Origin of the sequence: Pseudomonas sp. EYE_354 (genome assembly GCF_023148575.1) — a bacterium.
GTDB lineage: Bacteria > Pseudomonadota > Gammaproteobacteria > Pseudomonadales > Pseudomonadaceae > Aquipseudomonas.
Genome location: NZ_JAHXNQ010000018.1, coordinates 1 through 57,671, shown reverse-complemented (window position 1 = coordinate 57,671; position 57,671 = coordinate 1). Strand labels below are relative to the sequence as shown.

The window sequence follows — 57,671 nt, the reverse complement described above, 5'->3', positions numbered from 1 at the left end:
CCAGCACTTCGATCACGTTTGGATCGCGCTCGTCGTCATCGGGGTAGAGCTGTTCCATCAAGCGGTCCTTGGCGACAACCTGTTGGTGATGGCGCATCAGGTATTCGAGGATGCGGTATTCGTAGGCGGTCAATGCCAACGGCTGCTCATCCAGGCACGCCTGCTTGCGGTTGAGGTCCAGCAGCAAAGGCCCGGCGACGATGGTCGACTGGGTGAACCCGCTGGAGCGGCGCAACAAGGCGTTCATGCGCGCTTCCAGTTCCTCGAACTGGAATGGCTTGACCACGTAGTCGTCGGCGCCGGCGGCCAGGCCCTCGACCTTGTCCTGCCAGTTACCGCGCGCGGTGAGGATCAGGATCGGGAAAGTCTTGGCCTGGGCGCGCAACTGCCGGATCAGGTCCAGGCCGCCCATGCCGGGCAGGCCCAGGTCGATGATCGCCAGGTCATGATTGAATTGGCCGGTCTGGTACAGGGCCTCTTCGGCGTTGGCCACGGCTTCGACCACGTGGCCGCTGTCGGTCAGGCGGGTAAACAGGTGATGGCGCAGCAGCGCCTCATCTTCCACCACCAGCAATTTCATAAGGCTCTCCAAAGCAAATCAACTGTCCGACAGAGTGACATCATAGCGGCCCTGCAGATCTTGCGGGCGCAGTTTAATGCCGTTGAACTGTGCAGTCAGGTGCGCATAACCCGCGCGGTACGCCGGCTGCGGTGTGGTGAAGCCAAGGGACTGCCCCCAGGGCGAAGACAGAACGGCGGCATTTTCGACGCTCACACGATGGATCAGGCTACTGGGTTTCTTGGTTTTTTCCCTGCCGAATTCGGCGAATGCGCCCTCCGAGGCCTGGGCCCCGGCGGTGGCACTGAGCAGGGTTAACGCCAACATCAGCTTTTTGATCGCAGTCATGGTGCTACCTCATACGCGTTTTGGCTGTTGGGACCAGCCTACGCAAACGCCCCTGAACTCCCCCTGAACAGGCCTCTCACCGTGGCGGGCTATCCTCGCGCGCGCCAACTCGGCAAAATACCGGGCATGACGCCCTTACCCGCTTGCTGCACCCCACTCGACGCCCATTGGCCGCTGCCCGAACCTTTGCCGGGCACGGTGTTTCTGAGCACCCGCTTCGATCCCGCCTTATTGACGGCCGCTGATTTCCAGCGCTGCGCCGTGCTGCCACCGGCAAGCATCCAGCGTTCGGTGGCCAAGCGTCAGGCCGAGTTTCTGGCCGGTCGCCTGTGCGCACGGGCCGCCTTGCAACAGCTCGGTCATCCAGACTGCATCCCCGCGATCGGCGAAGACCGTGCGCCGGTATGGCCCGCCTCTATCACCGGTTCCATCACCCACAGCACCGGGCATGCCGCAGCAATTGTCGGGCACAAGACGCACTGGCGCGGTCTGGGGATGGACGTGGAGAACGTGCTGAGCCTGGAACGGGCCGAGCGTCTGGCCGGGGAAATCCTCACCGCCGACGAACTGCAACGCCTGGCCCACTTGCCGCGCGAGCAGATTGCCCAGTGGGTGACGCTCACGTTTTCAGTCAAGGAAAGCCTGTTCAAGGCGCTCTATCCTATCGTGCAAAAGCGCTTCTACTTTGAGCACGCCGAGGTGCTGGAATGGTCCGATTCGGGGGCCGTCAGGCTGCGATTGCTGACAGACCTGTCGGGTGAGTGGTGCCATGGCAAGCAGTTGTCGGCGCAATTCACCGTGCATGACGGGCAGTTGCTGAGCCTGGTGGCGATCCCGGCTCAGACTTTTTCCTGATCCCTGGGCCAACTCAAACTGAAGCATGCCCCACCCAGGTTATTGCTCTTGCTGATCAACGCCCGCCCGCCATGCCAGTAAATAATCCGCCGCACAATCGACAAGCCCAGGCCATGCCCACCGGAGGCGCGGGTGCGGCTGTCGTCCAGCCGCAGGAATGGCGTAAAGATGCGCTCCCAGGCGCTTTCCGGCACGCCGGGGCCGTCGTCTTCCACATCGATGCGGCAACGCACCTGGCCTACCTGATAACTGATCAAGACGTGGCCCTGGGCATGGCGCATGGCATTGCTCACCAGGTTTTGCAGCGCACGGTGCAGGTAGCGGGGTTCGGCATCGACCCAGGCATCGTCCCAATGCGCCGACGACAGGCAAATCCCCCGAGCAACGTTGACCTGCGGGCGCAGTGGCGATAATTCGCCGATCACTTGATCGAGCAGGGCGTCAAGGTCCACACGCTGGAAATTCAATTCCGGCGCGCCCTGCTCCAGCCTGGCATAGGTGAGCATTTCGTCCACCAGGCCGTCGAGGTCCTGAATATCACTGTCCATGCCTTCCAGGTACTTGCGGCGCGCCTCGGGGGTGGCCGCTTCGCCGATCATCTCGAGGCCAAAACGCAGGCGCGCCACCGGCGTGCGCAGCTCGTGGGACACCGCGCGCACCAGTTCGCGCTGGATCGCCAGCAATTGCTGCAAATGCTCGGCCATGCCATTGAATGCGGCGGCCAGGCGCCCTACCGAGTCGGCGCCGCGAGCCGGTACACGCACTTGCAGGTTGCCTTTGGCGATACGCGTAGCGGCGGCTTCCAGGCCCAGCAGGCGGCGCTCAAGCTGGCGCACCAATAGATAAACGATCAACCCGATCAAGGTCAGACCGATCAAGGCGATCAGAATCAGCCATTGAGGCGGATATGGGTTCATTTGATACAAGGGGCCCAGCTCAAGTACCCAAGGCGTGCCGACCATGCCGGCCAACACTCGGATCGAGTCACCGCCCTTGCCCAGGGCCATCACCGTGTCGCCTTCCGACACACGCCGACGCTGGTCCTCGTCCATATCCGCCTGGTCGAGCGTCATCAAATGCATGTCAAAACCAAAACCCTTGGCGTCTTTTATATCCGCCAGCCGTTGCGGCTGCTCGGCCACGGGGTAGCGCACCAATTCGTCGGCGAGCAGGTAAATGGTCGCACGGGCCAGTTGCTCGCTGATCTGCTGCACCTCCCCGGTGAGCACCCACTGCTCCTTGTCACTGACCAGGCGCAAGACCCGAGCAGCATGGGGCCCGGTCTGCTCGACCAACACCTGGCCGCGCTGCAGGCGGTTGCGCTGGCTGAGGTCCAGTTGCGCCTCGGTGAGGCTGCGCAGTTCAAGGGGAATTCCCAGCAAGCGCTCCCACACCGCCAAGGCGCGCTGGCGTTCGATGGCGCTCATGGGCTGCAGGTTATCGCCCATCAACGCAAAGGTGCCGTGGGCCAGGCGTTCGCGGTACTGGCCGCTGCGCACCTCGTTGAGCAGATGCAATGCCAGCACGCCCAGCAGCGCCACCAGGATCAGCGCCGCGCACATACCGCCGTAGATGCGCAGGAAAATCGAGTTCACAGTGGCATATCGGCGGCAGCTTCGGGGACGAACAGGTAGCCTTTGCTGCGGATGGTCTTGATCAGGCGAGGATGAATAGGGTCGTCGCCGATTTTCGGGCGAATCCGTGAGATGCGTACATCAATGGAGCGGTCCTGGCCGTCGTAGCCGATGCCGCGCAAGGCGATAAAGATTTCTTCGCGGGACAGGACACGCCCGGCATTCGCCACCAATAGCCACAGCAAGTCGAATTCGGCGCTGGTCAGTTCGATGCCGCCGTCGTGCAGCCAGGCTTCGCGCAGGGCGTTGTCCACCACCAGTGGCCCGAATTGCAGGCGGCGCTGGTTTTCCACGGCTGCGGGCTCAGCCGGTTCGCTGCGCCGCAGCAACGCCTGGATGCGCGCCAGCAACAGGCGCGGGCGCACGGGTTTGCACACATAGTCGTCGGCGCCCATGTCCAGGCCCAACACCTGATCCATGTCGTCGGTGCGCGCGGTCAACATCAGGATCACGCCGTCATAGCGCTCACGCACCTTGCGGCAAATACTCAGGCCGTCTTCGCCGGGAAGCATCAGGTCGAGGATCACCAGATCGGGTTGCTCGGCGATGATCCGCGCAGCGGCCAGGGCGCCGTCACGTTCAATCGACACGCACAGGCCATTGCTCTGCAGGTAGTCGCGGGTCAGGTCGGCCAATCGCTCGTCGTCCTCGACGATCAGGATTTGCCACGCTTCATGCTCCATGCGTTGTCCTCATTGTTATAAGCAGTTTTTCAGGCCGACGCAGTCGAATGTGCTTTTCACCAGGCATACCCTCTTTGTCATGTTTTGAGGGCATAACAGAGGTCGATTGTAGCCATGGCCGAACCCTTCAACACAAGCCGGGAAATCCATTCGGTGATCGCATTTTTTTGTGATAGGGTTCGCGCCCTCAAAAATCCAACCCGCTGTTTTTATCTTGGAATATTCGGTGACAAACGGCCGACTCCAGCAGTAACGCGGCCTACACGGACGTTCCACGTTTCATACACATTTTACCCACAGCGTTATCCACAGGTCGTGCGTTGCTAAGCCCCCCAAAACGCATTATCTTGTACCTCGGCGCAAAAAAAACCCTACATATAGGGTTTTGAGCGAAAAGACCCAACACAAATCAGACGAGAAATTCAAGACCTTTCTTGCTCCTGTTCGGTCTGAGCCAAGCATTTTTTGAAAGCCCAAACCGCTCAAGCGGATGGCAACCGCTTTCACGCTCCAATAGCGAAAAACGGTACGGGTGTTGCAGTGCTTGAAGCTGGCGACTGTCACCCATCAGTAATACGGCAAAGGGCGTAGCCGCCCCGAACCGAAGACTTCGGCATGGAAGCGGCGCGAACAGCTCCCTTCCTCCTGTCCCGAAGTTGTTATGCCAGGCCCAGGCCTGCTGTAAGTGCTTCAGGACGGAACGGTGGGCACCGTGATGGTGCCCAAATAAATATAGAATGTGGAGACAACCCCCCATGCAAACCGACACAACTCGCGAGAACCCGCAAGGCTCCGTGCCGCAGGCCGCTGATTCGAATATGGATCTGTCCGCCACTGCACCTGGCCAACTGCGCGTGATCAAGCGTAACGGCACTGTCGTTCCTTACACCGATGACAAAATCACCGTCGCCATCACCAAAGCGTTTCTTGCAGTTGAAGGCGGCACCGCTGCCGCTTCGTCGCGCATCCACGACACCGTTGCCCGCCTGACTGAACAAGTCACCGCGACGTTCAAGCGTCGCATGCCGTCGGGCGGCACCATCCACATCGAAGAAATCCAGGACCAGGTCGAACTGGCCCTGATGCGTGCCGGCGAACAGAAAGTCGCCCGTGACTACGTGATCTACCGCGATTCGCGCGCCAAGGAACGTGCCGTGCACGCACCGGCCGCCGAAGCCGTGCAAGCGCACCCATCGATCCGCATCACCCTGGCCGACGGCAGCTTTGCGCCGCTGGACCTGGGCCGCCTGAACACCATCATCACCGAGGCCTGCGAAGGCCTGGAAGAAGTCGACGGTGATCTGATCCAGCGCGAAACCCTGAAAAACCTGTACGACGGCGTGGCCCTGACCGACGTCAACACCGCACTGGTGATGACCGCCCGCACCCTGGTTGAACGTGAGCCGAACTACTCGTTCGTGACCGCGCGCCTGCTGATGGACACCCTGCGTGCCGAAGGCCTGGGTTTCCTGGGCGTGGCCGACAGCGCCACTCACCACGAAATGGCCGACCTGTACGCCAAGGCGCTGCCTGCCTACATCGCCAAGGGTATCGAGTTCGAATTGCTGAACCCGATCCTGGCCACCTTCGACCTGGAAAAGCTCGGCAAGGCCATCAACCACGAACGTGACCAGCAGTTCACCTACCTGGGCCTGCAAACCCTGTACGACCGTTACTTCATCCACAAGGACGGGATCCGCTTCGAACTGCCGCAAGTGTTCTTCATGCGCGTGGCCATGGGCCTGGCGATCGAAGAGAAGCACAAAGAAGACCGTGCGATCGAGTTCTACAACCTGCTGTCGTCCTTCGACTACATGTCGTCGACTCCGACCCTGTTCAACGCCGGCACCCTGCGTCCACAGCTGTCGAGCTGCTACCTGACCACCGTGCCGGATGACCTGTCGGGCATCTACCACGCGATCCACGACAACGCCATGCTGTCCAAATTCGCCGGCGGCCTGGGCAACGACTGGACCCCGGTACGTGCACTGGGCTCCTACATCAAGGGCACCAACGGCAAGTCCCAGGGCGTTGTGCCGTTCCTCAAAGTCGTGAACGACACCGCCGTAGCGGTCAACCAGGGCGGCAAGCGCAAAGGCGCCGTGTGTGCCTACCTGGAAACCTGGCACATGGACATTGAAGAGTTCATCGAGCTGCGCAAGAACACTGGTGATGATCGTCGTCGTACCCACGACATGAACACCGCCAACTGGATCCCTGACCTGTTCATGAAGCGTGTCTTCGACGACGGCCAGTGGACCCTGTTCTCGCCTTCCGAAGTGCCGGACCTGCACGACCTGACCGGCAAAGCGTTCGAAGAGCGTTACGAGTACTACGAGGCACTGGCCCAGTACCCTGGCAAGATCAAGCTGTTCAAGACCATCCAGGCCAAAGACCTGTGGCGCAAAATGCTGTCCATGCTGTTTGAAACCGGCCACCCATGGCTGACCTTCAAAGACCCGTGCAACCTGCGCAGCCCGCAGCAGCACGTGGGCGTGGTCCACAGCTCGAACCTGTGCACCGAGATCACCTTGAACACCAACAAGGACGAGATCGCCGTTTGCAACCTGGGCTCGATCAACCTGCCGAACCACATCGTCAACGGCAAGCTGGACACCGCCAAGCTGGAACGCACCGTCAACACCGCAGTACGCATGCTCGACAACGTTATCGACATCAACTACTACTCGGTGCCACAGGCGCAGAACTCCAACTTCAAGCACCGTCCAGTCGGCTTGGGCATCATGGGCTTCCAGGACGCTTTGTACCTGCAGCACATTCCTTACGGTTCGGATGCGGCGGTCGAGTTCGCCGACAAGTCCATGGAAGCGGTCAGCTACTACGCGATCCAGGCTTCCTGCGACCTGGCCGACGAGCGCGGCGCCTACGAGACGTTCCAGGGTTCGCTGTGGTCCAAAGGCATCCTGCCGCTGGACTCGCAACAGATCCTTATCGAAGCCCGTGGTCAGAAGTACATCGACGTTGACCTGAACGAATCCCTGGACTGGGCGCCGGTACGCGCCCGTGTGCAGAAAGGTATTCGTAACTCCAACATCATGGCCATCGCACCGACCGCCACCATCGCCAACATTACCGGCGTATCGCAGTCGATCGAACCGACCTACCAGAACCTGTATGTGAAATCGAACCTGTCGGGCGAATTCACCGTGATCAACCCGTACCTGGTTCGCGACCTCAAGGCTCGTGGCCTGTGGGACTCGGTCATGATCAACGACCTGAAGTACTACGACGGTTCGGTGCAGCAGATCGAACGCATCCCGCAAGAACTCAAAGAGCTCTACGCGACGGCCTTCGAAGTAGACACCAAGTGGATCGTTGACGCCGCCAGCCGTCGTCAGAAGTGGATCGACCAGGCTCAGTCCCTGAACCTGTACATCGCCGGCGCTTCGGGCAAGAAACTGGACGTGACCTACCGCATGGCCTGGTACCGTGGCCTGAAAACCACCTACTACCTCCGTGCCCTGGCTGCGACCAGCACCGAGAAGTCAACCATCAACACCGGCAAGCTGAACGCTGTGTCCAGCGGCAACCACGGTGATGATTCGGTACTCGCAGCGCCAGCCGGTCCGGCCCCAGTGCCGAAGGCCTGTGCGATTGACGAGCCGGATTGCGAAGCTTGCCAATAAGCTGAGCCAATCCAGGGCTTGAACGCCCTGGATTAAACAAGCCCGATAGACCCAAGCTGCATAGGGTTTATCGGGCTTTGTTCGTTCAGCGCCCTACAGAAAGGCGTAGGCAATTCCTAACTTCGGCGCGCCGCCTTGATCTCCCCATAACTCCACCCGCCCGCCAATAACCGCCATTGAATGGCCGTCATAAGCCACTACACCCAGCCTGCCACTCGCGAGTTCACCACTGGAAGATTGTCTGTAAAGACCTTTCAACCCAAGGCGATCCAACGCTTCATGGGGCATTTCACCGTTGTTCAAACTGTGCATGGCATGGGCAAAACTTCTTCTTGATTCATGGGGGTTGTCGTCCAGGCCGTTCCCTTCCATCTGGGCCCGCTTGGCACTCACCGCGAACATAAAGTTGGCATCGGTCATCATGGCGGGGTTATCCCCTTTGAACTGGGCGTATCGGGCCGCCTGCTTCAATTCCTCCTTGGATAAATCCAGTTCGAAACCATCGCGCATGGTCACCTTGTAGCCCTGCCCCGTCTCTTTCACCTCCCTGAAAACGTCGGTGGGTTTCTGGCCAAATTTCATCATGGCGCCTTTTATCGCTGAAACAGTGACGCAGTTACCGTCCGGGCCCTGGCTGAACCCACTCCAGATATTGTCAGGCTTTTTCCCGGGATTACTGCGATCAGGTTTGTAGTTGAAGTGCCGGGAGCCCGCGGTAATTGGCAGATTGCTCATGGATTTGCGGGGACCGAAGTGACTGGGGTTGACGCCACCACCACCACCACCACCACCACCACCACCACCGGGAGAAGGTGCTGGCGACGGTGCGGGACCCGGCTCGTCCGGGAACAAGTCCGGAAACAGTTTTTTAAGGCGAGCGAGTAAGTCTTCCAAGGAATCCTTCCGGATCTGCTCAAGGATCTCCTTGAATTTTTCATCGCCAAGCGTCTTGCGCTGTTCATTCAGTTTGTCGCGCAGATCCCGTACGGTCTGGCTCTTGGAGGTTTTCTCGGCATCATCAAGTTGCTTCAGAAGATCAACGACCGCGCCTTTACTGGCATCCACGTCATGCTTCTTGTCGTCTGAACGGCTGACGCCCCCCAGGTCATACCGCACACCTCCAGCCCCGTGACTGGGCGCCAATGCACTCCACATAACGACTTACCTTCTTATGACAGGATCGAATATCTCTCGGCCTGATAAGTGGGAAGTCGGCTGTAGTCGGTTCCAACGCACGTCTGTCATCTGGTAACCGGGCATCTGTGGGAATGGCACCGGCTGCCAAATGACAGGCCAAAAAAAACCCCTCATCAGAGGGGTTTTCAGGGGGGAGAACGTCAGGCCGACCGCATCACGTCATCTGAATGATGGTCTGCATGATGGTGCTCTGGGTGGAGATGGTCTTGGCGTTCGCCTGGTAGTTGCTCTGTGCCTTGATCAGGTCCACCAGCTCGTTGGTCAGGTTGACGTTGGAGTTCTCCAGGGAGTTGGCCACGATCGAACCCAATGTACCGGCTTGCGGGGTGTCGAAACCCGGCTGGCCCGACGAAAAGGTCTCTCTCCAGGCGGTGCTGCCCGCAGGCTGCAAACCCTGTTCGTTGTTGAAGCTGGCCAGGGAAATCTGGCCGATGGCCTTGCTCTGCTGGTTGCTGAACGTGGCGAACAAGACGCCGTTGCCGTCGATCTTCAGGCCGGTGATCTGGCCGGTGGCGTAGCCATCGGTGGTCGGCGGGTTGCGGTAGCTGGCCGAGTTGTACTGGGTGATATTGCCCATGTTGACGGCGATAGGCCCGGCGGTGGCTTCGTTTGGCGTCCACACGCCGTCAGTCACCGAACCCGGAACCCAGCCGGTGAGCGTCAGGGTCTTACCGCTGACACCGGCGGTCACGACGTCCTTGAGTTTGCCGGCACCATCAAAGGTAATGATGGACGGCACAGGCGCTGTGGTGCCGGTAGTCGTAGGCTTGGAACCATCAAGGTTACGGCCGTCGATCAGGGTGTAGGCGCTCCACTCGTTGGCGTCGGTTTTCACCATGTACTGCACCATCTCGTGGGAGTTGCCCTGAGAGTCATACAGAGTGGTGCTGTATTGGGTGGTGAAGGTGGTGGCGTCACTTGGGTTAAACGGTTTGGTGGTCTGATTGATCACCGGCTCCGACGAATTCAGGTTGCTGGTGGAGTCCACTTTGGTGGACGCCTTCGGCGGCAGGTACGACAGGTTCAGTTGCAGGTCGGTCAGGCCGCCCTTGATGATCTTGCCGTCGTCATCCGCCGCGTAGCCTTGCAGGCGTGAGGTGCCAGTGTTGTTGGTGATAAAGCCGTCTTTGTCGGCACGGAAGGCACCGCTGCGGGTGTATTCCAGCGAACCGTCACTGCCCTTCTGCACGAAGAAGCCGCCGCCCTGGATCGCCATGTCCAGCACGCCGCCGCTGCCGTTGACGTCACCCTGGGTGAACTGCTGGGACACGGCCGCCAGGTTCACACCGTTGCCGATGCTGTTCTGGCCGGTACCCAGTTTGGACGCCGCGTAGATGTCGGCGAATTCCGCCCGTGACGATTTGAAGCCTGTGGTCGCAACGTTGGCGATGTTGTTGCCGGTCACGTCCAGTTGTTTGTTGGCCGCATAGAGACCGCTAAGGCCGATATTAAAAGACATGTTTCTCTCCCTCTGCCGTATCTAGCCGGCTCTATGTACCAATAGTCTGAATTTGCGACAGCTTGACGCTGCCCATGCCACCTGCAAGGTTCAGCAGCATTTCGCCGCCGGTCTTGCTTAACGTCACGCTGGTCACGGTTGCCGGCAGTGACGTTGCCAGGGCCACCGAGTCGCCCTTGTCATTCTTGGTCGTGGCCGCAAAGGTGTAGGTGCCGGCTGGGGCAACCTCTCCATCGTCGTTCTTGCCATCCCAGATAAAGTCCGAGGTACCTGCGCTTTGAGCGCCCATATCGATGGTGCGCACCACGCTGCCGTCTTTGTCGGTGATCTTGATCGAGACGTTGCCCGTCGCCGCCGTCACCGCCACCGAACCGGTCATGCTCTTGCTGGTATCCACCAAGGCTTTGTCGGTCTGGGTGATGATCGAACGCCCAACCAGCGAAGACGCTTGCAGTGCCTGCGACGAACTGAAGTTGCTCGAGATGTTATTCACCGAGTCGTTCAGGGTGTTGATGCCTTCCAGGCTGCTGAATTGCGCCAGCTGGGCCACGAAAGCGCCGTTGTCCTGAGGCGACAGCGGGTTCTGGTTTTTCAGTTGAGTCACCAGCAGTTGCAGGAATGCATCCTTGCCCAGCGACTGGCTTCCCGTCGCCGTCTTGGAAGCGTCACTGACACTGCTGTTATTTGTCGCGGTCTGGACCTTGGAGTTGAAAAGGTCCTGGACCGCTGAGTTGGTCGTGGTATCAACAATGGCCATTCGTTGGCGCCCCTTATCACTGACCCAGGGTCAGGACCTTCTGCATCATGGTTTTGGCGGTGTTCATCATTTCCGCGTTGGTCTGGAACGAGCGACTGGCGGAAATCATGTCTGCCATTTCCTCGACCACGTTGACGTTCGGGTAATACACGTAGCCTTTTTCGTTCGCCGCCGGGTGGTTAGGCTCGTAGCGCGCTTCGAGGTTGCTCTGATCTTCGACCACGCCAAGCACCTGCACGCCTTTGCCGGCGGCATCCTGTTCCTGGAACAACGAGTCGCTACCGCCGTTCTGGCCCGCCTGGAACATGGTGGCGAACACCGGGTGACGGGCGCGGTAGGTTTGGTCAATGCTCGAAGACACGGTCTCGGCGTTGGCGATGTTACTGGCGACGGTGTTCAGACGCGTGGTCTGGGCGCTCATGCCGCTACCGGCAATATTGAAAACACTGGACAGGGACATGGCTTACTCTCCACGCAGGGCTGACATCAGCCCTTTGAATTTGCTGTTGAGCAGGGTAAAGCTGGCCTGAAAGTTCACCGAGTTCTCGGCATAGTTCGATTGCTCCAACTGGGCGTCGACGGTGTTCTGGTCGATCGACGGCTGCATCGGCGTGCGATACAGCAGCGACTCGTCACCACTGCTCAGGCCTTGCGCTTCGATATGACGGCTGTTGGTCATATTCAAGGCGAAGGTGCCGTTTTTGGTCTTGTCCTGCTGCGCGGCGAGCACGGCGGAGAAGTCCAGGTCCCGAGCCTTGTAGTTCGGGGTATCGGCGTTGGCAATGTTGTTGGCCAGGACTTCGGCACGCTGGGCGCGGAAGCCCAGGGCTTGTTCGTGGATACCGAGCGCTTTATCGAAGCTGATGCTCATGGCGGAAACCTTTAGGCTGACCTGCTGTTCGTTAACAGGGTTATAGCAAGGTGCATGCCAATTCTTCGAGGGCCCGTATATCAAGGGTTTGCGGGGCGCTTGCTGGCGGCAATGCCAGAAAAGCGGCAACGGGTTTCCGCGTGGCGCCAGTAAAGCGGCAATGGGGGGTTGCCGCTTTACTGGGATTTGCCGCAAAAAAATGTGGGAGTGGACTTGTGTGGGCGTTGGCTTGCCTGCGATTGCATCACCTCGGTTTAAATGACAAACCGAGGCGCCTGCATCGCGGGCAAGCCCTGCTCCCACACAAGCCCAGCTCCCACATTGATCGAGTGAACTCGGGCTTACTTGGCCTGGTAGATGATCCCAGGGCTGCACTGCACCATTTGGAAGTGATCCGGCAGGCCGTTCAGCGCTTCCGAAGCACCCAGGAACAGATAGCCGCCACGCTTGAGCGTGCCGTGGATGCGCAACAGGATGTCTTTCTTCACCTCGGCCGAGAAGTAGATCAGCACGTTGCGGCAAAACACCATGTCGAACTTGCCCAGGCTGGCGTAGCTGTCGAGCAGGTTGAACGAGCGAAACTCCACACGGCTCTTGATCGGTGCCTTGATCGCCCAGCGCCCCGCACCTTTGGAGTCGAAGTACCGCTGCAGGCGCTCCGGAGACAAACCGCGCCCCAGAGCCAGGCTGTCGTACTCACCGGTCTTGCAGTTGTTGAGCATGGTGCCCGACAGATCAGTGGCGACAATTTGCGCCCCGGCCTTCAACTGCCCCATGTTGGTCCGCTCGAACTCATCGATGGCCATCGAGATGGAATACGGTTCCTGCCCCGAGGAACAGGCCGCCGACCAGATACGCAGGCGCTGGCCCGGGCTGGCCTTGATGGCCTCCGGGAGCACTTTGCTCTTGAGCACTTCAAAGGGGTAGGTGTCACGAAACCACAGGGTTTCGTTGGTGGTCATGGCATCGACCACCATTTCCTTGAGGCCACTGCGCGGCTGACCCTGGATCCGTTGAACCAACTCACCCAGGGATTTGATGCCCTGCTGTTCCATCAGTTTATTAAGACGACTGGATACCAAGTATTGCTTGTTTTCACCGAGCAATATGCCACAGGCCTTTTCCAGGAAGACCCGGAACTGTTCAAAATCCAAATTACCTGTAGACACTGATACCGCCTCTAAAATCGTATGACCGCCAGGGAGAAGACCCTGGCTGTTATTCTGCTGCCTTGATCCGGTCGACTACCCGGGATGCCAGGTCATCAGGACGGAATTTGGCCAGGAAGTCATCGGCACCGACCTTCTTGACCATCGCCTGGTTGAATACGCCCGACAACGAAGTATGCAGGACAATATGCAGTTTTTGCATGCGTGGATCGCTACGTATCTCGGCCGTGAGGGTATAGCCATCCATTTCCGGCATCTCGATGTCGGAAATCATCATCAAGAATTCTTCTTCCGGCTTCTTGCCCTCATCCACCAGTTTGCGCAGGTAATCCAGCGCCTGGCGGCCATCATTGAGCGCCACCACTTCCACGCCGACGGTCTGCAGGCAACGGGTCACCTGTTTGCGCGCCACCGAGGAGTCATCCACCGTGAGCACTCGCAGCGAGATCGCCTTGTGCGCGGTCTCGGCATCCACCACGCCCACGGAGATCGATTCCGAGGTTGGCGCCACTTCGGCGAGGATCTTCTCCACGTCGATGATTTCCACCAACTGGTTGTCGACGCGCGTCACTGCAGTGAGGTAGTGATCGCGGCCGGTGCCCTTGGGCGGCGGATGGATCTCTTCCCAGTTCATGTTGACGATGCGCTCCACCGAGCGCACCAGGAAACCCTGGGTCTTGGTGTTGTATTCGGTAATGATCACGAACGGGTTCTCACGATCCTGCAGGCCTGCCGAACTGGTCGCCAGGGCCAAGTCGAGAATCGGGATGGTCGCGCCACGGATGTTGGCCACGCCACACACCACCGGGCTGGACTTGGGCATGATCGTCAGCTTGGGGCATTGCAACACTTCCCGCACCTTGAACACGTTAATGCCATACAGCTGCTTGCCATCCAGACGAAAAAGCAACAACTCCAGGCGATTCTGCCCTACCAGCTGTGTGCGCTGGTTTACTGAATCCATTACACCTGCCATGCCCTTACTCCTACGCTAAAACCTTTGGCGGAACCTACACGGCAGCGCGCCACCACGACTAAACGGCACGAGCTTTGCTATTTATTGGCCATGGACATTAAAACGACAGTTTCCCGACGCCTTCGATTTCCACGTTACCGCAGATTGCTCTGCGCCTCGGTGGCGTTGCTTGCTGTCTGCCTGAACAGCGCGGCCCGCGCAGACAACGTCACCTTGCCTGATCTACTTATCGGCGTCACTCAGGGGTTTCTTGAGTTCACTGTAGAAGATTATCTGGCGACCACACAGACGCCGGGGCGTTATGAGATTCAAGTCAACCAACTGGACCCCCGTCTGCGCATGCCAATGTGCGACAAGGAATTGACAGCAACCCTGGAAAGCCCGGCCCAGCCCATTGGCCGGGTCACAGTGCGGGTGCGCTGTGATGGCACCTCGCCCTGGACCGTATTTGTGCCGGCCCAGGTCAAGCTGTTCCGCGATGTAGTCGTGGTGGCGCGCCCCCTGAAACGTACCGGCATCATCGGTTTTGAAGACATTGTGTTGCGTGAACGCGACATCAGCCTGATCAACCAGGGCTACCTGACGTCGGTGGATCAGGCCGTCGGCCAGCGATTGACCCGACCAGTGGTCACTGATCAGGTGCTTACCCTGGTACATCTGGAGCAGGCCGAGGTCATTCGCAAGGGCGATCAGGTGGTCATATCCGCCAGCAGCGGTGGGCTGAGCGTGAAAATGCCCGGCGAAGCCCTCTCCAACGGCGGCATGAGCGAGCAGATTCGCGTCAAGAACCTAAACTCCAACCGCGTGATCAAGGCGCGGGTCACGGCACCGGGCCAAGTGGAGGTCGCTTTATAGATTACTGGTACAGGACGCGGGGTTTTCCTACACTGTGCACGCGGGAGTCTGTGCGTAGATTTATTGTCATTCGCGCCTAAAGTTTGTCCGGGTATGGCCGAAAACATGGCAAGCGTCCAAATACCCAGAGGTTTTTTTTATCATGGTCATCGATTTCAGCCGTTTGAATAACACCCCGTCAACGTCAGGCACTGCGCGTACTTCCGGTGCCAAGGAAAATGTTGAAGCCAAGGCCCAGCCTCTGCCCGCCAAGGCAGAACAGGCCAGCGTCAGCCAGAGCGGGGAATCCGTACACCTGAGCAATGAGGCTCAACAGTTGCAGAAGGTCACTGACTCGCTGCGCGATCAACCGGTGGTCAATAAAGCCCGCGTGGCCGAGTTGAAACAGGCAATCGCCGATGGCAGCTATCAAGTCGACAGCAACCGTGTAGCCAGCAAGCTGCTTAACTTCGAAGCCGAGCGCTAGGCAAAGGCCTGCGCAGGGCTTTTGGACGCTTAAACCCCAAGGCCAGCCATGCATCACGACGAAAATTTGCTGCAACTGATCATTGATGATCTAGCGCCGACGCAACAACTGCTCGAGCTGCTCAAAGAAGAATCCCTGGCCCTCTATGGCCGGGATATGCCGCTGCTGGAAGAGATTCTGGCGCGCAAGCAGTCGCTGATTGTCCTGCTGGAACAGCACGGCAAAAAACGCAGCCAAATCCTTAGCAGCCTCGGCCTGCCGGCAGACCACGACGGCCTGGCCCAACTGGCGAGCCACTCCTCGGTCGGCGAACAGCTGCTTTCCCAAAGCAAAGAACTCAATCAATTGCTCACCCAGTGCCAGGAAGCCAACCTGCTTAACGGCCAGTCGATCCAGCTTCAGCAAGCCACGACTGCCAACCAGTTGCGCATACTCCACGGCGGAGAGCCACCGGCGCTGTATAACGCGCAGGGTTCCACCTCGCGGCTGGTCAAGCCAAGCACCCGCAGCCAAGCCTGACACCGGTTTACAGAGCGCCCTATCCAAGGCGCGCCACATGCTGGCAAAATGCCGGTTCTTGCGTGTAGTCGTATTTTGTCTGGAGATGGAAGAACCGTGTTCAACGCCCTTAATGCGGAAGATGCTCCGCAGCCACCCAAGGTGCTCACCACGCCTCTGGAAATCGCCGGCACCTTGCGGATGCTGCAAGACAGCCATGACCCGCTGATCATCACCTTCCACGAACGCAGCCAGCGCTTCCAGAGCTACCTGGTGGACGTCAATCGCGACGGCAACATGCTGGCCCTTGATGAGATGATCCCGCGCGACGGCGAGCGTTATCTGGAAAACGGCGAGCCCTTTCGCATTGAAGGCTTTCACGATGGTGTACGCGTGGCCTGGGAAAGCAACGGCACCCTGAGCATCAGCGAGAAGGATGGTCACCGCATCTACACCGGCAGCTTGCCGCAAGAAGTGGTCTACCATCAGCGCCGCAACGCTTTCCGCGCCGCGTTGAAGCTTGCGCAATTGGTCAATATCGAATTGGGTGGCGAAAAACTGAAGGCGCCGGTCAACGGCAAACTGCTGGATATCTCCGCCACCGGCTGCAAACTGCGCTTTGAGGGCGATATCTCCGAGCGCCTGCAATTGGGCCAGGTCTACGATCGCTTTATCGCCGCCCTGCCCTTCGGCAGCATGACCACAGCGGTCGAACTGCGTTACCTGCACTTCGAAGAAAGGATCAACACGACCTTTGCCGGTGTGCGCTTCCACAACATGAGTGGGCTGGTGCAGCGTCAGGTCGAACGCTTTGTGTACCAGTTGCAACGTGAAGCACGACGCTTCGACAAAGACGATGATTTCTAATACGTAAAGAGCGCCACAAAAAAACGGGCAGATCCTTTAGGGATCTGCCCGTTTTTGCATTCAGGGGCGCGCCCTGCTCAAGTCATGGGGATGCTCGTCCGGGTCGGGCTGCTCGGCCGGCACTTCAGCGCTCGGCTCCTCTGCTGGGGGTTGCTCACCATCGACCTCAGGCTCAGGCGCGGCAGTCTGCATCTGCTCCTGCACCACCGCCTCATCCACCCGCGGATCCAGCGCAGCAACCAGCGGCGAACTGGACATGCTGTCGGGCATCGCCACGTGGTGCAGGGGCGCATCTTCCACCTGGTGCAGATTGGTGACTGCTTTTGGCCGGATACGCCAAACCAGGATCAACGCGCACAAACTGAAAAACGCATAGAGCATCTGGCTGCCGAACATCTTCATCACCACACCCGCCAGCAACGGCCCGATACTCGCGCCAACGCCGTACGTCACCAATAACATCGCCGTCAGCGACACCCGACGATCGCCCTCCACATGGTCATTGGAAAACGCCACGGCCAGCGGGTACAGACAGAACTGCACCAGGGAACACAGGAAGCCCGCGACGAACAACACCTCCAGCGGCACCTGGGTCATGATCGCCAGCGGCAATGCCGCCACCGCCAGGCACAAGGCGAAGCAGCGGATCAGCAGCGCGCGATCATAACGATCCGACAGCCATCCCAACGGCCACTGCACCAACAGCCCGGCAAAAATGCAGCTACCCATGAACAAACCAACCTGCTCGGTCGTCAGCCCTTGCTGGGATGCGTAGAGCGGCGCCAAACCGTAGAAAGAACCGACGATCAACCCCGCACCCAATACCGTACTCAGCGACTGCGGCACGCGCTTGATAAAGAACCGCGGCTCCATCGGCGCCGGGTGCAAGGCCGCCGGGTGGATACGTCGCGTCATCGCCACCGGCACCAGGCACAGAGCAAAGCACAGCGCGACCAGCATCAGCAGCTCAAGGCCGAGCTGGGGGTGCATGACCAGAATCAGCTGGCCCAACACCAGGCCCAGGTAAGACGCGATCATATAACCGCTGAACACCACGCCACGCTGCTTGGCGTCAGCCTGCTCATTGAGCCAGCTTTCGATCACCATGTACTGGCACATCATGCCCAGGCCCACGATCACCCGCAGCACGATCCAGGCCGGCAACCAGTCGACCAAACCATGGCCCAGCACCGCCGCACCGACGATACCGGCACAGGTGGCATAGGCCCGAATATGCCCGACACGGGCAATCAGGCGGTGCCCGATCTTGCCGCCCAGCACCAGGCCGAAGTAGTTAGCCGCCATCAGCGCACCGACCCACAGGCTGTCGACGTTATCGGCCGCCAGGCGCAAGGCCAGATAAGTACTGAGCAGGCCGGAGCCGATCAGCATCATCAAGGAGGCGAAATAAAGGGCTCGAAAAGATTTCCAGATTTGGCGCATCGGCGTTCCGAGCGGCTCCTTGCAGTGAGAGACAGGGCTATCGGCATGATAGTCCTGGGTGAACGGTTCCGGACAGGCGATACGGCCTGATTCCGGGGATTATTTTGCTTAACAGCTCAGACGCTGCCCGGGGGCGCGCAAGGTACACCGTTCCGGTAAATAAACGACGCCCCTGCTGTGAACACCTACGGCCAGCAAGGTTCGATCGTCCTTTAAAAAGACGAGTGCGGTCCAATCGCGCGCTGATTAGGCCCTGCTGATCAACCCAATCCGTTGTGAATGAGTGACTTTGGGAAACGTCCTATTTACTTCTGATAACCACCGCTCCAGGGTTCTGCTTGTGGGTTACATCCCCCACTTATTGTCACCGGCCGAAATTCATCAGGTATCAGCTCTCGCAGAGGTGAAAAGAGGGATGTAGCCCAAACGCTCAAAGGCCTTGAGCCTGAGCCGTAACAGCCTGAGCGGATTATTCAGTATGTAATTGCAGAGGAACTCTGATTGAGAGCACTTGCCTGTCTTGGAGACGCAACCACATACGGTAATGTCATATCAGCCTCGGCCACGTGGTTCGAAGGCAATAAAGCCATTGCTCAAACTGGCGATCTTGCTCGATGTAACAAATGCAAAGGAGAGTTCGCTATTAATGGGACAGCTTTCGACTGGTCCGAACAACAGCCCTACGTCGCTACAGGTGATAGGGTGCTCTGCGGATGTCCTGACCATGTGGTCTATGGCTCAACTACCCAGTACACCACTGTTGCGCCCAGCTCGATAGCGCCTATACAACCAATGGCTGCACCGCAAACGACCACAAACAGCGGAGCCTCCACCTTAGAAACAGCAGCGCGCACACCCGCCGCAACGCGCCCTGCAAACGTCACCTCGACCCCTGTCCCCTCCCCAGGGCTCACAGAAACAATCGAGTCCGCCTGTGAGAGAAACTGGCGTTTTTACCAAAAACAAGCCGAAGACTTCATTGCGCCCGGCGGAAAGTTGATAGCCGACCCCACCGCCAATTTGTCCGATATCGATCAACGTATGACCTTCGTGCTTAAAGCAGCTGCGCAGTTTGACGAACTGTTGCACAGCACTGAGCGGCATCTAGTCGAACAGGCCATTGACGATATCGCCAAAGGCCAAGGCGTCCAATGAACCGGCTCGGGTCAATAGGTTGGCAACGTGCAGGGCTTGGGCTAGTCGCTGCCGCACTTCTGGTATGGGGGACGGTCCGTCTTTTTGCCGACGAACCGGAAATAGCGTTGATACCTGGTGAATCTTGGGAAGACATGCGCCAGCGCTCCAGCGCAATGATCGACCCCGCCATTCCCGGAGAAATTTGGGCAAGATTGCCAAAGTCTGATGCCCACCTTCGCCTCGCAGACCCTCAATACGGATTCGTAACCCCCCCAGCTCGTTTTTTTATGATTAGCTTCAAAAATGAACGAGTCGAAAATGTCAGTTTGTCCCCTCAGATTGAGCCGCTATTGCTCGACGATACCCTCAAGGTCGTGCTGGATTTGCAGGAGCAATGGCGCAAGGGTGGCTGGATACCCATCCGAGTTAATTACGACCCTCCGTTTGCCGACACGCCTGAATGGCGCGCCCTATTACGGAATGTGGACAAAGGCGGTACGTCTTATTGGCAGGCTGGAAACAAATATCAAGTGATGATGGCGGTTAATCGCTTCAAGGATGAACAGAATCCCACAGAGGAGCGTTATCTCATCAAGCTACAACTGGCCACACCATGGGTATCACCGTGACCCGGCATTGTGAGTGGCTCACAACCACTGGAAACAAATGTCACAACCACCAGCGCCCACAACAGGCACAGTCAGCATCATCCATCCTCGCGGATCTGAATTTGTTGCTGGTAGGCAGGGGCGCCAGAATTTTAGAAAAGAGAAAAATATGGTGTCCCAGGGCCGGTTCGAACGGCCAACCTTCCCCTTAGGAGGGGGATGCTCTATCCAATTGAGCTACTGGGACAAATGACGGTCATCGGGCCATCGCCACGGCGACGGACGGCGTGCATGTTAACGGCCGAGGTGGGTTTTGTCATGTCGTCCTTAGGCTTTTTGAGTGTAGGCCGATCCTTGTCGTTGCAACCGGCGCTTCGCCCAATGAATGCGGGCAATTGGCTGCGTCGTGCAAATTGCACTACCTCAAAATGCCATCATTGCAAATTGCAACCTTTCAGTCCTTTTAGGAAGACTCAACCCCTTGATTTTATTGGGATATCAGGTTGGCACGCGACCTGCAATACTTCTCCTACAAACCCATTCAGCTACGGCGTTAGCGGAGAACATGACCATGAACAGTGCCATTCTGTTAGCCCTCAACACCGTAGCCCTGGCTGCACTGGTGATGTTCCATTTCCAGTCCACCGGCAGCAATGACCCTGCGCAGATCAGTCAGGCAGTGCCGCATCATCTGCAACAGCGCCCGCAACTGGCGGTGATGACGCCTAACGCACAATCGTCCCTACGCCTGACCGAAGGCAGCCAGGCGGCCCCTGCATCTGAACACTGGGTGTTTTAAGGAAACCTTCCATGTCCAAATCAGCCTGGCTGTTTCTGTGTCTGTTCGTCGCCACTGGTGCGTTCGGCCTGGGCGCCGACTCGCACGACGCCCAAACCACCGCACTGATTGCCAGCGGCCTGTTTGCCAGCCTGTTACTGCTGACGCTGATCGTGGGCCGCCGCATCAAATTCGACCCGATTTTGCGTTAACCCCTCCCCGCTCTGTTTGACCTTACGTCGCCTCGCCCTCGTAAATCGGCAAATTGCCACTAGTCTTAAACCTAAGGGCAAAAGGCCACTTTGCGATAGCATGTGTGACCTCAAACCCTTTTGCGGACTGGCTCTACGGGAAAGTTCCCTTCGAACGCACCCCCTCCTCGGGTTTCCCAACCAGTTCGCAAAAATGCAAATGAGTGCTGGCATAAAGCCTTTAGGCAGTTCAATATTTGTCACAGAATTGACGCCAAGGAACTGGCAAATCTGAGGCATGATGCGGCCTCTTTGCAATTCGGGTTGAACTTTGGTCGTGAGTCTTGTCTTAACACTCATCTTGCGGCCAATTCCAAAAACCGCTCCCCTGAACTAACCGGTTAAATATATGCGCCCATTGAAACAGGCAATCTATTCAAGCCGTACGGCTGACAAGTTCGTCGTGCGTCTGCCAGACGGTATGCGGGAACGCATTGCCGAGGTGGCTCGCAATCATCACCGCAGCATGAACTCCGAAATCATCGCCCGCCTGGAACAAAGCCTTATTCAGGAAGGTGCGCTGGGTGAAGAGTTGAGCATGCGCCTGGACAGCCCTGAGCTGTCACTGCACGAACGCGAACTGCTGCAGCGTTTTCGTCAGCTCTCCCACCGTCAGCAAAATGCTCTCGTCTCGCTTATCGCGCACGACGTTGAGGCGGCCGCAGAAGCCAATTGATCAGCAACTGAAAGCCGAAGCCAGCCATGTGCTGGCTTTTTTTTGCCTGACATTTGGGACAAGAAAGCAAGACGGGGGCAGATTTGCCCCCGCGGGAAGGGATCAGAGCAGAAAGATCGTCGCCAGACCCAGAAAGATGAAGAAGCCGCCACTGTCGGTCATGGCTGTAATCATCACGCTGGCACCCATCGCAGGGTCGCGGCCGAGGCGCGCGAGGGTCATGGGAATAAGTACCCCCATCAGCGCAGCCAACAGCAGGTTGAGGGTCATGGCAGCAGTCATTACCACCCCCAAGGACCAACTGCCATACAGAAGGTAAGCCACCACGCCAATCACACCGCCCCACACCAGACCGTTGACCAACCCCACCGCCAGCTCTTTGCGCAGCAGGCGCGAAGAGTTCGCCGTGCTCACCTGATCCAGCGCCATCGCGCGTACGATCATGGTAATGGTCTGGTTACCGGAGTTACCGCCGATACCCGCCACGATCGGCATCAACGCCGCCAAGGCCACCAGCTTCTCGATGGAGCCTTCGAACAGGCCGATCACACGAGAGGCGATAAATGCAGTGATCAGGTTAACGGCCAGCCAGGCCCAGCGGTTATGCAGCGAACGCCAGACTGACGCAAAAATATCTTCCTCTTCACGCAGACCCGCCATGTTGAGGACTTCGGTTTCACTCTCTTCACGAATCAGGTCGACCATTTCGTCGATGGTCAAACGGCCGATCAGCTTGCCGTTCTTATCGACCACTGGAGCCGAGATCAAGTCGTAACGTTCAAACGCCTGGGCCGCATCGTAGGCGTCTTCATCCGGATGAAAACTCACGGTGTCGCTGGCCATCAGGTCAGCCACTTTCTTCTCGGGGTCGTTGACCAGCAGACGCTTGATCGGCAGCACGCCCTTGAGAATGCCCTCGTAGTCGACCACGAACAGTTTGTCGGTATGGCCCGGCAGCTCTTTCAACCGGCGCAGGTAACGCAATACCACTTCCAGGCTGACGTCTTCGCGGATGGTGACCATCTCGAAGTCCATCAGGGCGCCAACCTGGTCCTCGTCGTACGACAGCGCTGAGCGCACGCGTTCACGCTGCTGCGTGTCCAGCGCTTCCATCAGCTCATGGACCACATCGCGTGGCAGCTCAGGCGCCAGGTCCGCCAGTTCGTCGGCGTCCATTTCCCTGGCAGCCGCCAGGAGTTCGTGATCGTCCATGTCGGCGATCAGGGTTTCACGCACCGAGTCGGATACTTCGAGGAGGATGTCGCCGTCACGGTCGGCCTTGACCAACTGCCAAAGGGTCAGTCGATCATCAAGCGGCAAGGCTTCGAGAATGTAGGCAACGTCGGCAGAGTGCAGGTCATCGAGCTTGCGCTGCAACTCGACGAGGTTTTGCCGGTGGACCAGGTTTTCAACGCGGTCGTGGTTCGGGCCTTCCTGACGATGCGTCAGGTCTTCGACCACGCGCTGGCGCTGCAGCAGCTCAATGACTTGAGCCAGGCGATCCTGCAGGCTTTCTTGTGTTTTCTTTACTTCTACTTCGGTCATAGGCGAACTCCACTCCCAGCAGCGGGGCACGCCGGAAGGATCAATCAGTCAATTCATGATTGGTAAAACGGGGTACTGAGTAACTACTGGGTAAGTCCATGGAGGTATTCCACAAGCCCCGGCGGGGCTGACGGGCGCAATCATACACCGTGCGGCCGTTTTTAACGTCAAAAAACTGGAAAGAACAAGCGCTTGCGAGCCAAAGTTGAGTATCGGCTGCATCTATGAACTGCGACGACGCAGTACGGAAGGAAAACACATGAAGGTGAAAGAAAAACTGCAGTCCGGGATAAATCCCACTCAAATCCCAGACGGCAAAAAGCCCGCACTAGGCGGGCTTTTTGTTTGTATGGTGCACTCGACAGGATTCGAACCTGTGACCGCTCGGTTCGTAGCCGAGTACTCTATCCAGCTGAGCTACGAGTGCAGATTGTGTTTTTAGACCAGATCACAACTGGCTGAAGCCAAGTTAACCGCATTGCTGCAACTAACTCTTAAATGGTGCACTCGACAGGATTCGAACCTGTGACCGCTCGGTTCGTAGCCGAGTACTCTATCCAGCTGAGCTACGAGTGCATTTGTTGCCGCGCATTATAGGCCGTTCAATCTCTATGTAAAGCTATTTTTTCGTTTACTTTCAACAACTTAACGAAAAAACCAGATTGCAACGTACTAAGCAAATAATGGCGGAGAACGGGGGATTCGAACCCCCGACACCCTTTTGAGGTGTACTCCCTTAGCAGGGGAGCGCCTTCGGCCACTCGGCCAGCTCTCCGCAACACGGGGCGTATATTAACCACGTTCATCCCCGTTTGCAAACATAAAAAACGATAAAAATTAAAGGCTTGGTTCTTCGTCCTTCTCTTTCTTGATCCGCAGGTAGATTTCCTCGCGATGGACCGCTACCTCTTTCGGAGCGTTAACCCCGATACGTACTTGATTGCCTTTGACGCCGAGCACGGTCACGGTGATTTCGCCATCACCGATAATCAGGCTTTCTGCGCACCGACGAGTCAGAATCAGCATACCTTTCTCCTCACGCATTACATTTCAGGAACAACAGTCTGCAAAAAAAAGGCGTTCGACCCACGACCAGTTGGTCGCAGCCCTAACGGCCTAAGTATTGTTGAGCGCAGGCAAAAGACCATGCACCCGACAAAAAAAGCAAAGGCGCGGTCACCCGCGCCTTCCCGGCATCACATCACTCGCCCTGTCGGGCCGGAGCGTCCAGCTCAAACGCTGTGTGCAGCGCGCGTACAGCCAGTTCCAGGTACTTCTCTTCGATCACCACCGAGACTTTGATTTCCGAGGTGGAGATCATCTGGATGTTGATACTTTCCTTGGCCAGTGCGCCGAACATACGGCTGGCAACACCTGCGTGGGAACGCATGCCCACGCCCACGATGGAGACCTTGGCAATCTTGGTATCGCCGACCACTTCACGGGCGCCAATTTCGCTCGCGGTGTTCTCCAGGATTTTCAGCGCCGCATCGTACTCGTTGCGGTGCACGGTGAAGGTGAAATCAGTGGTGTTATCGTGCGAGACGTTCTGCACGATCATGTCGACTTCAACATTCGCGTCGCTGATAGGGCCCAGAATCTTGAAGGCCACGCCCGGGGTGTCCGGCACGCCACGGATAGTCAGCTTGGCTTCATCACGGTTGAAAGCGATACCGGAAATGATTGGCTGTTCCATGGATTCCTCTTCATCAATAGTAATGAGGGTGCCCGGACCCTCTTTGAAGCTGTGCAATACGCGCAGCGGAACGTTGTACTTGCCGGCGAACTCCACCGCGCGGATCTGCAACACCTTGGAACCGAGGCTGGCCATTTCCAGCATCTCTTCAAAGGTGATCTTGTCCAGGCGCTGGGCCACGGACACAACACGCGGGTCAGTGGTGTAGACACCGTCCACATCGGTGTAGATCTGGCACTCGTCAGCCTTGAGGGCTGCCGCCAGGGCCACGCCGGTGGTGTCCGAACCGCCACGCCCGAGGGTGGTGATATTGCCGTGCTCATCTACACCCTGGAAGCCCGCTACAACTACCACGCGGCCCGCTTTCAGATCCGTGCGAATTTTCTGATCATCGATCTGCAGAATGCGCGCCTTGGTATGCGCACTGTCGGTGAGGATGCGCACCTGGCTGCCGGTGTACGACACAGCCGGCACACCGCGCTTGTTCAGCGCCATGGCCAGCAATGCGATGGTCACCTGCTCGCCGGTGGACACGATCACATCCAGCTCACGCGGCAGCGGTTGCTGGTCGCCACTGATTGCCTTGGCCAGATCGATCAGGCGATTGGTCTCGCCGCTCATGGCCGACAGCACCACCACCAGGTCATCCCCGGCATCGCGGAATTTCTTAACCTTGTCGGCCACCTGCTCGATTCTTTCGACAGAGCCGACCGAGGTGCCTCCAAATTTCTGTACGATCAAAGCCATTTCTAAGCCGCCTCAGCCCGTAAAGGGGCGCCTAATATCCAAATCCACCCGCACTGCATGGCCCGCGACTAGACCACGGGCCGCTTAACAATGCCTTAAATACCTGCCTCGACAAACGGCACGGTCAGGGCCAGGGCCGCATCCAGGGCACCGGCGTCAACACCACCGCCTTGCGCCATGTCCGGACGACCACCGCCCTTCCCGCCCACTGCCGCAGCGGCTTGCTTCATCAAATCACCAGCCTTGAGTTGGCCAGTCAGGTCTTTGGTTACACCGGCAACCAGAACGACCTTATCCTCATGGACACTGCCGAGCAGGATCACTGCGCGGCCGAGCTTGTTCTTCAACTGATCGACCAAGGCCAACAACGCCTTGCCGTCCTGACCGTCCAGGCGCGCAGCCAGGACTTTCACATCCTTGACGTCCACCGCAGCCGCCGACAGATCGTCGCCCGCCGCACTGGCCGCCTTGGCCTGCAACTGTTCCAGCTGTTTTTCCAGGGCACGGTTGCGCTCCAGCACGGCGGACAGCTTGTCGATCAGGTTGTCGCGGCTGCCCTTGACCAGGCCTGCCGCTTCCTTGAGTTGTTCTTCGGCGGCATTGAGGTAGGCCAGGGCCGCAGCGCCGGTGACTGCCTCAATACGACGCACACCGGAAGCCACACCGCCTTCGCTGATGATCTTCAGCAGGGCGATGTCGCCGGTACGGTTGGCGTGGATACCGCCGCACAGTTCCACCGAGAAATCGCCGCCCATGCTCAATACGCGCACGCTGTCGCCGTACTTCTCGCCGAACAGCGCCATGGCACCCTTGGCCTTGGCGGTCTCGATATCGGTCTCTTGGGTTTCCACGGCCGTGTTCTTGCGAATCTCAGCGTTGACGATGTCTTCCAGTGCCTTGATCTGCTCCGGCTTGATCGCTTCAAAGTGGCTGAAGTCAAAGCGCAGGCGCTGGCTGTCGACCAACGAACCTTTCTGCTGGACGTGATCGCCCAGCACCTGGCGCAGGGCTGCGTGCAACAAGTGAGTGGCCGAGTGGTTCAGCGCGGTAGCGTGGCGCACCTCGGCGTCTACCTGGGTGTCGACCGGCGCGCCGATCGTCAGGTTGCCCAGCACCAGCACACCGTGGTGCAGGAAAGCCCCACCGGTCTTGGTGGTGTCACGCACTTCGAAACGACCGGAAGTGGAGCTCAGGAAACCGCAGTCGCCGATCTGACCACCGGACTCGGCGTAGAACGGCGTCTGGTCCAGAACCACCACCGCCTCATCGCCTTCATTCAATACGTCTACCGACTTGCCATCTTTATAGATGGCAACGATTTTGGCCGCGCCAGCGGTGGCCTTGTAGCCGGTGAACTCGGTAGGCACGTCGACCTTGACCAGGGTGTTGTAGTCCAGGCCGAACGAGCTGGCGGAACGCGCACGCACGCGCTGGGCTTCCATTTCACGCTCAAAACCGGCTTCATCGATAGTCAGCTCACGCTCACGGGCGATGTCGGCGGTCAGGTCCATCGGGAAACCGTAGGTGTCGTACAGCTTGAACACCACGTCGCCCGGCACCACGGTGCCTTTGAGCTCAGCCAGGTCCTGCTCCAGAATTTTCAGGCCGTGCTCCAGGGTCTTGGAGAATTGCTCCTCTTCCGCCTTGAGCACGCGTTCGATATTGGCTTGCTGCTGCTTGAGTTCCGGGAAGGCTTCGCCCATCTCGGCCACCAGCGCGGCAACGATTTTGTAGAAGAAGCTGCCGGTGGCGCCCAGCTTGTTACCGTGACGGCAGGCGCGACGGATGATGCGACGCAGCACGTAGCCACGGCCTTCGTTGGACGGCAACACGCCGTCAGCGATCAGGAAACCGCAGGAACGGATATGGTCCGACACCACCTTGAGCGAAGACTGGCTTTCATTGGCGCAGCCAATGGCGGCGGCCGATGCGCTCAGCAGGTTGGTGAACAGGTCGATCTCGTAGTTGGAGTGAACGTGCTGCATCACCGCACTGATCCGCTCCAGGCCCATGCCGGTGTCCACCGACGGCGCCGGCAGCGGGTGCAACACGCCGTCGGCGGTGCGGTTGAACTGCATGAACACGTTGTTCCAGATTTCGATGTAACGGTCGCCGTCTTCTTCCGGCGAACCCGGCGGGCCACCCCAGATGTCGGCGCCGTGATCGTAGAAAATCTCGGTGCAGGGGCCGCACGGGCCGGTATCGCCCATGGTCCAGAAGTTATCGGACGCATACGGCGCGCCTTTGTTGTCGCCGATGCGAATCATGCGCTCGACGGGCACACCGATCTGTTGGGTCCAGATGTCATACGCTTCGTCGTCCGTCGCGTAGACAGTGACCCAGAGTTTTTCCTTCGGCAGCTTCAACACACCGGTCAGGAAGGTCCAGGCGAAGGTAATCGCATCCTTCTTGAAATAGTCACCGAAGCTGAAGTTACCCAGCATTTCGAAGAACGTGTGGTGACGCGCGGTGTAACCGACGTTTTCCAGGTCACTGTTCTTGCCGCCGGCGCGTACGCACTTCTGGCTGCTGGTGGCGCGGGTGTAGGCGCGCTTTTCCTGGCCCAGGAAGCAGTCCTTGAACTGGTTCATCCCCGCGTTAGTGAACAGCAGGGTGGGATCATTGCCTGGGATCAAGGAGCTGGAGGAGACACGGGTGTGACCTTGCTCTTCGAAGAAGCGAAGGAAGGCTTCACGGATTTCTGCGCTTTTCATTAGGTTCTTCCACGGAGGCTGCGGCCAAAGGCCAGTGCGCAACATCATCAGACGGAGCGACGGCAAAAGGCCGCATTATATCGGCCCTTTGCCGGTGGTACAGCGTGTTTATGCGATAGAGAGGCTCAATTGGACGGTCTGCAGGCCCATTTGCGCGAAAAATCGACGAATGCCTGCAGCACCTGCTCGATCTGCGCCCGGCTGACATCCAAATGGGTGACCATGCGCAGGCGTGGCGCGGCGCTCAACACGATCGCGCGCTCGGCAGCAAAGGCCTTCAAGGCGCTGGCCTGCTCGCCCATCTGCACGTAGACCATATTGGTCTGCACCGGCTCGACCGCGTAACCGGCCTTGCGCAGTTCATCGCCCAGCCAGCTGGCGTTGGCATGGTCTTCGGCCAGGCGCTGCACCTGATGATCCAGTGCATACAACCCCGCTGCCGCCAGAGAGCCGGCCTGACGCATGCCGCCGCCGACCATCTTGCGCAAACGCCGCGCCTTGGCGATCAACGCCGTGGAGCCGCACAACGCCGAACCAACCGGCGCACCGAGGCCCTTGGACAGGCACACCGACACCGAATCGAAATGCCGGGCAATCTCCCGCGCATCGACCCCCAGCTTGACTGCTGCGTTGTAAAGCCGCGCACCATCCAGATGCAGGGCCAGCCCGTGTTCATGGGTAAACGCTCGGGCCCGCGCCAGGTATTCCAGCGGCAGCACTTTGCCCTGCATGGTGTTTTCCAACGCCAACAAGCGGGTGCGAGCGAAGTGGAAGTCGTCCGGCTTGATCGCCGCCAGCACCTGATCCAGGTCGAGGGAGCCGTCCGCCTGCACGTCCAGCGGCTGTGGCTGGATCGAGCCGAGCACCGCGGCGCCGCCGCCTTCGTATTTATAGGTGTGGGCCTGTTGACCGACGATGTATTCCTCGCCGCGCTCACAGTGGGCCATCAACGCCAGCAGGTTGCTCATGGTGCCGGTGGGCACGAACAGCGCCGCTGCAAACCCCAGACGCTTGGCCAACTCGGCCTCCAGGCGATTGACGCTGGGGTCTTCACCGTAGACGTCATCACCGCACGCGGCAGTGGCCATCGCGTCGAGCATGCCGGGGGTGGGTTGGGTCACGGTGTCGCTGCGCAGGTCAATCACGGTCATGAAACGGGCCTCTGACGAATTGGGTAAGTCTTTCGTGAGTGATTACTGCGGGCAAAGCCGTGGAATATCAAGCCCCGTTTACAGTCAATCGAATACCCACCAAACAAACCGATCTAGGCTATCGATACAGCGATCGTGCAGTTTCTGAAAAACCATGTTAAAAACTCTCCGCCACCAGGGTTCTGGCGGCAACGTTCTCAGGGCGGGGTGTAATTCCCCACCGGCGGTAATTACACGCAATGTGTATAGCCCGCGAGCGCTTGGGGCCTTGAACTGCTTTGGCAGGACGGCGACAAGGTCAGCAGACCCGGTGTGATCCCGGGGCCGACGGTCATAGTCCGGATGAAGAGAGAACGGGATTGGCACCTAAGGGCCGCGCACTGACCTCATGCCCGCATGAAGCGTTCGCTCGTACCCTTAAATCCCATTCGATTCATAACGCCCTGTTTTTTTCTTAAACAGGAGTCAGAACATGCAACCCACCGCTATCGACAGCAAAAGCAAAAACCACCACGGCGAGCGCGTCGCGTTTATCCAGGCCTGCTGGCACAAGGATATTGTCGATCAATCCCGTAAAGGCTTCCTCGCCGAAATGCTCGTTCAGGGCTACCAGGAATCGGATATCGATTTCTTCGAAGTCGGCGGCGCCTTTGAAATGCCCCTGCACGCCAAGCTGCTGGCCAAGACCGGCCGTTACGCCGGTATCGTCGCCGCCGCACTGGTAGTGGATGGTGGTATTTACCGCCACGAATTCGTCGCCCAATCGGTGGTCAGCGGGCTGATGCAGGTGCAATTGGAAACCGAAGTGCCGGTGTTCTCGGTGTCCCTGACCCCGCATCACTTCCACGCCGGCAGCGAGCACCACGCCTTCTTCCACGATCACTTCGTGCACAAGGGCCAGGAAGCAGCGAAGACGTGCGCCGACACCCTGCACAAAGTGCGGGCGATCCGTCGCAGCGAGCCGCGTGCGGTAGCGGTCTAAACAACAGCGCCAAACACAATGTGGGAGGGGCTTGCCACCTCCCACATTTGGATCTCACCAGACCTCGGGAACTACGCCAATCCGGCATCCGTGGTCGGCACGATCAGAATTCCAGCCCGCAAACCATTCTTCACCTTCGGGTTGGGGAAGATGATACGAGCGCCCTCCTCCTCGATCACCCAGCGGGTCTTGGCCACGTCTTCGGCCAGCAGGTAGCCCTTTTCCAATTCCGAGAAGTTCTCCACGTCTGCCGGCAGGTGCAGCAGGAAGGCGTCGCTGTGCTTGATCACTTCGCGCGACACGGCGAACAGCTTAAGACCATCGAGGCTGTCCGTCTCCGGTTCCGCGCCTTCGATGATCTGCTTCAGGCGCAGTTCCAGACGCGAAACATTCACCCCCTGGTTCTGCCCGAACGGCCGCGCCTTGCCCAACTCCAGGGTGAACGCTTCAGCGTCCAGTTGCTCATAGGTGAATGCCGAGAAGGTGATCGAGGCCTTGTTCTGCATCAACACCGCTTCCATGCCGGCGGCGCGCAAGCGCTCAAGTTCACGGCGCGAATGCCGGCGCCCCTCTTTCCAGGGGTACAGGGCAAACTGTTCGATCTTGGAGCCGCGAATGGCCGTGTGCAGGTCGTAATGCAGGCGCGTGCGGTCAGGCAGGCTGAAGAAACTGCGGGCCAATTGCTCAAGCTCGGCGGCACGCATGGCTTCGGGGCCGATGTTTTTTTCATGACGGCCGTTGAACAGCCGGTTGATGTCCAGTTCAAGGTAACGCTCGCCGCGGCGCATGGCCTCGGGGTTGCCGAACAGGAACAGAATACGGGTGCGGGGTTTGATCTCGCCACGGGCGATGCCATGCAACAGGCGGTCGAGCAGTTCGATCGGCGCGGTTTCGTTGCCATGGATGCCGGACGACAGCAGCAGGTCGCTGCCATTGTCCCGGGCTTGCGGCGGACGCACTTCGAGTGCGCCCTCACTGAGCCAGCGCATCTGCACGCCGTCGACAGTCAGTTGAATTTTTTGCGCCGGTTCGCGACCGGCGAGGGTCAGTTCAAGCAGTTTGCCGAGGGCGAGCATACGCAGCTTCCTTAGTGGTTGCAGCCTGGGCCGTGGACGTGATCGTCGTCGTCACCTTCAACCTCAGCCGGTTCCATTTCCAGTTGCAGGCTCATCAGGTTGGTCGCCAGCGGACGCATCAGCAGGTTGGCGTACTCGGCATCGCCTTCTTCGACGTCCACACCGATCAGCAACTGGCCACGGCCGTCATGCTGGATCCAGATCTCCTTGCCCTGCCAGACCACGGCGACGCGGGTGCAGGAGGTTTCCAGCTGGGTGCCGTCGGTGTCTTCAAGGATCAGTTTGAGGGTGTCGGTGTCGGTGGTCATAGATATAACTCTCAGCCGTGCGGCGTTAATTGATCTGGAAAGGATAAACCGAGCCCAGTTTAAGGATTTGCGTCAGTTCATCCAGTGCCGTCCGGCACTCAAGCAGCAATTGCGGGTCAGCCAGGTCGGTTTCACGCAGGCTGTCGCGGTAGTGCTTGTCGACCCATCGGGTCAGCGTGTCGTACAACGGCGCGGTCATGATAACCCCTGGGTTCACCGCCGCCAGTTCCGTTTCGTTCAACGCCACACGCAAACGCAGGCACGCCGGGCCGCCGCCGTTCTGCATGCTTTGCTTGAGGTCGAACACCTTGACTTCGCGGATCAACCCACCGGAGGCAGTCAGCCCTTGTAGGTAGTGCCACACGCGCTCATTGGCGCGGCATTCTTCCGGCACGATCAGCAGCATCGAGCCGTCAGGACGGGTCAGCAACTGGCTGTTGAACAGGTAGGAGCGTACCGCGTCCTCGACACTGACCAGCGCCCGCGGCACGCACACCGATTGGAAGTTACCGCCCAACTTGCCCAACTTGCCTTGCAGCTCGGCGAGCATCTGGTCGGTATGGAGAAAGGCATCCTCGTGATAGAACAGCACTTCGCCGTTGCCCACCGCGATCACGTCGTTGTGGAACACACCGGCATCGATCACCGCCGGGTTTTGCTGGGCGTACACCACTCCGTCTCTCTTCAGGCCGTGCAGACGGGCCACCGCCTGGGAAGCTTCGAGGGTCTGGCGTGCCGGGTATTTCTGCGGCGCCGAATAACGCGGGTCGAAGGCGCTGCGACCGAACACGAAAAACTCCACGCCCGCCTCGCCATAGTCGCGGCAAAAACGCGTGTGGTTGGCGGCGCCCTCATCACCGAACTGCGCCACCGCCGGCAACGCGGCGTGGTGGGCGAAGTGCCTGGCGTCGGCAAACATCGCGCCGAGCACGCGGCTGGTGGTGGGGTGTTCGATGCTGCGGTGGTACTTGCAGTTGAGGTTGGCGGCGGTGAAGTGCACGCGACCGTCCGCGGTATCGGCGCTGGGGCTGACCGTGGCAGCGTTGGCCACCCACATGCTCGAGGCCGAGCAACTGGCGACCAGCAACGGCATGGCCTGCTTGGCGGCCTGCTCGATCACTTGCGCGTCGGTGCCACTGAAACCGAGGTTGCGCAAGGCCGCCACGTCGGGGCGTTCCTGGGGTGCGAGCACGCCTTGCACAAAGCCCATGTCCATCAGGGCTTTCATTTTTTGCAGGCCCTGCAACGCCGCCTCCCTTGGATTGGAATGCTGCTGGCTGTTGCTCTGGGACGCGACGTTGCCGAAGGACAAACCGCCGTAGTTATGGGTCGGCCCCACTAGACCGTCAAAATTGACTTCATAGGATTTCATCGGCGAGGCTCCACGAACATCTGTTTTTATAGGCATCAGTAGCTATCAGGACAACCGCACACCGGGGGTCAACGCAGCCGGCAATACCAGGCTCGGGGTTTCCAGCGAGGCCACCGGGTACGCGCAGTAATCTGCCGCGTAATACGCACTGGCGCGGTGGTTGCCCGAGGCCCCTACCCCACCAAACGGCGCGGTGCTGGCGGCGCCGGTCAGCTGTTTGTTCCAGTTGACGATGCCGGCGCGGCTTTCCAGCCAGAATTGCTGATAGCGCGCTTCGGAATCGGACAGCAAGCCGGCGGCCAGGCCGTACCGGGTGTTGTTGGCCTCGGCGATCGCCGCGGCGAAATCCGCGTAACGGATCACCTGCAACAGCGGGCCGAACAGTTCTTCATCCTCGCGCTCGGCTACGCCGGTCACGTCGATGATGCCGGGCGTGAGCAAGGCCGCCTGATCCCGGGGCTGGGTCATTTCCAGCAACGCGACAGCGCCATTGGCCAGCATCAATTCCTGGGCCTGCATCAAGGCTTTGGCCGCCGCCAGGGAAATCACCGAGCCCATGAACGGCGCTGGTTGTTGATCGAACGCACCCACTTCAAGCGTCGCGCTCACCGCCACCAGCCGCGCCAGCAACGCATCGCCCCAGGCGCCTTCCGGCACCAGCAGGCGACGGGCACAGGTGCAGCGCTGGCCGGCCGAGATAAACGCTGACTGGATAATGGTGTAGACCGCCGCGTCGACGTCGGCCACTTCGTCGACCACCAGCGGGTTGTTGCCACCCATCTCCAGGGCGAGAATTTTGTCCGGACGCCCGGAGAACTGCTGATGCAGATGGTTGCCGGTGCGACTGGAACCGGTGAAGAACAGACCGTCGATGCCCGCATTCGCCGCCAGCGCGATGCCGGTTTCCCGCGCGCCTTGCAGCAGGTTCAACACGCCCGCCGGCAAGCCGGCCTCGATCCAGCATTGCACGGTCAGCTCCGCGACTTTAGGGGTCAACTCGCTCGGTTTGAACAGCACCGTGTTACCCGCCAGCAAGGCCGGCACGATGTGCCCGTTGGGCAAATGCCCCGGAAAGTTGTAAGGGCCGAACACCGCCACCACACCGTGGGGTTTGTGGCGCAACACGGCGGTGGCGTCGCCCAGGGGGCCGCTCTTCTCGCCGGTGCGTTCACGGTAGCTTTGCACCGAGATCGCGATTTTGTTGGCCATGCTGGTGACTTCGGTGGCCGATTCCCACAGCGGCTTGCCGGTTTCCTCACCGATGCAGCGGGCGATTTCCTCGGCACGGTTCTTCAGCGCGGCGGCGAAGGCTTCGAGCACGCCGATGCGTTCTTCCAACGGCCGACTGGCCCACGCCGGAAACGACTGGCGCGCGGCCTGCACGGCCGATTCAACCTGCTCGGCGGTGGCGCCATTGCCCGCCCACAACACCTGCTGGGTCACGGGGTTGCGCGACTCAAACAGCTCACCCTGGCCAGCCAGCCAGCTACCTGCGATATACAGAGAATTCATTATTTCGACTCCCGAGCAGCGGACAACGGTACGGCGCGTACTTGATCACCCACCACCAATTGCAGACGTTTGGCGGTCTGTGGGTCGACCACCAGGGTGCCCGCGGCCAGACGGGCGGGGGCGGCGGTGATGCGGCAGTCTTCGCGCTTGCGGTTATGGATCAGGAACGGCGTGGCGTCGTCCCCCGGCGTACCGATGGCCAGCACCAGCGATTGGCTGTCGCGCACCGCACGGATCTTGCCGGTCTCACACTCCACCGCCGGGCCGGCGTCGAAGATATCGACATAGCCCTGATAGCTGAAGCCTTCACTCTTGAGCATGCTCAGCGCCGGCTCGGTGTCCGGGTGGACCTTGCCGATCACATTGCGCGCATCTTCGGAAAGAAAGCAGCTGTACAACGGAAACTTCGGCATCAGCTCGGCGATAAACGCTTTGTTGCCCACGCCGGTGAGGTAGTCGGCCTGGCTGAATTCCATCTTGAAGAAGTGCCGGCCCAGGCTTTCCCAGAACGGCGAACGCCCGGCATCGTTGGACACACCGCGCATCTCGGCGATGATTTTGTTGCCGAACAGCTGGGGAAATTCAGCGATAAACAGCAGGCGTGCCTTGGCCAGCATGCGGCCGTTAAGTCCGGTGCGGTAATCGGCGTGCAAAAACAACGAACACAACTCGGAATTACCGGTGAGGTCGTTGGCCAGAAACAGCGTCGGAATCTCGCGGTAGATATTCAGCTCCTGGGAGGCGCTGACGGTCAGGCCGACCCGGAAGTTGTACCACGGCTCACGCAGGCCGACGGCACCGGCGATGGCCGAAATACCCACCACGCGGCCTTCGTCGTTTTCCAGCACGAACAGGTAGTCGGCATCACCGCGCCCGGCCTCGCCGCGAAAGGTTTTCTCCGCCCAGCCCACGCGGTGGGTCAGACGCTCTTCGTTGGCCGGCAACGTGGTGAGGCCGGTGCCGGTGCTGCGCGCCAGATCAATCAGGGCCGGTAAATCGCTGCTGCGTACGGGACGAACGATCATGCTATCTCCTCGAACGGGCCGCTGTTGTCAGCCACCCGCGACACTCTGTTTTAGACCGCGACCAGGCGCACACTCGCGCCTTCGCCAACACCCAGGGCTTCGGCCGCGGCCAAGTCCAGGGTCACCGGTTTGCCGGGCGCGTAGTCCAGTTCCAGCATCACCGCGCGGTAATCCTGCAACTGGGCGTTGCTCACCAGGTACTGGCGGCCAACCCCCTTGACCATCTCGCCGATCTTCACCGGCACCACACGGCTCTGGGCGATGGAGCGAATGCCCGAGACCCGTGCGTGCAGCGTCGGGCCGCCGTCAAAGATGTCGATGTAGTGATCGGTCTCAAAGCCTTCGCGCATCAGGATGTCGAAGGTGATCTGCGCACGCGGGTGCACCTGGCCCATGGCTTCCTGGGCTTCGTCGGGCAACAGCGGCACGTAGATCGGGTAATGGGGCATCAGCTCGGCGAGGAAGGTGCGGCTTTTCAGCCCGCACAGGCGCTCGGCGGCGGCGTAGTTGAGGTCGAAGAAGTTGCGGCCGATAGCGTCCCAGAACGGCGAATCACCGTTCTCGTCGCTGTAGCCGACAATCTCGGTCACCACCGAATCGGCAAAGCGCTCGGGGTGGCTGGCGACAAACAACAGGCGGCCACGGGAATTGAGTTCCGACCACGGCGAACCGACCAACTCCGGCACCACATAGAAGCTGGTGAGCAGGCTGTTGCCGGTAAGGTCGTGGCACTGGGAAAGCACGTGGATCTTGTTGTGGATCTTCAGCTCGCGGGAGGCGTGCACAAAGGTCTCGTTGCGGAAACTGTAGAACGGTTCCGAGTAGCCGGCGGACGCGACGATGGCCGAGCAGCCGGCGAGCTTGCCGGTGTCGGTGTCTTCGAGCACGAAGAAATAGCTTTCTTCGCCGTTGAAACTCACCTCGGCCGCGAAGGACGCTTCGCTGGCGGCGATCTTGTCGCTCAGGCGTTCCACATCGTCCGGCAAGGAGGTGACACCAATCGGGCTGTCCGCAGCCAGACGCTGTACCTCGCCCAGATCAGCCATTTGCGCGGGGCGCATCACCAGCATGGTGTCACTCCTTAACTCGAAAAACCTACAGGAAAAAATGCCGGGCACAATCGCGAACCAGTGAGGCCTGGTGTGGGAGCGGGCCGGGCACAAAAATTTGGGCGCGATGCCCAATCACGTGAGCATCGCGCAGTCCATCAGCCTTGCGTCAGCGTTTTTACCGCACGCTCGAAACGATCCAGACCTTCGTTGATGTCCGCCTCGTCCACCACCAGGCTCGGGGCAAAACGCACCACGTCGGGGCCGGCTTGCAGGATCATCAGGTTTTCTTTTTCGGCCGCGTTGAACACGTCCTTGGCCTTGCCTTTGAAGGCGTCGCTCAGCACGCAACCGATCAGCAGGCCCATGCCGCGCACTTCGGTGAAGATGCCGTACTGTGTGCCGATCTGCTGCAAGCGTGCCTTGAACAGCTCGTGCCTGGCTTTCACACCGGCCAGCACCTCAGGGGTGTTGATCACGTCGATCACCGCTTCAGCCACCGCGCACGCCAGCGGGTTGCCGCCGTAGGTGGTGCCGTGGGTGCCGACCACCAAGTGCTTGGCCAGTGCTTCGGTGGTCAGCATCGCTGCAATCGGGAAGCCGCCGCCCAGGCTCTTGGCGCTGGTGAGGATGTCCGGCGTCACGCCGTAATGCTGGTAGGCGAACAGGTGGCCGCTGCGGCCCATGCCGGTTTGCACTTCGTCGAACACCAGCAGTGCGTCGTGGGCGTCGCACAGCTCGCGGGCACCTTGCAGGTAGGCCAGTTCGGCCGGCAATACGCCGCCTTCGCCCTGGACCGGTTCCAGCACCACCGCGCAGGTCTTGTCCGACACCGCCGCCTTGAGCGCCGCCAGGTCGTTATAAGGGACGTGGGTGATGCCGGTGATTTTAGGCCCGAAGCCGTCGGAGTACTTGGACTGGCCACCGACGTTGACGGTGAACAGGGTGCGACCGTGGAAGCTGTTCAGGGCGGCGATGATCTCGTACTTCTCGCTGCCGAAACGGTCGAACGCCACGCGACGGGCCAGCTTGAACGCGGCCTCGTTGGCTTCGGCGCCGGAGTTGCAGAAGAACACTCGCTCGGCAAACGTGGCGTCGATCAGCTTATGGGCCAGGCGCAGGGCCGGCTCATTGGTGAACACATTGGAGACGTGCCACAGCTTGTTGGCCTGTTCGGTCAACGCACCGACCAGCGCCGGGTGGGCATGGCCCAATACGTTGACCGCGATGCCGCCGGCAAAGTCGATCAGCTCGCGACCGGCCTGGTCCCATACGCGCGAACCTGCGCCACGCACGGGGATGAAGGCGGCAGGGGCGTAATTGGGCACCATGACCTGGTCGAAATCGGCACGTTGCACCGGGGCTTGCTCAACGGACATCGGAGTCTCCTGAAGAGGAACGCCCGCCTGGAACTGGCGGGCGATGCAGGGATTGTAAGGACAGTTTTCAGCGCGGCCTTGCCGCCAAGCGACAACTTCTTATAGCGCAAACCCGCGTTTTTGGCGGGTTTACGCCAATGCGACATATAGCGTCGCAATGGCGCAGTTTAAACGCAGTGCGGCCAGAGAGGCAGAGGCACACGCGGTTGATTTAGTCCCCAGGCACTAACTATCTGCGCCCCGAGGCGCCCTGCGGCTTGTTTTGATCTGCGTGACTCCACTCACCGAAGGATCAGCCCCATGGCGCCCCCCGTTATTCAACGTCTTACCCATGCCACCGCCGCCGCGCCTGTCGGCGTGCACGGCGCACTGCCCGACTGGCTGGGCAACGCCAGCGCAGCCAGGCGCCAGGCCCTGCGCGACACGCCCCCGCTGTTTGCCGATTGGCATACCCGTGCCAGCCGCCAACGGCAGATGCCGCTGCGGCTGGCGATAGCGGCAAGTTGGACCGCGCACAACCCCGTCGACAGGGCATTGGACACACTGCAAACCCCACAGCAATTTGCCGCGCCCCGGCTGCAGCAAGCGCTCCAACAGCGCTTTGGCATCGACGCCGACGTCCACACCACCTACCTGCGCCTGTACACGCGCCTGACCACGCCACTGCTGCCGCTGCCCACCGGTGGCGCAAGCGTGTGGACCGTGTCGCTGCTGGACGCGGTGCTGCACAACTTCGATGAGGCCGAAAGCGCACCGAACGCCTACGCGCCCGAGTCGACCTTCATCACCCAACCCTCCGCGAGCGGGCAGTTCACCTTGTTGCCGGCCCTTCGCCGTGTGCTGAGCATCGAACAGTTCGTGCGCCTGTGCCGCGAACTGGACATCGGCGCGCATTACCAGCGCTACCTCAAAGACTTTTTCGGCTTCAACGACGCTGCCGCCCAGGCCACCCTGCGCCGCAACGTCATCCACAGCCTCAAAGCCGAGGCCCACGCCAGCCTGCACCTGGCGCGCCTGAAAAAGCAGGTGAGCGACTCTGCATTCCATACACTCCAAGGCCAACTGCAAGGCCTCGACGGCATGCTGTTGCAGGGCCAACCGCTGCTCAGCCACGACTTGAGCCTGATGGGCGCACCACTGGCCGGTATCGTGCTGTTCGCCGCCGACCTGGAGCGGCACCACGATGCCGTGCCCGTCGTCGCGTACATCCCTGGCGACCCGCAGGCGCCGCTCGCGTATTACCCCAGCGGCACCGCGTTCATGCTCGACCTCACCGCCAAACTGCGCAGCGCCGACTACCAGACGTTCTTCAGCCGCTTCGTCAGACATGAGCACCGCGGCTACTTCTTTGCCGACCTCAACAACCGACTGTCACAGGTGGCCTGGCACAAACCGGTCGCCGGCGACCCGCGCCCGGCGTGGCGCGAGCGACCGGTGGCTGAACCCAACCTGCAGTTTTTCGCGAGCAAAATCAGCGGCGACCTGTACGAGCACCTGTATGAAACCAAGCTCAACACGCTGCTCAATGACGCGCGGGTGATCGCCGTCTCCACCGCAGATGCCGACAGCCAGGCACGCTGGCAGCGCTGGAACATTCTGCAAAAAGTCGCCAAGGCCATCCTGGAAGTCGCGGCTTTTATCGCCACCCCGTTCATTCCGCCGCTGGGCCTGCTGATGCTCGGCTATACCGCTTACCAACTGCTTGACGACGTCTTTGAGGGCATTGTCGATTGGGCTGAAGGGCTCAGACACCAAGCGTTTGCGCACCTGGTGTCGATACTTGAACAGATGGTTCAACTGGGCCTGTTCGCGGTCGGCGCACCGATTGCCGAACAGCTGCTGCGCCAGGCACTGCCCCCCCAACTGTGGGCATTTTTCGACAAGTTGACTCCGGTAACCGCCAGCGATGGCAAGACCCGCCTGTGGAAGCCCGACCTGCAACCCTACGCCCACACCGTCGAGCTGCCCGACACCTCTCGCGCCAACCGCGAAGGGCTGCACCCCCACCAGGGCAAACAGATCCTGCCCCTCGACGGCAGACATTTCGCCGTCGAGAAGGATGCCGGCAATGCCTTCCTGCAACACCCCACGCGCCCGCATGCCTACCGACCACGTCTGATGGGTAATGGCAAAGGCGCCTGGGTGAGCGAAGCCGAGCAGCCGTTGAGCTGGGACAGCACCACCCTGCTGCGCCGCCTCGGCCCGCTCGCCGATGGCCTCAGCCCTGCGCGTCTTGAGCAGGCCCGCCGCATCAGCGGCACCGACGACGCGGCATTGCGCAGCATGTACCTGCAGCGCCAGGCGCCGCCGCCACTGCTGAGCGACACCCTCAAGCGCGTCAAGCTCGATCAACAGTTGCAAGACTTCATCGACCAGATGAACAGTGACGACCCGCAGGTCTTTGGCAAAGCCGACGCCCAGACCCAACTCTGGCTGCTCAGCAACACCACACTCTGGCCCGACGCCAAGACCCTGCGCGTACTGGACGCCGAGGGCCAGACCCTGTGGGAACTGCCTGGCCGGGCAAACGCGGCCGTGGTGCAGGTGCACCAAGCGCAGCTGAAAAATGGCGACTTGCTGAAAACCCTGCTGGAAACCCTCGACGAACCCGAACGCAAAACCCTGCTCGAAGAACCCTTCGGCACGCCCGTCGCCCAGCCCCATGTGCGCGCGGCCAAGCTGCGCAAACGCCTGGCCGGCAAAGCCGAGGAAAAACGCTTCGCCCTGTTCGATTCGCGCTACCGCGCCCTGGAGCACACCGACAATCCGCGCCTGCAAAAAATCATCGACACCACCCCCGGCCTGCCCACCAGCGCGGCCGAAGAAGTCTTGCGCGAGGCCAGCGGCGAGGCGCTGCTGGAGATCGACCAGGGCAAAATGCCGCCGGCCGTGCTCGAACGTGCGCGCTGGGCGGCGCATCACGTGCGCATCAGCCGCGCATACGAGGGGTTGTATCTCGCTTCGGTGGACAGCAGCGACACCCACCGCCTCGCCCTGCACTCCCTGGAAAACCTGCCCGGCTGGTCGCCGCAGGTGCGTCTGGTGGTCACCGACTACACGCGCACCGGCCACGTGCGCGACGCCATCGGCGCCCTTCAAGCGCCGATTCAACGCACATTGGTGCGCACCGTCGACGGCGCGTACGTGCCGGAAGATCACAAGGGCACGCTGTTCGCAGCAACCGACTTCTACACCGCCGTGCTCCAGGCCCTGCCCGACGCGCAACGCGACGCACTGGGCATTCATATCGGCCAGGGGCCGTTACTGCGCCAGACCTTGCGCGCCCATCCCCTGCCACGGGACACCCTGGGCGAGCTGCTGGCCGAGGCGCCGTTACGCAAACCGACCTATGACCCGACACTGTTGCGCTTGCCAGGCGGCATGGAGGGATATGAGGCGACCCCCGGCCCCAGCGGGCAGCTGTCGCTGGAAGCGCGACTGCACGAGCTTTACCCCAGCCTGACCTCGAATGAAGTGACCGAGGCCCTGAACGCCCTGCGCAGCCATCCGGGATCGCCGCTGCAAACCCTGCAGACGCTGAAAAACGAGTTCCTGCAATTAGAGGCCGACCTGAACGCCTGGCATCACGACACCCCGCACACCTACCTGGACACGACCCTGGCGCTCAACCCCTCGGTGATCGAGGCACAGCGGCACAATCGCCTGCGCTGGAAACAGGAGCTGATTCGCGCCTGGCGCCATGAAACCGAAGAAGACAACTACTTCGCCAACCCGCACGACAACGGCTATCGCTTGCGCCTGAACCGCCCGATTTACGGCGACCTGCCGACGCTGCGAGCCAACTTCGAACACGTCTCCCGCCTGGACCTGAACAGCTACGTCTCGACCCGAGGCACCCAGGCCTTCCTCGCGCAATTCCCCAGACTGCGCAGCCTGACCGTCAGCGATATCGCCCTGCGCGCACTGCCCACCGAGGTCACCTCGATGGCCCGCTTGAATGAACTGACGCTGCGCAACTGCGCCATCAAGCTGACGGCCCAGACCCGTGAACACCTTGCCGGCCTGAATCAGCTGAAAAAACTCGACCTCTATGCCAACCCGCTGACCCTGGCGCCCAACCTTGAGAACATGGCCGACCTGCGCACGCTGAACCTGAGCCAGACCGAGATTTCGCAATTTCCCGACGGCCTGCTCGAGCGCTCGCACCTGACCCTCGCCGACCTCAGTGACAACCAGATCCAGACGCTGCCCGAGGCTCTGTTCAGCCTGCCCGCCGATCGCGCCGAAGCCTACGACATGTCCGGCAACCCGCTGTCGCGCGCCGCGCTGGAACGCGTCAAGTTCCACTGCCAGGACACCGGCGAACACCTGGGCGCAGATGCCGGTATCGAAGAGCGGCGTCGCGTGCATGAGCTCTATCCCACCTTCACCGACAAGCAGGCCAGCCGGTTTATTTTCAAGCTGCCCGGCGGCCTGGACGACGCAATGCCCGCCCTCACCCAACTCAAAGCCGACTACGAGCGCCTGCAAACCGACCTTGAACACTGGGCGGTAAATGCACCCGAGCACCATCCAATCACCAACGCGCCGTTGGAGCAGCAAGCGCGTGCGCAGCAACAGGTCACTCGCCGGGCCTTGAAAACGTTGCTTGAGGAGTGCTGGCGACGGGAAACCGCGCTGGATGAGGACCAAGAACCGCTGCGCGATGCCCATGAACTGATTTGCAGCGATCCGATCCTGGGGGATCTGCCGGTGCTCAATGTCGACTTCAACCATGTGTCCAGACTTGAGCTGCGGGGCGAGGAAACCACGACCCTGCCGGTCGGGTTTCTCGAGCGTTTCCCTCAACTCGAAACCCTGATGATTCACCGCTACGCCTTGCAGGACATTCCATTGGGGGTGTTCAGCCTGACCAAGCTCAAGAGCCTGATCCTGTCACGCAGCCACGTGCGCCTGACGCCGACCAGCGCCGACGCCCTCAGCGGCCTGGACACCCTTCAATACCTGGATTTGAGTGACAACCCGCTGGGCATCACGCCCGACGTCAGCCAGATGCCGCACCTGAGCGCCTTGATGCTGGAAAATAGCGGCCTGACCGAGGTGCCGCACGGCACTTTCAGTCGGCGCTCGCTCGCTCAACTGAACCTGAGCGATAACCTGATCACCGAGCTGCCCAGCGATATTCTTGAGGTGCCACCGGACCTGGCCGACGGTTTTGACCTCAACGGCAACCCGCTCACGCCCGCGACCATCGCCATGCTGCGCCCGTACTACCGGCGCACGGCGGTCGACTTCGGCGTGGTCGAGGTGTCGTTGGACGCGCAGATGAACCCAGGGCCGCCCCCGATGGATGTCTCCGAAGACGAGATGGAGCCATGACGGGCCGTTCAGCCGCGTTCGGACGGCACCGATGACAATTCGAAGGGGCTGCTGCTGCGCCGCTGGTTGCGGTCTTCACGCGGGGTGGCGCCGAAGAAATTGCGGTAGGCGCTGGAAAAGTGCGGCCCCGAGGAGAAGCCGCAGGACAGGCCGATCTGGATGATCGACTTGCTGGTTTGCATAAGCATCTGGCGGGCCTTGTTCAGGCGCAATTCCAGGTAGTACTGGCTGGGCACGCGGTTGAGGTATTGCTTGAAGATCCGTTCCAACTGTCGTCGCGATACGCAGACATGCTGGGCAATTTCGTCGGTGGTCAGCGGCTCTTCGATGTTGGCCTCCATCAACAGCACCGCCTGGGTCAGCTTTGGATGGCTGGAGCCCAGGCGGTTTTGCAGCGGGATGCGCTGGCGCTCGCCGCCTTCACGGATGCGTTCCACCACCAGTTCTTCGGATACCGCACCGGCCAGTTCAGCGCCATGGTCGCGGGCGAGCACCGCCAGCAGCAGGTCAAGTACCGACATGCCGCCGCAGGCGGTCAGGCGGTCACGATCCCAGTCGAACAAGTGGCTGGTGGCGATGACCTTGGGGAAACGCTCGGCAAAATCGTCCTGCCAGCGCCAGTGCACCGCGGCGCGGTAACCATCGAGCAGACCGAGTTGGGCCAAGGGATAGACCCCCGCCGACAAGCCACCGATCACACAACCGGCGCGCACCAATTGCTTGAGCGCAGTGCTCAGTTGCGAGCCGATCACCGTCGGCGGTTCGTCGGCAAGCAGGAACAGCTTCTGCAAGCCGTCGAGCTTGCCGGCCCAGGGTTCACCCGGCAATTGCCACGCGCCGTCGGTGGCAGGTTCAGCGAGCAGAAACGACAGTTCATACACCACGTCCGGATGCACCCGCTGAGCAACGCGCAAAGCCTCCTCAGCCAGCGCAAGCGTGAGTGCTTTTGTGCTGGGCCAAATCAGGAAACCAATTTTGTGGGCGGTCATGTGGGAGCTATCCGAAGCAAAGAACGGTAATGAAGACAGGGGCTAATGCTAGCCCGTAAACCAACACAAATCTCAAAACATCTGGATATCTGACTGGGGTGCCGGCTTTTTCTGGTCGGGGGCCGCCTCGCTGCCCGGCGCGGGGCAAGCCCGCTCGCAAAAAAAGCCCGCACAGGCTTATTTCAAGCTGCCGGACAAAAACTGCTGCAACCTTTCGGACTGAGGGTTCACCAGCACTTCACGCGGGTTGCCACGCTCTTCAACGATGCCTTTGTGCAAGAACACCAGTTGGTTGGAGACTTCACGGGCAAAGCCCATTTCGTGGGTCACCACCACCATGGTGCGGCCTTCCTGGGCCAGGTCCTGCATCACCTTGAGCACTTCGCCCACCAGCTCCGGGTCCAGCGCCGAGGTCGGTTCGTCGAACAGCATCACCTCCGGTTCCATGGCCAGGGCACGGGCGATCGCCACGCGCTGCTGCTCGCCGCCGGACATGTGGCCGGGGAACGCATCCTTACGATGGCCCACGCCGACTTTGGCCAGGTAGTGTTCGGCCTTTTCACGGGCTTCTTTTTTCGACACGCCCAACACGTGCACCGGGGCTTCCATCACGTTTTCAAGCGCGGTCATGTGCGACCACAGGTTGAAATGCTGGAACACCATGGACAGGCGCGAACGCATGCGTTGCAGCTGTTTGGGGTCGGCGGCCTTCAGCGCGCCGTCCTTGTTGGCCACCAGCTTGAGCTCTTCGTTATTGAGCAGGATCTTGCCGGCGTGGGGTTGCTCCAGCAGGTTGATGCAGCGCAAAAAGGTACTTTTGCCCGAACCGCTGGAACCGATGATGCTGATCACATCACCGGCCGCAGCGGCCAGGGACACGCCTTTGAGCACTTCATGACTGCCATAGCGTTTATGCAGGTCTTGGACTTCAAGCTTGTACATGCGGTCGGTTCTCACAAAAACAGGTGGTCAGTCGTTGAGCAAGCGCCCGTGTCGCAGCGCATCGCGCCCCGCCACCTTGGCCAGCCAGAAACCCGCTTGGGCATAACGCAGCCGTTCAACGGCAAACAACACCCCCGAGGTGCCCGCGCAGAGGATGCTCACGCGGTCGTCCAGGGGGTCAATCACTTCAAAAATCGCGTCGCCCTTCTCAACCCACTCGCCGGCTTTACGCAGGTAACTGATCACCCCGGCGTGGGGTGCGAACAACAACTCGGTGCCTTCGAACGGCATGCCTTCGCACGCTTCAAACTGCGGCGCCGGCCATTGGCCCTTGATCAGGCCCTGCTCGGCGAGGAACGCAAGGATGCCTTCGGCATGGAAAATCGCCTCATCGCGGCCGGTGTCGGCCTGACCGCCCAACTCGAGGGTCGTGGCCAGGCACGCCAATGGAATCTGTGCCTCGGGAAACAGCCGTGACAGGCGCAACCAGGGCAGCGAGCAGGCTTCGTCGAACGAGCTGCCGCCGGAATCTTCCGCCAGCAGGCCGACCTTCACATTCAAATGGGCCGACAGCGAACGCCACTGAGGCCAGTGCTGGGGCAGCGCGTACATGTGCAGCGCGGCTTCGGCGTCGCAGTGCAGGTCGAGGACGATATCCGCCGTGCAGGCGTGGCTCAGCAGGATGCGTTGCATGCCTTGCAGCTGGCTGCTCGGTGCGGGCAACCCAGTGAGCGCATCGCTCATGGCCTGGCGGATCATGCCCACGTTGGCGTGCGGATCATCGCCCAGCTTGCCTTGCAGCAGCGCCGCGACCGGCTCGCTCAACTCGACGAAATCGCGGTTGAAATTCTTGCCGCTGCCCACCTCGAAACGCCCCTGGTGGCTGCCTTGCAGCAACTGGCCCAGGCCCATCGGGTTGGCCACCGGCACCAGCTCGATCACCCCATTGAGGGCGCCTTGCTGTTCCAGTTCGGTCAGGCGTTTTTTCAGCTCCCAGGCGGCGCGCATGCCGGGCAGTTCATCGGCGTGCAGGCTGGCCTGGATGTAGGCCTTGCGCTCGCCACTGCCAAAGCGGAATACGCTCAGTTGACGCTCGCAGCCCAAGTGCCCCCAGGGCAGCAGATGATCGATACGTTCCATATCAATGCTTCCGTGGAGCCAGGTAGCTCAGCCAGCGGCGCTCGGCCAACTTGAACAGGCGCACCAGGATGAAGGTCAGGCACAGGTAGAACACGCCGGCGGTGATATAGGCTTCGAACGGCAGGTAGAACTGGGCATTGACCGTGCGCGCGGCACCGGTGATGTCGATCAGGGTGACGATGGACGCCAGGCTGGTGGTCTGCAGCATCATGATCACTTCGTTGCTGTACTGCGGCAGCGCACGACGCAAGGCCGACGGCAGCAGGATGCGGCGATACAGTTTATAGCGCGACATGCCCATGGCCTTGGCCGCTTCGATCTCGCCATTGGGCGTGGCCTTAAGGCTGCCGGCAATGATCTCGGCGGTGTAGGCGCTGGTGTTGATGGCAAAGGCCAGGCACGCACAGAAGGTGGCACTGGACAGCAGCGGCCACATGAAACTCTCGCGCACCGCCTCGAACTGCGCCAAGCCGTAGTAGATCAGGAACAACTGCACCAGCATCGGCGTGCCACGGATCACGTAGGTGTAGAGCCACGCCGCGCCGTTGACGAGCGGCTGCTTGGACACGCGCATCAAGCCCAGGGGCAGCGCGGCGAGCAGGCCGAAGAACAGCGAGATGGCGAGCAGTTTCAGGGTGGTCAGCAAGCCGCCAAGGTACAGCGGCATGGCCTCCCAAATGACGTTGTAGTCGAAGATCATAGATCAGCCGCCCTTACGCCTACCGAGTAGCGCTTCTCAAGATGACGCAGGGCCAGCAACGACACGCTGGTGATCACCAGGTACATCGCCGCCACTGCGAGGAAGAAGGTAAAAGGCTCGCGGGTGGCGTCTGCCGCCTGCTTGGCCTTGAACATCATGTCTTGCAGGCCCACCACCGAAATCAACGCGGTGGCCTTGGTGAGGACCAGCCAGTTGTTGGTGAACCCAGGGATCGCCAGCCGGATCATCTGCGGCACCATCACCCGGAAAAACACCTGGAAGCTGCTCATGCCATACGCAAGGCCGGCTTCGGCCTGGCCCTTGGGGATGGCCATGAAGGCGCCGCGGAAGGTTTCCGACAGGTAGGCGCCAAAGATGAAACCCAGGGTGCCGATACCGGCTGCCAGGGGGTTCAAGTCAATATAGTCGTCATAGCCGAGCATCGGCGCGACGCGGTTAAGCAGGTCCTGACCGCCGTAGAAAATCAGCAGGATCAGCACCAGGTCGGGGATCCCGCGGATCACCGTGGAGTACAAGTCACCCAGCCAGGCCAGCCAGCGCACCGGCGACAGGCGTAACGCGACCCCGATCAGACCCAGAACAATGGCCAGGGCCATGGACGACAAGGCGAGCTGAAGCGTCAACCATGCGCCATCGAGGATGACGGCCCCGTAGCCTTTCAACATGATTCAGGTCCTCGAAAAGGGGGATGAAAAAATGGCGCAAACTTCAGAGTGTTCTGTTGCTTGCGCCATTGTGGACTGACAGCTGCGAGTACTTACAAGGCGGCGGGTGTATCAGCGCCGTAAATATCGAAATTGAAGTACTTTTTCTCGATTTCCTTGTACTTGCCGTTGGCACGGATCGCCGCGATCGCTGCGTTGATGCGGTCCAGGTTTTCCTTGTCGCCTTTACGTACCGCGATGCCTACGCCGTCGCCGAAGTATTTGACGTCGGTGAACGCCGGGCCGGTGAACGCGTAGCCTTTACCGGCCGGGGTGTCGAGGAAGCCTTCCTGCAGCAGGGTGGCATCGGCCACGGTGCCGTCGAGGCGACCGGCTTCCACGTCCAGGTAGATTTCATTCTGCGAGCTGTAAGGCACCACGGTGACGCCTTTAGGCGCGAGGACTTCCTTGGCGAAACGGTCGTGGATCGAACCGCGCTGTACGCCGATCTTCTTGCCTTTGAGTTCGCTCAGGCTGTCGCTGACCGCTGTGCCTTCCTTCAACACCAGACGCGCGGGGGTCAGGTAGTAGCGGTTGGTGAAGTCCACGGATTTCTTGCGGTCTTCGGTGATGGACATGGACGACAGGATTGCGTCGATCTTGCGCACTTTGAGCGCAGGGATCAGGCCGTCGAACTCTTGCTCGACCCACGTACATTTGACCTTCATCTCTTCGCACAGGGCGTTGCCGATGTCGTAGTCAAAACCGACGATGCTGCCATCCGGCGCCTTGGAGGCAAATGGAGGGTAAGCCGCTTCGATACCAATTTTCAGGGGCTTGCCTTCAGCGAAGGCCTGCATGGACAGCACGGACAGCGCCAGGGCGCCCAACAGCACGAGTTTCTTCATCTTGGGACTCCATCGGTATAGGGCAAAACAGCAGTATGAGCCATGGCCCACGATGCGGCGAAGGTGAAACCGAATAGCGGCGCTGCGTCCTGCGCAGATTCAACGGTCTGCGACGACGAGCGAGTGATCGGCATTCTAACGACAGGCCGGAAGCCGATATTTCCTCAATGCGACAACAATTTACAGAAGCACCGAGAAAGCAGTTCCAGCTCATTGACAGCCTCCGAGTTTTATGCAGAGGCAAAAGACATTAAACCTGTAGATGCTGCAAATTGCGGGCCTATTATTCGCAAACCCTTCTAGCACGGCAAGTGTGGCGTTTAATCTAATTGGCGAGGGTGTCTAAAACGCGGTTTTTCGGGGCACGGACGTAGCGCTTTGCCTCATGTTTGGGCAGAGGGTTACACATTTGCGCCGCTCGGTAACAATCAGAAACCTCCTACGTGATAAACCGATATTTATTGGCCTACCGGGAGAAAGCAAATGCAGGTGGGGCTTACCCCTTGGCGCTAACCGGCTGTAGAGCCCTGTCACAGGAACTCCCCAGGGGTTTTGAGCGCATGAAAAAGCCCCACCCGGCTCACACCGAATGGGGCTTTGTCTGACCCGCTTCGCCTTAGGCGGCGTTCATGGTCTTGTGGGTTTCAATCAAATGCGCCACCACGCCCGGGTCGGCCAGGGTGGAGATATCGCCCAGCCCGTCGTATTCCGCCGTGGCGATCTTGCGCAGGATGCGACGCATGATTTTGCCCGAACGGGTTTTCGGCAAGCCCGGTGCCCACTGGATCACGTCCGGCGAAGCGATTGGACCGATCTCTTTGCGCACCCAGTTTTTCAGCTCCAGGCGCAGCGCTTCGTTGGGTTCTTCGCCATTTTTGAGGGTGACATACACGTAGATGCCCTGCCCCTTGATGTCGTGCGGCACACCCACCACCGCCGCTTCGGCGACTTTAGGGTGGGCCACCATGGCGCTTTCGATCTCGGCGGTGCCCATGCGGTGGCCGGACACGTTCAATACGTCATCCACACGCCCGGTGATCCACCAGTAGCCGTCTTCATCGCGACGGGCGCCGTCACCGGTGAAGTACATGCCACGGAACGTCTTGAAATAGGTGTCCACAAAACGATCATGGTCGCCGTACAGCGTACGGGCCTGGCCTGGCCACGAATCGAGGATCACCAGGTTGCCTTCGGCGGCGCCTTCGATGATGTTGCCCAGGTTGTCCACCAATGCCGGCACCACACCAAAGAACGGCCGCGCCGCCGAACCCGGCTTGAGCGCATGGGCGCCTGGCAGCGGGCTCATCAGGGTGGCGCCGGTTTCGGTTTGCCACCAGGTGTCGACGATCGGGCAACGGGATTGGCCGACGTTCTTGTAGTACCAGTCCCACGCTTCAGGGTTGATCGGCTCACCCACCGAACCGAGCAGGCGCAGGCTGCTGCCGTCCACGCCTTCGCAGGCGGCGGTGCCCGACGCCATCATGGCGCGGATCGCGGTCGGCGCGGTGTAGAGGATGTTGACCTTGTGCTTGTCGACGATCTTGCCCACCCGGGTAATGTCCGGGTAGTTCGGCACGCCTTCGAACAGCAGCGTGGTCGCGCCATTGGCCAGCGGGCCGTAGACGATGTAGGTGTGGCCGGTGACCCAGCCGACGTCGGCGGTGCACCAGTAGATTTCGCCCGGACGGTAGTCGAACACGCGCTCGTGGGTCAGCGCCGCGTACAGCAGGTAACCGCCGGTGGTGTGCTGCACGCCTTTAGGCTTGCCGGTGGAACCGGAGGTGTAGAGGATGAACAGGGCCTCTTCGGCGCCCATTTCTTTGGGCGCACATACGGTGCCCGCCACTTTCATCAGGTCTTCGTACCAGATGTCGCGGTGCTGGTTCCACTTGATCGTGCCATTGGTGCGTTTGCACACGATGACTTTCTGGATGCTGCTGGTTTCCGGGTTGGTCAGGGCGTCGTCGACGTTGGCCTTGAGCGGAATTTTCTTACCGGCGCGGATACCTTCGTCAGCGGTAATCACCACCTTCGACTTACAGTCAATGATGCGACCGGCCAGGGCCTCCGGCGAGAAACCACCGAACACCACGGAGTGGATCGCACCGATGCGGGTACAGGCCAGCATGGCGACCACGGCTTCGGGGATCATCGGCATGTAGATCGTCACCACGTCGCCGCGGTGCACGTCCTGGCCGCGCAGGGCGTTGGCGAACTTGCAGACTTCTTCATGCAGCTCGCGGTAGGTGATGGTGCGGCTCTCGGCAGGGTCATCGCCCTCCCAGATGATCGCCGCCTGATCGCCGCGCTCGGCGAGGTGACGGTCCAGGCAGTTATAGGAAACGTTCAGGGTGCCATCAGCGAACCATTTGATGTCGACATGGTGGTCATCGAAAGAGGTCTGCTTGACCGCGGTGAAAGGCTTGACCCAGTCAAGGCGCTTGGCTTGCTCACGCCAGAAACCATCGGGGTTGACCACCGACTGCTGGTACATGGCCTTGTAGGTCGCCTCATCGGTCAGCGTGTTGGCTGCTACTTCGGGGCGAACGGGGTACAGGGAAGCCGCACTCATCTTTCTTACCTCGGTGACATAGTTGTTGTTGTATGGCCCAGTTGTAGCCGGGGTGGGCCTATAGAACCATTCGACGATGGTAGTAACAAGACCCTACAAATTGCCCTGCTATCCCGCCCGCCCCTCTGGCCCGCGCCCTGCGCGGCTTTGCCCGCCTGCAAAAAAACCTCTGACACGGGATTGTTACAAAAACCGCCAATAGTGTTTATCAAAAGCACGGGTATATGAATATAACGCCCGGGCCTAGAATCAACTCCGCCCACCAAGGCACCGTGATTTACACGGCAGTGATTAACAACGTAACAGCCCCCACGAAGGCACCGTTAATCCAAACTTCCCAACTTTTAAGTTACACACGCGGCCTCATAAGGGCCCCGTGCCCCCTTTCGCCCTGAAGAAGGTAAGTAAAGAAATGAAAGCTCTCGTAGTTATGGCCCTCAGCAGCTTGTGCGCCACCGCCGCCCTGGCCGACGAAGCCCCGACCGAGCTGGCCGGCCAGAACGCCCCGATTGTGGAGGACTACACCTATAGCACTCACTTGGACGTCGCCAAAGTACTGTCCATGAGCACCGTACCCGAAGTATGCGAAGTTGTACCGGTGAAGATGGAATATGAAGATTCCCAGGGCAAACGTCACATTCTTAATTATCACGTCATGGGCAATGGTTGCTCTAACGGGTAATAACGTCCCCGTGCAAGTTGCCCCTGAAGTTGTTCGCCGCAAGAAATCGTTCTTGCGGCAAAGTCCCAGTCTCTGTTATCGGCCCTGCCTCGCGGCTTTCATAAAATGCCGAGCAGGCTTGCCGGTGGTTCGATCATCCGGCAACCCCCAGTACACCAGACCTGCGCATAACAGGCAGAACGGCGCCAACGCCAACATGCCCAGGTACGTATTGCCGCTTACATCGTTGATGTAGCCCACCAGCAACGGCGCCACCATCCCACTGAGCTGCCCCACCGTGTTCACGGCGGCAATCCCCCCGGCGATAGCAATGCCGGTGAATGCCTGCTGGGGAATCGTCCAGAAAATCGGGATGGCAATGAACACACCGGCCGTGGCCAGTACCAGGAACGAGGTCAGCAGCACGTAGTGCTCGTTGAAGTAGCACGCGGCGAAATAGCCCACGCCACCCACAGACATGCACAGCCACAGGTACTTGCGCCGCTCACCGGTGGCGTCGGAACGCCGCGTGACGATGATCATGCCGATGGCCGCGACCAGATAAGGCAGCGCGGTCAGGAACCCCACCGTTACCTGGCTTTTTATCCCCGAGGCGCTGATCAGGTGAGGCATCCAGAAATTGAGCCCGTACCCGGTGAGCTTGATCATGAAATAGATCACCGACAGCACGGCCACCTGCCGCGTAAAGATCACCTTGAGCAACGACGCCTGGATCGGCCTGAACTGCTTCTTATCGTTATCCAGGTTGCGCTGGAGCAAGTCCTTTTCATCCTGACTCAGCCACCGCGCCGACTGAATATCCCGGTCGAGCCGGAACAGCACCACCACCCCGAGGACACTGCACGGCAGCCCGGACAGGATGAACAACCAATGCCAGCCCGCCAGCCCGAGAAAACCGTTCATGTACTCGAGGATGATGCCCGACACCGGCGCACCCAGCACACCGGCCAGTGGGATCGACAGAAACCAGATGCCATTCATGCTTGCCAGGTTCTTTTTCGGAAACCAGCAGGCCAGATAGAACAACAGCGCCGGACCAAACCCGGCCTCCATCACGCCGATCAGAAAGCGCAGGAAGTACAAGGTGTATTCGTTGTAGGCAAACACCAGCGCCCCCGTCGCCAAGCCCCACGACACCATGATGCGACAGATCCAGCTGGGCGCCCCATAGCGCTTGAGCCCGTAACTGCTCGGCACTTCGAACAGCACATACCCAAAGAAAAAAATGCTCGCGGCGAACCCGTACGCCGCATCCGACAGGCCCAGGTCCGCCTGCATCTGGGTCTTGGCGAAGCTGATATTGATCCGGTCAAAATAGGAAAACAGAAAACACACAATTGTCAGCGGCAAAATCCGCCAGGCGATGCGTCGGTAGAGCAACAGTTCATCGATCCCGGCAGGGTTCAGGGCAGTGCTTGGCGTTGCAGTCGTCATGGTATGTCTCCGTCATTATTGTTGTTGGAGAGTGTTAATTTCCGGCCACGCACGGCAGCCGGCTGGAACGTCAGCAAGCCGGTCACGGACAGCTCAGCTCACCCACACGATAAGGGCCGCAACGCGAAGCGGCTCGGCCACACCGCCATTGCAAGCATGGCTTCGTGCCGGTCACAGAGATCGGCCGTCGAAAAGCCCATCTCAACGCACCTCCTCTGTGCACGCTAGCCGGCGTAATTCGTCAAAACTGCCGAGACGCCCAAGGAACGCACTGGCCGCCACGGTGTAGGGGTTGGCAAGCCACACCTGGCCTGGCCCGGAGCGACCAGGAAAATTGCGGTTGATCGCGCTCACGGTCACCTGGTCTGCACGCGTGGAAGACCCCGGACCGCAGTTCGCGCAAGCGCCGCAGCCGGGCATGATCATCTCGACGCCCAGGCGCTCGAAGGTGGTCACGTAGCCCTGCTCGACGCAGTAGTCGCGCACCGCCAACGTGCCATATTGCAGGAAGAGCCGGGTGCGCTCATGCAGCGACAATCCATGTGCCAGGCCCCAGGCCAGAACCTCGTGGTAATAGTCAAAGTCCTCGCGCTTGCCCGCGGTACAGGAGCCGCCGTAGGCAATGTCGACGAATACAGGCCTCTCGAGCGTGGCAAGGGCTACGGCGTTTCCCGGATCGCCGGGCGCAGCGACCATCGGCGTCAGGCGCGAGCAGTCGATGCCCAGCCGCACTTTGTATTCGGCCTGCGCATCACTGAATAACCAGGGCTCCAGCTCAATGGCCACGGCGCGGCGTTCAAGAATGAAATCGACGGTTTTCTGGTCGGGCTCCACGATGCCAGTGAACCCGCCCAGCTCCGCCACCATATTGGTCAAGGTGGCTCGCTCATCAATGGACATGGCGCGCACCGCTTCGCCGGTGTATTCGAACACTGCGCCAATCCCATGGCCCTGACGGATGAACGTCGAGCCCAGCAACTCAAGCACCACGTCCTTGGCGGTTACCCCAGGCGCAAGTCGGCCATTGAGCTCGACACGGATAACCTCGGGCATCCGACAGCGGATGTAACCGGTGGCCCAGCTGTTGGCGATGTCCGTGGCGCCGGCCCCAAAGGCCAGGCAGCCCAGCGCACCGGAGTGCGGGGAATGCGAGTCGGTGCCCACGACGACTTGGCCGGGCAGCGCGTACTGCTCGGTCATCAACGCGTGGCAGATGCCCTCCGAGCCAGGGCCGTCACGCAATGCACCGTGCTCGATCACCGGGTAGCGCCGCACAAAGGCGTCATGGGCGCAGGCCAACCCACCTACCGCAGCGAGCAGGTTGTCACGCACATGGGCCGCACTCTGGCTGGCCAGGATAAGGTGGTCTTGAAAGGCAATAATTTCATCGGGACGCACCAGCGCCACGTCGTCACCAAAGGCGTCGTGCATCAGGTGCGCACACATCCCGGTGAAGTAATCGTGGCTGAACCGCCAGTCCGCCGAGATAAACACGCCATCACCTTTGACCACCGCATTAACAGGCTCCAGACGTCGGCGCTCGATGATCTTTTCGATCAGCGTCAGGGGCCGGCCGCTCGGGAGGCGGTTGAACACTTTGGCATCACACGGGGGCAACCGGGTCTTGCTGAACGGCAACAGACCGCCTGCGCGGATCACCGCCTGCGTCACCGCATCGCGCCCGATGAGGAACTCTTCTATATCGATGGCTTCACCGGCGCGGATACGCTCGATCAAACCGAAATCAGTCGAGGTATAAATCCCGATGTTGTCGCAGTTCTGGCGATAGATGCGCTCGAAACTCTCGGCAATGATCAACCGGATACCGGCGGACTTTTCCGCCAGCGGGCTGGACTCGCGCGAAGAACCCTTGCCATAGCGCTTGCCCGCCACCGTGACCGCGAACCCGCCCGCCTGAACCGCGAAGTTGCCGATCGGGCAGACGCCTTCGGCCTTGAACCCCACATAGGGGAACTCACCCAGCCGCGCGTCGTAGGTCATCATGACCACCACAGGCGTGATTTCGTCGGTGGAAATATCATCACGCAGCGGCAGCGCATCGGCCAGCGTGATGTCGCGCCCCTGTAGCTGGGCACGAACAGCTTCGCTGTGGCGGGATAAAAATAGGACGCGTCCTTCAAAGCGCAGGGGTGTTTTAGTCATAGGCCCTCTCCTGTCTGAGAGCGATACTAACCAGCGACCTGTTTAACGGTAGTGATCATTGCTCAGCACACCCATCACCAAATAGCGGTGCTCCATGCAATCAATCTGGCGATTTGACCCCACTTCCCTGAAGCTCTTCATAGCTGCCTGCGAACTGGGCAGCATCGCCCGCGCCGCCGACAAGGAAAACATGGTGGCCTCGGCGGTGAGCAAACGCATTGCCGAACTCGAAGACGCCGTGGGCACTGCGTTGTTCTATCGCCATAAAAAAGGCATCACCGCCACGCCCGCCGGCCAGTGCCTGCTGAAGCACGCCACACGGGTGGTCGATGATTTGTTGCAGATGAGCGCGCAACTGTCCGACTTCGCCCAGGGACAACGCGGACATATAAGGATCGGCGCGAATCGCTCCAGCATCATCCAGTTCCTGCCCCATGACCTTCGCGCCTTCCGCACGGCGCACCCGGCTATCGAAATAGAGCTTGAGGAACAAACCAGCGAAGAAGCCGTGGCGTCGGTGCTCGGCAATCGAAATGACGTGGGCATCGGCACCGGCCTGCTCGACGCCGCAGCGCAAGGCCTGGAAGTGCATGATTACCACGCGGATGAATTGGTGCTGGTGGTGCCGATGGGCCACCCACTGTCGCGGCACCGCGTTATCGCCTTTTGCGACAGCCTGTCGTTCAGCCATATCGCGCTGCACAAGGACAGCCCGCTGTATCGCACGCTGGAGCAGGCCGCCCGCAACGGCAGCCAGGCGATCAACTACGAGGTGCATGTTAAAAGCTTCGACGCGGTGTGCCGGATGGTCCAGGCCAACCTGGGCATCGCCGTCATCCCGAGAAAAGCGGTCAGCCACGCCGATGGGCCCGGTCTGGTCAGCATCCGCCTGAGTGACAACTGGGCGTCCCGGCGTTTTCACCTCATCAGCCGGCCGACGCCCTACCAGTCGGCGGCGTGCCGAAGCCTGCTGCAGTTTCTGCGCGCTCAGTTACCCGGCCAGGGGCACGCCGATTGATCGACTGGCAGCGCAGGCACCGGGGCCGGGCAAAGGCCTGCTGACATTCGGCCACCGTCCGTCAAAAAATTCCTGCCCGCCAACCCCTGTAAACCCTCGTTGCGGCTCAAAAAGCCGTGATTTTGTGTGCGCGCCGAGACCATCCGCCGCAACACAGCGGCGATTTTTTCCCTATAATGCGCGGGTAAATCGGGCCTGCAATATCCCTTTACACAGGGACGAAGAGCCAGACCTGAGGCCTCCGCTGGAGCAAACACGCACCGCTCCGCACCTCAAGCCTCACGCAGAGTACCCGTAACCCCATTGCGTTTAATGCCTGCGCTAGCTGCTGCAACAAACGATTCCTTAAGATCCACCGCGGCCCTGGGCCGTGTGAACACCCAACCATCCGGTTTCACACGGGCACCTTGAGCCCTCACGCAGGAGACGACACGTCATGCTGAGCTGGGACGAATTCGACAAAGAAGAAGAAGGCGAAGTAGCCGCTAAAGGCGCCAACGCCGGCCACGCCACCGAAGCCAACATGGACCGCCTCGACGGTGCCGGCGCCGCTGCCGCCATTGAAGCCCGCGCCGTCACCGCCAACGACTCGGCCGCCATCGTGCGCGCCAAGGCCGCCCTGGACAAACTCGACGTCGCCGAAGGCCTCGCCGAACTCGAAGGCGCCTCCGCCCGTGTCGCCGTCGACGAAAAGCGCATGATCAACTGCCGCGCCGACCTCAACCAGCTCGTACCCTTCAAGTACGACTGGGCCTGGCAGAAGTACCTCGACGGCTGCGCCAACCACTGGATGCCGCAAGAGGTCAACATGACCGCCGACATCGCCCT

The 57,671-nt window shown here is 60.2% G+C and carries 48 protein-coding genes, 4 tRNA genes, 1 pseudogene and 1 riboswitch (1 of these 54 running past the window's edge); of the genes and pseudogenes, 16 read left to right on the top strand and 37 right to left on the bottom strand.

The window, feature by feature from the left end:
- Together KZX66_RS22160 and KZX66_RS22155 are read right to left on the bottom strand one after the other, a co-directional pair.
- A protein-coding gene (locus KZX66_RS22160; protein WP_248083396.1) for a response regulator crosses the window boundary here: on the bottom strand, window positions 1-580 show its 5' portion. Its footprint begins 98 nt before the window's first position; only the first 580 of its 678 coding nucleotides appear in the window; it begins with the start codon at window positions 578-580; its stop codon lies beyond the left edge, outside the window.
- A gap of 18 nt (window positions 581-598) precedes the next feature.
- On the bottom strand, window positions 599-907 hold the full coding sequence (locus KZX66_RS22155; protein ID WP_248083395.1) for a hypothetical protein: 309 nt from the start codon (window positions 905-907) through the stop codon (window positions 599-601).
- Window positions 908-1,033: 126 nt separating this feature from the next.
- Between KZX66_RS22155 and KZX66_RS22150 the strand changes: the two genes are divergently transcribed.
- The gene (locus KZX66_RS22150; protein ID WP_248083394.1) at window positions 1,034-1,762 is read left to right on the top strand and encodes a 4'-phosphopantetheinyl transferase superfamily protein; all 729 of its coding nucleotides are present in this window, start codon (window positions 1,034-1,036) and stop codon (window positions 1,760-1,762) included.
- Here the strand turns inward: KZX66_RS22150 and KZX66_RS22145 are convergent.
- Both KZX66_RS22145 and KZX66_RS22140 read right to left on the bottom strand, forming a co-directional pair.
- The gene (locus KZX66_RS22145; RefSeq protein WP_248083393.1) at window positions 1,747-3,357 is read right to left on the bottom strand and encodes an ATP-binding protein; all 1,611 of its coding nucleotides are present in this window, start codon (window positions 3,355-3,357) and stop codon (window positions 1,747-1,749) included. The two genes, KZX66_RS22150 and KZX66_RS22145, sit on opposite strands and share 16 nt — an antisense overlap.
- Complete coding sequence (locus KZX66_RS22140) at window positions 3,354-4,079, bottom strand: winged helix-turn-helix domain-containing protein (protein WP_248083392.1); 726 nt, start codon at window positions 4,077-4,079, stop codon at window positions 3,354-3,356. The genes KZX66_RS22145 and KZX66_RS22140 overlap by 4 nt, the downstream gene beginning before the upstream one ends.
- Before the next feature lie 755 nt (window positions 4,080-4,834).
- Here KZX66_RS22140 and KZX66_RS22135 point away from each other — a divergent pair.
- Window positions 4,835-7,726 carry a ribonucleoside-diphosphate reductase subunit alpha gene (locus KZX66_RS22135; RefSeq protein WP_248083391.1) on the top strand — a complete coding sequence of 964 codons (2,892 nt, stop codon included), beginning with the start codon at window positions 4,835-4,837 and terminating at the stop codon, window positions 7,724-7,726.
- Between the two features lie 93 nt (window positions 7,727-7,819).
- On the opposite strand, the gene KZX66_RS22130 is transcribed toward KZX66_RS22135, so the two are convergent.
- The 7 genes from KZX66_RS22130 to KZX66_RS22100 all read right to left on the bottom strand — a co-directional run bounded on the left by KZX66_RS22130 (window position 7,820) and on the right by KZX66_RS22100 (window position 14,155).
- Window positions 7,820-8,791: a hypothetical protein gene (locus KZX66_RS22130; protein WP_348983841.1), complete on the bottom strand. Its 972-nt coding sequence runs from the start codon at window positions 8,789-8,791 to the stop codon at window positions 7,820-7,822.
- 286 nt (window positions 8,792-9,077) lie between these two features.
- Window positions 9,078-10,382, bottom strand: coding sequence for a flagellar hook protein FlgE (gene flgE / locus KZX66_RS22125; protein WP_248083389.1), 1,305 nt, complete (start codon window positions 10,380-10,382; stop codon window positions 9,078-9,080).
- Between the two features lie 31 nt (window positions 10,383-10,413).
- Entirely contained in the window at window positions 10,414-11,139 is a 726-nt protein-coding gene (flgD, locus tag KZX66_RS22120; RefSeq protein WP_248083388.1) for a flagellar hook assembly protein FlgD, read from the bottom strand.
- A 16-nt stretch (window positions 11,140-11,155) separates the two neighbouring features.
- Entirely contained in the window at window positions 11,156-11,599 is a 444-nt protein-coding gene (gene flgC / locus KZX66_RS22115) for a flagellar basal body rod protein FlgC (protein WP_003175632.1), read from the bottom strand.
- A 3-nt stretch (window positions 11,600-11,602) separates the two neighbouring features.
- A complete protein-coding gene (gene flgB, locus KZX66_RS22110) occupies window positions 11,603-12,010 on the bottom strand; it encodes a flagellar basal body rod protein FlgB (RefSeq protein WP_057726450.1) in 408 nt (135 codons plus the stop codon).
- Window positions 12,011-12,351: 341 nt separating this feature from the next.
- Entirely contained in the window at window positions 12,352-13,179 is an 828-nt protein-coding gene (cheR, locus tag KZX66_RS22105) for a protein-glutamate O-methyltransferase CheR (RefSeq protein ID WP_248083387.1), read from the bottom strand.
- A 49-nt stretch (window positions 13,180-13,228) separates the two neighbouring features.
- A complete protein-coding gene (locus tag KZX66_RS22100) occupies window positions 13,229-14,155 on the bottom strand; it encodes a chemotaxis protein CheV (RefSeq protein ID WP_248083386.1) in 927 nt (308 codons plus the stop codon).
- A gap of 90 nt (window positions 14,156-14,245) precedes the next feature.
- On the opposite strand from KZX66_RS22100, the gene flgA reads away from it, so the two are divergent.
- The 4 genes from flgA (at window position 14,246) to KZX66_RS22080 (ending at window position 16,841) form a co-directional block, all read left to right on the top strand.
- A complete protein-coding gene (gene flgA / locus KZX66_RS22095; RefSeq protein WP_248083385.1) occupies window positions 14,246-15,010 on the top strand; it encodes a flagellar basal body P-ring formation chaperone FlgA in 765 nt (254 codons plus the stop codon).
- 142 nt (window positions 15,011-15,152) lie between these two features.
- Complete coding sequence (flgM, locus tag KZX66_RS22090) at window positions 15,153-15,476, top strand: flagellar biosynthesis anti-sigma factor FlgM (RefSeq protein WP_248083384.1); 324 nt, start codon at window positions 15,153-15,155, stop codon at window positions 15,474-15,476.
- Between the two features lie 48 nt (window positions 15,477-15,524).
- Window positions 15,525-15,995, top strand: coding sequence for a flagellar protein FlgN (locus KZX66_RS22085; protein ID WP_248083383.1), 471 nt, complete (start codon window positions 15,525-15,527; stop codon window positions 15,993-15,995).
- Window positions 15,996-16,091: 96 nt separating this feature from the next.
- Window positions 16,092-16,841, top strand: a complete 750-nt coding sequence (locus KZX66_RS22080; RefSeq protein ID WP_248083382.1) for a flagellar brake protein — start codon at window positions 16,092-16,094, stop codon at window positions 16,839-16,841.
- Between the two features lie 60 nt (window positions 16,842-16,901).
- Here the strand turns inward: KZX66_RS22080 and KZX66_RS22075 are convergent, their stop codons facing one another.
- Window positions 16,902-18,284: an MFS transporter gene (locus KZX66_RS22075; RefSeq protein ID WP_248083381.1), complete on the bottom strand. Its 1,383-nt coding sequence runs from the start codon at window positions 18,282-18,284 to the stop codon at window positions 16,902-16,904.
- A 501-nt stretch (window positions 18,285-18,785) separates the two neighbouring features.
- Between KZX66_RS22075 and KZX66_RS22070 the strand changes: the two genes are divergently transcribed.
- Window positions 18,786-19,439 (top strand): PAAR domain-containing protein, encoded by a 654-nt coding sequence (locus KZX66_RS22070; protein ID WP_248083380.1) that lies wholly within the window; start codon window positions 18,786-18,788, stop codon window positions 19,437-19,439.
- Complete coding sequence (locus tag KZX66_RS22065; RefSeq protein WP_248083379.1) at window positions 19,436-20,050, top strand: hypothetical protein; 615 nt, start codon at window positions 19,436-19,438, stop codon at window positions 20,048-20,050. The genes KZX66_RS22070 and KZX66_RS22065 overlap by 4 nt, the downstream gene beginning before the upstream one ends.
- A 149-nt stretch (window positions 20,051-20,199) precedes the next feature.
- Here KZX66_RS22065 and KZX66_RS22060 read toward each other — a convergent pair.
- Window positions 20,200-20,276 (bottom strand) — tRNA-Arg (locus tag KZX66_RS22060).
- Between the two features lie 324 nt (window positions 20,277-20,600).
- On the opposite strand from KZX66_RS22060, the gene KZX66_RS22055 reads away from it, so the two are divergent.
- The 3 genes from KZX66_RS22055 to KZX66_RS22045 all read left to right on the top strand — a co-directional run bounded on the left by KZX66_RS22055 (window position 20,601) and on the right by KZX66_RS22045 (window position 21,734).
- Complete coding sequence (locus tag KZX66_RS22055) at window positions 20,601-20,828, top strand: hypothetical protein (RefSeq protein ID WP_248083378.1); 228 nt, start codon at window positions 20,601-20,603, stop codon at window positions 20,826-20,828.
- An 11-nt stretch (window positions 20,829-20,839) separates the two neighbouring features.
- Window positions 20,840-21,019, top strand: coding sequence for a PA3371 family protein (locus KZX66_RS22050; protein ID WP_248083377.1), 180 nt, complete (start codon window positions 20,840-20,842; stop codon window positions 21,017-21,019).
- A 388-nt stretch (window positions 21,020-21,407) separates the two neighbouring features.
- A complete protein-coding gene (locus KZX66_RS22045) occupies window positions 21,408-21,734 on the top strand; it encodes an Arc family DNA-binding protein (protein ID WP_003193592.1) in 327 nt (108 codons plus the stop codon).
- Between the two features lie 102 nt (window positions 21,735-21,836).
- Here KZX66_RS22045 and mgtE read toward each other — a convergent pair whose 3' ends face one another.
- From mgtE to ltaE, 8 genes are all read right to left on the bottom strand, one after another.
- Window positions 21,837-23,279 carry a magnesium transporter gene (gene mgtE / locus KZX66_RS22040; RefSeq protein WP_248083376.1) on the bottom strand — a complete coding sequence of 481 codons (1,443 nt, stop codon included), beginning with the start codon at window positions 23,277-23,279 and terminating at the stop codon, window positions 21,837-21,839.
- 350 nt (window positions 23,280-23,629) lie between these two features.
- Window positions 23,630-23,706: transfer RNA gene (locus tag KZX66_RS22035), tRNA-Arg, on the bottom strand.
- A gap of 72 nt (window positions 23,707-23,778) precedes the next feature.
- Window positions 23,779-23,855, bottom strand: a tRNA-Arg gene (locus KZX66_RS22030).
- A 108-nt stretch (window positions 23,856-23,963) separates the two neighbouring features.
- Window positions 23,964-24,054, bottom strand: a tRNA-Ser gene (locus KZX66_RS22025).
- 62 nt (window positions 24,055-24,116) lie between these two features.
- The gene (csrA, locus tag KZX66_RS22020) at window positions 24,117-24,305 is read right to left on the bottom strand and encodes a carbon storage regulator CsrA (RefSeq protein WP_003175645.1); all 189 of its coding nucleotides are present in this window, start codon (window positions 24,303-24,305) and stop codon (window positions 24,117-24,119) included.
- A 175-nt stretch (window positions 24,306-24,480) separates the two neighbouring features.
- On the bottom strand, window positions 24,481-25,722 hold the full coding sequence (locus KZX66_RS22015; protein WP_248083375.1) for an aspartate kinase: 1,242 nt from the start codon (window positions 25,720-25,722) through the stop codon (window positions 24,481-24,483).
- A 95-nt stretch (window positions 25,723-25,817) separates the two neighbouring features.
- The gene (alaS, locus tag KZX66_RS22010) at window positions 25,818-28,436 is read right to left on the bottom strand and encodes an alanine--tRNA ligase (protein ID WP_248083374.1); all 2,619 of its coding nucleotides are present in this window, start codon (window positions 28,434-28,436) and stop codon (window positions 25,818-25,820) included.
- 125 nt (window positions 28,437-28,561) lie between these two features.
- A complete protein-coding gene (gene ltaE, locus KZX66_RS22005) occupies window positions 28,562-29,587 on the bottom strand; it encodes a low-specificity L-threonine aldolase (protein ID WP_248083373.1) in 1,026 nt (341 codons plus the stop codon).
- 189 nt (window positions 29,588-29,776) lie between these two features.
- Window positions 29,777-29,946, top strand: a riboswitch (FMN riboswitch).
- Window positions 29,947-30,059: 113 nt separating this feature from the next.
- Between ltaE and KZX66_RS22000 the strand changes: the two genes are divergently transcribed.
- A complete protein-coding gene (locus tag KZX66_RS22000; RefSeq protein ID WP_248083372.1) occupies window positions 30,060-30,569 on the top strand; it encodes a 6,7-dimethyl-8-ribityllumazine synthase in 510 nt (169 codons plus the stop codon).
- A 71-nt stretch (window positions 30,570-30,640) separates the two neighbouring features.
- Here the strand turns inward: KZX66_RS22000 and astE are convergent, their stop codons facing one another.
- From astE to KZX66_RS21965, 7 genes are all read right to left on the bottom strand, one after another.
- A complete protein-coding gene (gene astE / locus KZX66_RS21995) occupies window positions 30,641-31,645 on the bottom strand; it encodes a succinylglutamate desuccinylase (RefSeq protein ID WP_248083371.1) in 1,005 nt (334 codons plus the stop codon).
- 11 nt (window positions 31,646-31,656) lie between these two features.
- Window positions 31,657-31,953 carry a topoisomerase II gene (locus KZX66_RS21990; protein ID WP_248083370.1) on the bottom strand — a complete coding sequence of 99 codons (297 nt, stop codon included), beginning with the start codon at window positions 31,951-31,953 and terminating at the stop codon, window positions 31,657-31,659.
- A gap of 25 nt (window positions 31,954-31,978) precedes the next feature.
- Window positions 31,979-33,325 (bottom strand): N-succinylarginine dihydrolase, encoded by a 1,347-nt coding sequence (gene astB / locus KZX66_RS21985; RefSeq protein ID WP_248083369.1) that lies wholly within the window; start codon window positions 33,323-33,325, stop codon window positions 31,979-31,981.
- Window positions 33,326-33,370: 45 nt separating this feature from the next.
- Window positions 33,371-34,840 carry a succinylglutamate-semialdehyde dehydrogenase gene (astD, locus tag KZX66_RS21980; RefSeq protein WP_248083434.1) on the bottom strand — a complete coding sequence of 490 codons (1,470 nt, stop codon included), beginning with the start codon at window positions 34,838-34,840 and terminating at the stop codon, window positions 33,371-33,373.
- Entirely contained in the window at window positions 34,837-35,862 is a 1,026-nt protein-coding gene (astA, locus tag KZX66_RS21975) for an arginine N-succinyltransferase (protein ID WP_248083368.1), read from the bottom strand. Before astA ends, astD begins: the two co-directional genes overlap by 4 nt.
- Before the next feature lie 50 nt (window positions 35,863-35,912).
- On the bottom strand, window positions 35,913-36,932 hold the full coding sequence (gene aruF, locus KZX66_RS21970; protein WP_005790628.1) for an arginine/ornithine succinyltransferase subunit alpha: 1,020 nt from the start codon (window positions 36,930-36,932) through the stop codon (window positions 35,913-35,915).
- Between the two features lie 137 nt (window positions 36,933-37,069).
- Window positions 37,070-38,290, bottom strand: a complete 1,221-nt coding sequence (locus tag KZX66_RS21965) for an aspartate aminotransferase family protein (protein WP_248083367.1) — start codon at window positions 38,288-38,290, stop codon at window positions 37,070-37,072.
- Between the two features lie 300 nt (window positions 38,291-38,590).
- Here KZX66_RS21965 and KZX66_RS21960 point away from each other — a divergent pair, with 300 nt between their 5' ends.
- A complete protein-coding gene (locus KZX66_RS21960) occupies window positions 38,591-43,630 on the top strand; it encodes a DUF6543 domain-containing protein (RefSeq protein ID WP_248083366.1) in 5,040 nt (1,679 codons plus the stop codon).
- 8 nt (window positions 43,631-43,638) lie between these two features.
- Here the strand turns inward: KZX66_RS21960 and KZX66_RS21955 are convergent, their stop codons facing one another.
- From KZX66_RS21955 to acs, 7 genes are all read right to left on the bottom strand, one after another.
- Window positions 43,639-44,619, bottom strand: coding sequence for a GlxA family transcriptional regulator (locus tag KZX66_RS21955; RefSeq protein WP_248083365.1), 981 nt, complete (start codon window positions 44,617-44,619; stop codon window positions 43,639-43,641).
- Between the two features lie 177 nt (window positions 44,620-44,796).
- Window positions 44,797-45,561, bottom strand: a complete 765-nt coding sequence (locus KZX66_RS21950; RefSeq protein WP_003175659.1) for an ATP-binding cassette domain-containing protein — start codon at window positions 45,559-45,561, stop codon at window positions 44,797-44,799.
- 27 nt (window positions 45,562-45,588) lie between these two features.
- A complete protein-coding gene (locus KZX66_RS21945) occupies window positions 45,589-46,701 on the bottom strand; it encodes a succinylglutamate desuccinylase/aspartoacylase family protein (RefSeq protein WP_248083364.1) in 1,113 nt (370 codons plus the stop codon).
- A gap of 1 nt (window position 46,702) precedes the next feature.
- Window positions 46,703-47,401 carry an ABC transporter permease gene (locus tag KZX66_RS21940; RefSeq protein WP_248083363.1) on the bottom strand — a complete coding sequence of 233 codons (699 nt, stop codon included), beginning with the start codon at window positions 47,399-47,401 and terminating at the stop codon, window positions 46,703-46,705.
- Window positions 47,398-48,087: an ABC transporter permease gene (locus KZX66_RS21935; protein ID WP_010208305.1), complete on the bottom strand. Its 690-nt coding sequence runs from the start codon at window positions 48,085-48,087 to the stop codon at window positions 47,398-47,400. Before KZX66_RS21935 ends, KZX66_RS21940 begins: the two co-directional genes overlap by 4 nt.
- A gap of 92 nt (window positions 48,088-48,179) precedes the next feature.
- Window positions 48,180-48,974 carry an ABC transporter substrate-binding protein gene (locus tag KZX66_RS21930; RefSeq protein ID WP_248083362.1) on the bottom strand — a complete coding sequence of 265 codons (795 nt, stop codon included), beginning with the start codon at window positions 48,972-48,974 and terminating at the stop codon, window positions 48,180-48,182.
- A gap of 616 nt (window positions 48,975-49,590) precedes the next feature.
- Window positions 49,591-51,546, bottom strand: coding sequence for an acetate--CoA ligase (gene acs, locus KZX66_RS21925; protein WP_248083361.1), 1,956 nt, complete (start codon window positions 51,544-51,546; stop codon window positions 49,591-49,593).
- Between the two features lie 412 nt (window positions 51,547-51,958).
- Here acs and KZX66_RS21920 point away from each other — a divergent pair, with 412 nt between their 5' ends.
- Complete coding sequence (locus KZX66_RS21920) at window positions 51,959-52,228, top strand: DUF2790 domain-containing protein (protein ID WP_248083360.1); 270 nt, start codon at window positions 51,959-51,961, stop codon at window positions 52,226-52,228.
- Between the two features lie 75 nt (window positions 52,229-52,303).
- On the opposite strand, the gene KZX66_RS21915 is transcribed toward KZX66_RS21920, so the two are convergent.
- Together KZX66_RS21915 and KZX66_RS21910 are read right to left on the bottom strand one after the other, a co-directional pair.
- A complete protein-coding gene (locus KZX66_RS21915; RefSeq protein WP_248083359.1) occupies window positions 52,304-53,662 on the bottom strand; it encodes an MFS transporter in 1,359 nt (452 codons plus the stop codon).
- Window positions 53,663-53,863: 201 nt separating this feature from the next.
- Window positions 53,864-55,825: an aconitase family protein gene (locus tag KZX66_RS21910; RefSeq protein ID WP_248083358.1), complete on the bottom strand. Its 1,962-nt coding sequence runs from the start codon at window positions 55,823-55,825 to the stop codon at window positions 53,864-53,866.
- A gap of 94 nt (window positions 55,826-55,919) precedes the next feature.
- Between KZX66_RS21910 and KZX66_RS21905 the strand changes: the two genes are divergently transcribed.
- Together KZX66_RS21905 and KZX66_RS21900 are read left to right on the top strand one after the other, a co-directional pair.
- The gene (locus KZX66_RS21905) at window positions 55,920-56,843 is read left to right on the top strand and encodes a LysR family transcriptional regulator (RefSeq protein WP_248083357.1); all 924 of its coding nucleotides are present in this window, start codon (window positions 55,920-55,922) and stop codon (window positions 56,841-56,843) included.
- A 436-nt stretch (window positions 56,844-57,279) separates the two neighbouring features.
- Window positions 57,280-57,671 (top strand): annotated as a pseudogene (locus tag KZX66_RS21900) (ribonucleotide-diphosphate reductase subunit beta); the annotation flags it as partial.

Bases quoted from the DNA above. Each gene is read 5' to 3' on its own strand.
- KZX66_RS21945 (WP_248083364.1), bottom strand. From the start codon at position 46,701: ATGGAACGTATCGATCATCTGCTGCCCTGGGGGCACTTGGGCTGCGAG.
- astE (WP_248083371.1), bottom strand. From the start codon at position 31,645: ATGCTCGCCCTCGGCAAACTGCTTGAACTGACCCTCGCCGGTCGCGAA.
- KZX66_RS21960 (WP_248083366.1), top strand. From the start codon at position 38,591: ATGGCGCCCCCCGTTATTCAACGTCTTACCCATGCCACCGCCGCCGCG.
- KZX66_RS21905 (WP_248083357.1), top strand. From the start codon at position 55,920: ATGCAATCAATCTGGCGATTTGACCCCACTTCCCTGAAGCTCTTCATA.
- KZX66_RS22000 (WP_248083372.1), top strand. From the start codon at position 30,060: ATGCAACCCACCGCTATCGACAGCAAAAGCAAAAACCACCACGGCGAG.
- flgD (WP_248083388.1), bottom strand. From the start codon at position 11,139: ATGGCCATTGTTGATACCACGACCAACTCAGCGGTCCAGGACCTTTTC.
- KZX66_RS21990 (WP_248083370.1), bottom strand. From the start codon at position 31,953: ATGACCACCGACACCGACACCCTCAAACTGATCCTTGAAGACACCGAC.
- mgtE (WP_248083376.1), bottom strand. From the start codon at position 23,279: ATGACCGAAGTAGAAGTAAAGAAAACACAAGAAAGCCTGCAGGATCGC.
- KZX66_RS21910 (WP_248083358.1), bottom strand. From the start codon at position 55,825: ATGACTAAAACACCCCTGCGCTTTGAAGGACGCGTCCTATTTTTATCC.
- flgM (WP_248083384.1), top strand. From the start codon at position 15,153: ATGGTCATCGATTTCAGCCGTTTGAATAACACCCCGTCAACGTCAGGC.
- KZX66_RS21935 (WP_010208305.1), bottom strand. From the start codon at position 48,087: ATGTTGAAAGGCTACGGGGCCGTCATCCTCGATGGCGCATGGTTGACG.
- ltaE (WP_248083373.1), bottom strand. From the start codon at position 29,587: ATGACCGTGATTGACCTGCGCAGCGACACCGTGACCCAACCCACCCCC.
- csrA (WP_003175645.1), bottom strand. From the start codon at position 24,305: ATGCTGATTCTGACTCGTCGGTGCGCAGAAAGCCTGATTATCGGTGAT.
- KZX66_RS22155 (WP_248083395.1), bottom strand. From the start codon at position 907: ATGACTGCGATCAAAAAGCTGATGTTGGCGTTAACCCTGCTCAGTGCC.
- KZX66_RS21950 (WP_003175659.1), bottom strand. From the start codon at position 45,561: ATGTACAAGCTTGAAGTCCAAGACCTGCATAAACGCTATGGCAGTCAT.
- KZX66_RS22135 (WP_248083391.1), top strand. From the start codon at position 4,835: ATGCAAACCGACACAACTCGCGAGAACCCGCAAGGCTCCGTGCCGCAG.
- acs (WP_248083361.1), bottom strand. From the start codon at position 51,546: ATGAGTGCGGCTTCCCTGTACCCCGTTCGCCCCGAAGTAGCAGCCAAC.
- KZX66_RS21915 (WP_248083359.1), bottom strand. From the start codon at position 53,662: ATGACGACTGCAACGCCAAGCACTGCCCTGAACCCTGCCGGGATCGAT.
- KZX66_RS22150 (WP_248083394.1), top strand. From the start codon at position 1,034: ATGACGCCCTTACCCGCTTGCTGCACCCCACTCGACGCCCATTGGCCG.
- KZX66_RS22045 (WP_003193592.1), top strand. From the start codon at position 21,408: ATGCGCCCATTGAAACAGGCAATCTATTCAAGCCGTACGGCTGACAAG.
- astA (WP_248083368.1), bottom strand. From the start codon at position 35,862: ATGATCGTTCGTCCCGTACGCAGCAGCGATTTACCGGCCCTGATTGAT.
- flgA (WP_248083385.1), top strand. From the start codon at position 14,246: ATGGACATTAAAACGACAGTTTCCCGACGCCTTCGATTTCCACGTTAC.
- KZX66_RS22065 (WP_248083379.1), top strand. From the start codon at position 19,436: ATGAACCGGCTCGGGTCAATAGGTTGGCAACGTGCAGGGCTTGGGCTA.
- KZX66_RS21955 (WP_248083365.1), bottom strand. From the start codon at position 44,619: ATGACCGCCCACAAAATTGGTTTCCTGATTTGGCCCAGCACAAAAGCA.
- astB (WP_248083369.1), bottom strand. From the start codon at position 33,325: ATGAAATCCTATGAAGTCAATTTTGACGGTCTAGTGGGGCCGACCCAT.
- flgB (WP_057726450.1), bottom strand. From the start codon at position 12,010: ATGAGCATCAGCTTCGATAAAGCGCTCGGTATCCACGAACAAGCCCTG.
- KZX66_RS21930 (WP_248083362.1), bottom strand. From the start codon at position 48,974: ATGAAGAAACTCGTGCTGTTGGGCGCCCTGGCGCTGTCCGTGCTGTCC.
- KZX66_RS21940 (WP_248083363.1), bottom strand. From the start codon at position 47,401: ATGATCTTCGACTACAACGTCATTTGGGAGGCCATGCCGCTGTACCTT.
- KZX66_RS22055 (WP_248083378.1), top strand. From the start codon at position 20,601: ATGAACAGTGCCATTCTGTTAGCCCTCAACACCGTAGCCCTGGCTGCA.
- KZX66_RS22015 (WP_248083375.1), bottom strand. From the start codon at position 25,722: ATGGCTTTGATCGTACAGAAATTTGGAGGCACCTCGGTCGGCTCTGTC.
- KZX66_RS22075 (WP_248083381.1), bottom strand. From the start codon at position 18,284: ATGCGCCAAATCTGGAAATCTTTTCGAGCCCTTTATTTCGCCTCCTTG.
- KZX66_RS22100 (WP_248083386.1), bottom strand. From the start codon at position 14,155: ATGGCAGGTGTAATGGATTCAGTAAACCAGCGCACACAGCTGGTAGGG.
- KZX66_RS21965 (WP_248083367.1), bottom strand. From the start codon at position 38,290: ATGTCCGTTGAGCAAGCCCCGGTGCAACGTGCCGATTTCGACCAGGTC.
- KZX66_RS22140 (WP_248083392.1), bottom strand. From the start codon at position 4,079: ATGGAGCATGAAGCGTGGCAAATCCTGATCGTCGAGGACGACGAGCGA.
- KZX66_RS21920 (WP_248083360.1), top strand. From the start codon at position 51,959: ATGAAAGCTCTCGTAGTTATGGCCCTCAGCAGCTTGTGCGCCACCGCC.
- KZX66_RS22050 (WP_248083377.1), top strand. From the start codon at position 20,840: ATGTCCAAATCAGCCTGGCTGTTTCTGTGTCTGTTCGTCGCCACTGGT.
- aruF (WP_005790628.1), bottom strand. From the start codon at position 36,932: ATGCTGGTGATGCGCCCCGCGCAAATGGCTGATCTGGGCGAGGTACAG.
- flgE (WP_248083389.1), bottom strand. From the start codon at position 10,382: ATGTCTTTTAATATCGGCCTTAGCGGTCTCTATGCGGCCAACAAACAA.
- KZX66_RS22085 (WP_248083383.1), top strand. From the start codon at position 15,525: ATGCATCACGACGAAAATTTGCTGCAACTGATCATTGATGATCTAGCG.
- alaS (WP_248083374.1), bottom strand. From the start codon at position 28,436: ATGAAAAGCGCAGAAATCCGTGAAGCCTTCCTTCGCTTCTTCGAAGAG.
- flgC (WP_003175632.1), bottom strand. From the start codon at position 11,599: ATGTCCCTGTCCAGTGTTTTCAATATTGCCGGTAGCGGCATGAGCGCC.